This window comes from Jutongia sp. (assembly GCF_057878315.1).
Map to the genome: position 1 here is coordinate 1 of NZ_DBLXSO010000026.1, position 41,313 is coordinate 41,313.

Below are 41,313 nucleotides of genomic sequence, written 5' to 3' on the forward strand. Positions count from 1 at the left end.
ATTAGCACAGTATTCCTGTGTGAATGTATGGAATGTGCCGGTCCATACCTATCTTGTGCTGGTCCTGGCCTGTGTGTTGCTTATTATTTCGTCAGGCGTGTCCGGGTTCCTTTTATATCCGGTCTTTGCCGGAGAAAATGGAAGGACACTGGAGATTGCCGGAAAGACAAGTTTTTGCTGGAACCTGCCATCGAAAATGGAACTTTTATTCTATGAGATAAAAAAATACTGGGTTTGTGAAAAGGGATGGATGCTGCTTCTTGCGGTATTGTGTGCGGGTTATTTTATTTCCGGGATACAGGTACAAAATGCAGGAGATGTTGACAAACTTTACTATGAAAAATATATGATGGAAATTCAGGGGAAAACGGTGCCGGAAGCAAAAAAGTATATGCAGGACATATTAAAAGAAATTCAAGAATGGAAAACGGATTTGGAGAGTGACAAGACGTTTTCCCAGGAATATATCTCCATCCTTGAAATCGGTGTGAAAAGAGAAAAAGGAGCCCAAAAAGCATATAAAAAGGTACTTTTGCAGGAGAAAAAGAAGGCAGATCATATTTTATATGAGAAGGGATACAGGCTGGCACTTGGCATGGGGAAGGAAGCATTTGCCTTTCATTTTATCGAAATTTTTTCAGCCATAGCGATAGCCATTTTTGCCTTCTGCGTTTATGGAGTAGACAACAAAATGGAGAGAAGACTTTTGCTGTATTCTACCTATTCTGGGAAAAATGCACTGATTCGATCCAAATGCAGGATGATCATTTTCTGGAGCATCTTTTTGATGGGAAGCCTGTATGGCAGTTGGATCTACAGTGTCTCTCGTAATTATTCGATCCATCATTTAAACTTTCATTGGAACTGCGTTGCGGGAAATGCTCTGTTTGGAATCATTCAGACAAAGATCGGCGTTATTTTGTTTGGATTTTATGGATTACACTTACTAGCGTTAATTTTTCTTGGTATGGTGGTTGGAAATCTGACGATGAGAGAGGACAGCATATGAAAAAAATAGTTGCAAAAGATCTGGTTAAGGAGTACAACAAAAAAACAGTATTATCCCATGTGAATATCGAAATGCAGGGTGGCGTTTATGGGCTGCTGGGGCCGAACGGAGCCGGAAAAAGCACCTTGATCGGTATCATGGTGGATGGCATTCAGAATTATAGCGGCGAGATTTTGTACGGAAATGAGAACATAAAAAAGCTTGGAAAAGATTATAGAAAAAGAGTGGGGTATGTGCCGCAAAAGCAGGGATTGTATGAAGAGTTTTCTGTTTTAGAATGTATGAATTATATTGCAGTATTAAAGGGACTGAAAAAACGGGAGGTCCGGGAAGAAATCACTTATTTGCTGGAAAGACTGCACATTCTGGATGTCGCCAGTCGAAAGATATCAACCCTGTCCGGTGGAATGAAACAGAGGGTGCTTATGGCACAGGCATTGCTCGGAGATCCGGATTTTATCATATTAGATGAGCCGACGGTAGGCCTTGATCCGGTAGAAAGATATGATTTTCGAAATTTTGTCAGGGAGCTTTCCAAAACGTGTACCATTTTATATGCAACACATGTGGTAAGTGATATTGAAGACATTGCAAAAGAGGTTATCCTGATCAAATCGGGAGAGATCCTTGTGCAGGATACGGTTGAAAATCTTATTTCGGATCTGGAAAAGAAAAAGAAAAATATTCGTAATCTGGAGGATGTCTTTGTGTATTATACGAAGGGGGAAAGGGAGATCGCTTTCGATAGATAATTTTCCACCAACTGATGCTATGGATTGTTATTGTTTCAAACAGGCAAAACATGTATAATGGTCTTGGCAAAGAAATTTAGAAAGTCAGAATTGATAGAGAAAGCGGGGAAATAGATGTGACGCGGGGACAGGAGCAAAGTATTGAGCAGCGGCTGGAGGAGAGAGTATACCTTTCCATGCTCTATGATTTTTATGGTGCATTATTAAAAGAAAATAACAGGCGTATTTTTGAGGCATATATTCAGGAGGACTATTCTATCTCAGAGATTGCAGGGGAGATGGAGATTTCCAGACAAGCAGTACATGATGCGGTGAAGCGGATCACGAAGCAGTTAAAGGGCTACGAGGAAAAGCTTGGACTTCTGGAGCGTTTTGAACAGCAGAGAAGTGAGATGAGACGACTGCATGAATGTCTGCAGGAGATGAATATTTCCGAGACGGATCCAAGGGGGCAGGAAATATTTCAGATCCTTTCCAAGATCATTGAAGAATAGAAGGATGGCAGAATAAAAATTACAGAATAACCGTCATGCTGTGTTATCTGTGACAGATAGTTACAAAAGGAGCTTCGTATGTATTTTGAATATGGAGAGAAAGAAATTTCTTATCTGAAGGGAAAGGATCAGAAATTAAAGGAAGTGATCGAGCAGATCGGTCCCATAAAACGGACAGTGGATACGGATCTGTTTTCGTCGATCGTGTATCATATTATCGGGCAGCAGATCTCGACAAAGGCACAGGAGACGATCTGGAGAAGGACGCTTGAACGGGTTGGAGAGGTGAACGCAGAGAACATCTGCAGGATGGATATTGAACAGCTTCAGTCGCTAGGAATTTCTTTTCGAAAAGCAGAATATATTGAAGATTTTGCAAAGAATGTATCGGATGGCAGCTTTGATCTGGAGAATATACGGAATCTTTCGGATGAGGATGCGATCCGTTCACTCAGCAGTTTAAAGGGGATCGGCGTCTGGACAGCGGAAATGCTTCTTTTGTTCTGTCTGCAGAGACCGAATGTATTCAGTTATGATGATCTGGCGATCCGGCGTGGGCTTCGGATGGTATATCACCACCGTAAGATTGACCGGGAATTATTTGAAAAATACCGCCGCAGATTTACACCGTATTGCAGCGTGGCAAGTCTGTATTTTTGGGCGGTATCGGGAGGCGCGATCCCGGGGATGCGGGATTATGCACCGACCCAAGGCAAAAGAAAATACTAGGGGGCGATACAATGTTAATCATATACAGAACAAATAATTCGATAGAGGCGGATGCGATTTGCAGCAATCTGTCAGAACATGGAATTGCGTGCGATTGCAGCCGGAATGATTCCTTTCATGCCGTATCCGGTGTGAATCATGTTATGTTTGAAATCAGTGTGTCGGAGGACATGGAGCAGCAGGCACGGGATGTGATCCGCGAGCAGTCCGGTGAATATAAAAGCACGAAAGCGGGAAGCAGAAGGCACAGCATGGCAAGGATCGTGGCGATCATTTCGCTGGTTGTCATTGTGCTTGGACTTGCAGCCAGCATTATCAGTGCCGTGATGTAGAAGCCAGGGAAACGGTCGAGATGAAGCCGGTCACAGACGATGTCTACAATAAATTAAAATAATTTACCAGACGTTTAATGTTTAAAAATAAAAAACGTCAAGAAAAATACTTGACAACATCGAAACGATTGTGTATACTAGCCATTGTGTTGTGAAAGCAGACTTTGAAATGGAGGTATTATATGGCATTTGATAGTTTATCCGAAAAGCTGCAGAATGTTTTTAAGAACCTCCGTAGCAAGGGACGTTTGACGGAGGAGGATGTTAAGGCAGCTTTAAAGGAAGTTAAGATGGCTCTTCTGGAGGCAGATGTTAACTTTAAAGTAGTCAAGAACTTCGTCAAGACAGTGCAGGAGCGGGCAGTCGGACAGGATGTGATGAACAGCCTGACGCCGGGGCAGATGGTGATCAAGCTTGTGAATGAAGAGCTTGTCAGTCTCATGGGAAGCGAAACCACTGAGATTGCATTGAAGCCATCCAATGAGATAACCATCATTATGATGTGTGGTCTTCAGGGTGCCGGTAAGACAACGACGACCGCCAAGATTGCCGGAAAGCTGAAGCAGAAGGGACGTTGTCCGTTGCTGGCAGCCTGTGATATTTATCGTCCGGCAGCGATCGAGCAGTTGAAGGTCAATGGTGAGAAGCAGGGCGTTGAGGTATTCGCGATGGGTACCAGCCACAAGCCGGTTGACATTGCGAAGGCAGCGATCGAGCATGCAGCAGCACATAATGAGAACGTAGTCATTCTGGATACGGCAGGACGTCTTCATGTGGATGAGGATATGATGGGCGAGCTGCAGGAGATCAAGGAGAACATTGATATCGATCAGACAATCCTCGTTGTGGATTCCATGACAGGACAGGATGCAGTTAATGTTGCCAAGACCTTCGATGAGAAGATTCAGATTGACGGTGTTATCCTGACAAAGTTAGATGGTGATACCCGAGGTGGTGCGGCACTCTCCATTCGTGCAGTGACAGGACGTCCGATCCTGTATGTCGGCATGGGAGAGAAGCTGTCAGATCTGGAGCAGTTTTATCCGGATCGTATGGCATCCCGTATTCTTGGTATGGGCGATGTGCTTACATTGATCGAGAAAGCTGAGGCTGAGATCGATCAGGACAAGGCAAGGGAGATGGAGAAGAAGTTCCGTAAGGCGGAGTTTGACTTCAATGATTTTCTGGAGCAGATCGGTCAGATGAAGAAGATGGGCGGTATCAAAAGCATTCTTGGTATGATGCCGGGAATGGGACTTCCGACCGACTTAAACATTGATGATGATGTGTTTAAGGGCACAGAGGCGATCATTTATTCCATGACACCGGAGGAACGGGGCAATCCGGCCCTGATCAATCCATCCCGTAAGAAGCGTATCGCAAAAGGTGCAGGTGTAGATATCTCAGAGGTCAACAAGCTGATCAAACAGTTTGAACAGTCCCGTAAGATGATGAAACAGATGTCGGGAATGATGTCCGGCAAGGGCAAGAAAAAGGGGCGTTTTGGCGGCGGAATGCCAAAGCTTCCGTTTGGATTTTAAGATGCATTCAGATTCCGGTCACACCGGGGTTTGTATATAAATAGTACATGTAAGATTAGGAGGTGAAAAACATGGCAGTAAAGATCAGATTAAGAAGAATGGGTAAGAAGAAAGCACCTTTCTATAGAGTAGTAGTTGCTGATTCCAGATCTCCAAGAGATGGTAAGTTTATCGATGAGATCGGTACCTATGATCCAAATCAGGACCCAAGCGTTTTCAAGTTTGATGAGGAAAAGGCTAAGCAGTGGTTGGCAAATGGTGCTAAGCCGACGGAGACAGTTGGAAAGCTGTTAAAGCAGGCTGGAATCGAGTAATTTTTTTGACCAGTGAGGATGTGTAGAATATGAAAGAATTAGTGGAAGTTCTCGCACAGGCACTTGTGGATCACCCGGAAGAGGTTGAGGTCGCAGAGACTGAGACAGAGAATGAAATCCTATTGGAACTTAAAGTTGCTTCTGATGACATGGGTAAGGTTATCGGAAAGCAGGGACGTATTGCAAAGGCAATTCGCACAGTAGTGAAGGCTGCCGCTTACAATACGGACAAAAAGATTACTGTAGAAATCGGACAGTAGGTTCGTGGAAGACGCCTGTACATGGTTATGTACAGGTGTATTTTTCTTTATAGCTGAAATATATAGAATCAATGACGGAAAGGTATTGTTTGTATGGAAGATTATTTTAGAGTAGGTGTCATTGCCAATACCCACGGGATCCGAGGAGAGGTCAAGGTATTTCCGACCACAGAGGATCCGAAGCGTTTTAAGGGAATGAAGGAGATCATTCTGGATACCGGAAATGAGAAAAAGGTGTTGGAGGTTGCTTCCGCACGTTTTTTTAAGAACATGGTCATTTTGAAATTTAAGGGAATTGATTCGATCAATGACATTGAAAAATATAAAGGCAGAGATCTTCTGGTCACCAGAGAAAATGCGATTCCGCTGGAAGAGGGCGAGTATTATATTGCCGATATTCTCGGTGCAACCGTGGTGACAGAGGATGGGGAGAAATTCGGTGTATTAAAGGATGTACTGACAACAGGAGCCAACGATGTTTATGTGGTAGAGCATGAAGGGAAGGAAGTGCTGCTTCCGGTGATTCCGGATTGTGTACTGTCCCGAAATATGGACACTAAAGTTGTGACGGTTCATATTATGGAAGGACTGTTGTAAATTGTCAGATCAAGCAGACATGAGAAATGAGGATAGGTAAATGAACTTTCATGTAATGACTTTGTTTCCGGAAATGATCGAACGTGCAATGAATGAGAGCATTACCGGCAGGGCGATCAAGGCAGGATATATATCGGTAGATGCCGTGAATATCCGTGATTTTGCGAATAACAAGCATAACCGCGTGGATGATTATCCCTATGGCGGCGGAGCCGGAATGGTGATGCAGGCAGAGCCTGTGTATCGCTGTTATGAGAGTATCTGTCATTCGATCGGAAATGAACGCCCGAGGGTGGTCTTTATGACACCACAGGGAAGAACCTTCAATCAGAAGATTGCAGAGGAGTTATCGCAGGAGGAGGATCTGGTTCTGCTCTGTGGTCATTATGAAGGAATTGACGAGCGTGTTCTGGAAAAGATCGTGACCGATAATGTGTCGATCGGCGATTATGTCCTGACCGGCGGAGAGCTTCCGGCGCTTGTCGTGATGGACACGATCTCGAGACTGGTGCCCGGGGTACTTAACAACGGAATGTCTGCGGTCAAGGAATCATTCTCGGATAATCTGTTAGAATATCCGCAGTATACAAGACCGGAGGAATGGATGGGGGAGAAGGTGCCACCTGTCCTGCTTTCGGGACACCACAAGAATATCGCTGCCTGGTACCGGGAGCAGTCAATTCTTCGGACAGCGAAGAACAGACCGGATCTTCTGGAGAAAGCAGAGCTGACGGAGAAGGAAAGAGACTGGCTGTATAAGCAGCAGGAAAGGAAATGATGACAGCATGAGCAGCAAGATAGCGAAAGTAACCGTATTGATCATAGCAGTGGCACTGATTCTGGTGGAGGTGGCGCCAAGATGGCAGCTGAGGGCAGCCAATGATGAGGATCTGACGACGACAGAGATCTCTGTGGATAATGGAACAGGCGATGATCCGGACAATGCACCGGAGCAGGAAAAGCCGGCAGTAACACCAAAGCCTGCCCAAACAGCAGCTCCGGCAAAGAAAGAACCTGCAAAGCCGAAGGCAGACGATTCCGGAAAGGGAAAAGCAGCAGATGCCGGAAAGAGTCAGGTGGCAAAGAACCGGAAACATGCCGCAAAGCATAAAAATAAAAAGCACCATCCGGCAGCTCCGACACCGGTACCGACTTACCGCCCGATCGAGGGAAATGTACAGATGTACAATATACAGTATCTGTCGCAGATCCAGAAGCTGAAAGATGCCAACAAACGGATCACAGACAAGCGTCAGGAACTGATCACAAAGACGCAGTCACTGACCGTCAGACAGGCATATCTCGAGAAAATGCGCCGTACTATTGGAAGCAATACCATGGCAGTCAAGGTGGCGGCAACCGGATCTGCAGTATCGAAGGTGGTATCTGCTGCCGCAGTACAGGGGCTTGATTCTACGGTCGATCAGGTGGTCTATCAGGGATATATTTTGTGTAACCCAGATTATTTTGATGTGCTGACAGTTTCCGGCATGGACACGTTTTTTGAGGAGAATGAGACTTTTGACCTGGGACTTTATCTGGATAAGGAGATCAATCAGTGCGGGCGCAAGCTCAGGAATCTGAAGAAGCCGGTACATCATATCCGTTCAAAATACGAAAAGATTCATACCCGGTATGTCAAAGGAATCAGGAAGCATAATCCGGTAATCTTTAATCCGTATGACTTAACGGTCAGAAGTGGTGTGACAAAATCGCAGATGCGCAAAATGTTAGAGGGAAGTGAGTTAGTTACGCTTGCTCCGGTGTTTGTGAAGGCAGAACATAAATACGGGGTCAATGCGGTTGGCCTGGCATCCATTGCCGCACTCGAAAGTGCGTGGGGAACATCAAGAAGAGCCAGACAGGATCATAATTTTACCGGTTTTGGTGTGGACTCGGATGATGCACAGGGCATCAATGCAGCCAGTGATCAGGCGAATATTATGAGAACCGCAAAATGGCTTGCCAAAAGCTATCTTACACAGGATGGCATTTATTATGATGGAACCGGACTGATGGAGATCAATCACCACTATTCCGCATCTTTTACCTGGGCATGGAAGGTAGAGCATTGTGTAAAGCAGATGTTTGAAAATCTGCAGTAACAGGAGGTACCATGTCATGAAGCTTTGGAGAGGAAAAGCCGTTTTCGCGGCAGAACTTGTATTTATTATGGTGGTATGCAGCATTACAGGCTGTGTATCACCCTTTTCAGATAAAGAGAAGGGTGCAGAGCCGCTCTCAATATCCGGCTTTGCGTTTGATACCACTTACACGGTCACGCTTTATCAGGGTGGAAGCCGGAAGCTGTTAGATCATTGTGTTTCACTCTGTACAGATTATGAAAAGCTGCTCAGCACTACGAGGAAAGACAGTGAATTATATCAGATCAATAAGGTCAGCAGGGAAGCAGCTGAGAGCGGAGAGGTTGATGGAAGCGTTTCCATAAAGATTTCAGATCAGATGCATGATATTCTTCAAAAAGGACTTTACTACTGCAAGCTGTCGGACGGCAATTTTGATATCTCGATCGATCCGGTCAGTAGTTTGTGGGATTTTTCCTCCGGGAAAGGTACAGTGCCGGATGCACAGAAGATCAAAGAGGCATTGAAGTATGTGGATTACCACAACATTCGTTTAAAAAAGCATATGCTGATCTTTCAGAAATCCGGTATGGAACTGGATCTTGGCGGAATTGCGAAAGGATATATCGCCGATCAGATCAGGGAGTATCTGACAGAGAATGGCGTTACAGGTGCGGTCATTGATCTGGGAGGAAACATTCTGTGCATCGGTGGAAAGAATAAGGGGGACGATTTCCGGATTGGGATAAGACAGCCGTTTGCTGACCGGGAAGAGACGGTCGCCGTGGTCGATATCAATGGGAAGTCCGTTGTTTCCTCCGGTATTTATGAGCGGTATATTAAGACAGACGAGGGGACGATGTACCATCATATTTTGAATCCGAAGACGGGTTATTCCTATGATAATAATCTCCTCGGTGTGTCCATAATATCGGACAGATCTGTTGATGGAGACGGACTTTCGACAACGGCATTTACACTGGGGCTTTCCGAGGGGATGGATTTGATCGATTCGCTCGATGATGTGGAAGCAGTATTTATTACTAAAGACGAAAAGCTCCATTATTCGAAGAATTTTAAGAAGTATCTTGAGGAAGAGTGACACATAACGTGCTGCAGGTTTCAGTTAAGTGGAAGCCCGCAGCACTTTTTTGGAGGAGACAGAGGGATTTTGGAAAGTGGCAGAGGAATATTGGAATCCCGGGATGCATATAGATAGACAAACAGCAAACCATGCAATGCCCGGTCGGCATGTACCAGTGCATTGCCAATGTATTCCGGGAGGTAGCCATGGAGGAATTTCAGGTATATACAGACATCGCCAGCCGAACCAATGGCGAGATTTATTTGGGAGTGTGCGGTCCGGTCCGCACCGGCAAATCGACATTTATCAAGCGTTTTATGGAGCTTTTGGTGCTTCCGTCGATCACGGATGAGCATGACCGGCAAAGAGCGGTGGATGAACTGCCACAGTCGGCAGACGGCAAAACCATTATGACAACAGAGCCGAAGTTTATTCCGAAGGAAGCGGTCGGTGTGCGGCTGATGGGAGATAATGAGGTGAAGATGCGTCTTATTGACTGCGTCGGCTATATTGTGGATGGGGTCAATGGTCTGACGGAGGATGGCGAGGAGCGGATGGTCATGACGCCATGGTCGAAGGAGCCGATGCCATTTACACGGGCGGCAGAATTTGGAACGCAGAAGGTGATCCACGATCATTCCACGGTGGGCGTTGTCGTTACGACCGACGGCAGTATTACGGAGTTAGACAGGGATGCTTATCTGGAGGCGGAGGGGAGAACGATCCGCGAACTCAAGAACATTGGAAAAGCTTTTGTGGTACTGGTTAATTCAATGCATCCCTACAGTGAAGAAACGGTAAATATCGTAAATGAGATCAAAGACAGCTATGATGTGGAGGCAATGGCGATCAACGCCAGCCAGCTTCGCAAGGAGGACATTCTGGCGATCATGGAGCGGATCCTTCAGTCTTTCCCGGTGACGCAGATCGCATTTCATTTGCCGAAATGGGTGGAAATGCTGCCAAATGACCATTGGCTCAAAACAGAGCTTTTTGAGAAGGTGCGGGAGATTTTAGGGAAGATTGCAAGGATCAGCGATGTTACCAGAGAACATTTTCAGGTGGACAGCGACATGATCAAAGAGTTTCATATCCGCAAGATTGGTATGGAAAACGGAAAGGTTTTTATTGATACACTGTTTGACGATTCCAGATATTATCAGATCTTAAGTGAGCTCGTTGGCACAGAGATTCCGGGAGAATACCAGCTGATCCGGCTGTTAAAGGAATATGCTGCACAGAAGGAAGAGATCGGGAAGATCGGTCAGGCATGGCAGGAGGTTCATCAGAAGGGTTACGGAGTGATCACACCGACTACAGATGAGATTACGATCGAGGAGCCGGAGCTGATCCACCATGGTAATAAATATGGTGTAAAGCTTAAGGCGGTCAGCCCGTCTATACATATGATCCGTGCCAATATTGAGACAGAGATCGCTCCGATCGTTGGAACTCAGGAACAGGCAAAGGATCTTCTTGAGTATATTGCCGGTCAGGCGGGACCGGATAAGGACGGAATCTGGGATACCAATATTTTCGGAAAGACCGTGCGCCAGCTTGTCGATGAGGGGATGAGCGGAAAGGTCAATAAGCTTACGCAGGAAAGCCAGCTCAAGCTGCAGGAGACGATCCAGAAGGTGATCAACGATAGCAACGGTGGTCTTGTCTGCATCATCATTTAGTGATGACGGAGCGAAGTATATTATTTTCAAAGGATGCCACAGATCATATCCGTTCACAGGGTATTATATAGTTTCTCAAAATTTAATGTTTGCAGCATATGCGTTCATTGATTTTTCATACAAATACGGTACAATATTGCCATGAAAAAAGAATTTGGCGGGTTGTGCCGTATTTGTAATGTATAGGAAATGCTTGTAACGTAGTGTGAACCAAGGGCAAAACGCCGGTTTTGCCCTTTTTACCAGACAGAAAGCCTGTCGTTTAATATTTGGAAATAATGAGGTGATATTGTGGAAGATACACAGCTTACATATTATGGTGGATATTATGAACCCTTGAAACAGTTGGAGCAGGAGGTACTTGGCTGGTTGAATGAGAGGGTGGACGAGCTTGACGGAAAGCATCAGGAAAGATCGGTGGAGCATATCCGCAGCCGTATCAAGACGGCAGAGGGGGTGCAGGAAAAGCTGGAACGAAAGGGCTATGATAATGATGTGGAAACAGCGTTTACACATCTTTCCGATCTGATCGGTTTCAGACTGGTAACACATTTCGTGGGGGATGTGTACGAACTGGTAAAGTCCATGAAATCGGACACGCGTTACCGTGTCGTTAAGGAAAAGGATTATATCGCATTGCCAAAGCCGAACGGATACCGCAGCTATCATGTGATCCTGGAGTGTCCGTTTCCGGAGGCACCGGATGGTGTGCTTCGTGTAGAGATACAGCTTCGGACGATCGCAATGGACTGCTGGGCGAGTCTGGAGCATGAGATGCGTTACAAGAAAGGAATTACCAATACCGCACTGATCGAAAAGGAGTTGAAGCGCTGTGCCGGGGAGATGGCATCGACGGATCTGTCGATGCAGACACTTCGGGATATGATACGTCAGTAGCAGACCGGGTATGCGTGGGCGTGATAAAACAAAGATGATAGGCTGAAATGCGCAAAGGGGAACAGCATTTTTAATTTTGTGCCGGACAGAATTATGGAGGATGACAATGAAGATATTATATGCAGAGGACGAATTGGGACTGTCGATGGCAGTGGCGGAGGTTTTGAAGATGGAGGGCTTTGAGGTGACGTCGGTCATGGACGGACTGTCGGCGGATGAAATCCTTCAGAAGGAACATTTTGATATGGTGGTGCTTGACATCATGATGCCGGGCATGGAGGGAACACAGGTGGCAGAGAATATGCGCAAAAGATCCGATTATACGCCGGTGCTTCTGCTGACAGCCAAGGCAGAAACGGAGGATCGGATCGATGGACTCAACAAGGGCGCGGATGATTATCTGGCAAAGCCGTTTGCCATGGGAGAGCTGGTGGCGCGCGTCAAGGCGATGATCCGGAGAAACCGTGATTATCAGCAGACAGTATTAAATCTTGCCAATGTCACACTGGATCTGGAGAGCAACGAGCTTTCTGCACGATCAGGCAGCCTGATATTAAGTGTAAAGGAGGCGAAGCTTCTGGCGCTGTTTCTGGAAAAGGAGTCGGTCAGCTATTCTGTAGAGGATATTGCCGGTCAGGTGTTTCAAGGGGAAGTAAGTCCCGAGGAGATCACCCTTTACATGGCATATCTGAACAATAAACTGATTCAGATCCACGGCAATCTGCAGCTTGTCATGAAGGATGACCGGATCTGCATGGAACAAAAGGAGGGATCTGATTGAAGAAATTAAGATGGCGTCTTGTAAAAATTGTATTTTTTTCCGTAGTTGTTGTTTTTGCAATTATGAATCTGATCCTGACGGTGAGTCTCAGAACATATAATAACAGTCAGGCAGATCAGATGACGAGGATCATCAGTGAAAATAACGGAACTGTTCCAAAAATGAAGGATTACGACGAAAACAGCAGCAATAAGCAGTTCTTCCGGAACAGCTTTTATGAATTTAATGAGGAATCGGCATACCGGACAAGATATTTCAGTGTGTCCATAAATGCGGACAGACAGATTAAGTCTGTGGATATGGATCACGTTGCCGCTATTGATGAGAAAAAAGCAGTGCGGATGACAAAGCTTGTGTTGTTTTCACCGAAGGAAGTAGGGAATATTGGAAATTACCGGTTCCGCAAGGAATATACTAATGGCGTTGTCAGTGATATTATTTTTCTGGACTGCAAGGAGAGTCAGGAATTTTACCGGCTGGTTGTAACACTTACCATTAGTGTTTCTGCTCTTTTGACATTGCTGATCACGATTATTTTTATTATCGCATCCAAGCGTGTGGTGCGCCCGTTTGAGGTAAACTCCCAAAGGCAGAAGCAGTTTATCACAGATGCCAGCCATGAGCTTAAGACGCCTCTTGCGATCATATCCGCCAATGCGGAGGTGCTGCAGTATAAGGGTGAGCAGAATGAATGGCTTCAGAATATTGTTGAGCAGGCAAAGCGAATGGGAAAACTGATCAACCAGCTTCTTGTTCTGGCGAAGTTAGATGAGGTGCAGGAGAATAATGAGCGGCAGGAAATTGATATGAAGGAGCTGGTCGAGAAGGCAGTAGAACCGTTTCATGAGGTGCTTGAGCAGAAGGATGTGATGCTTTCGGTGGAAGCAGAGGACGGTCTTATCGTGCGGGCAAACCGCGAACAGATCGAACAGCTTGTTACGATACTGATGGACAATGCCTCGAAATACGTCAATGAACATGGAAGAATTGTCTGGAAGCTTGGAAAGAATCACAAGGGGGTTGCGTTCTCCGTTGCTAATACCACAGAGGAGGATAAGATTGATACAGCACGGTTATTTGACCGGTTCTATCGCAATGACAGCTCCCGCTCCTCTAAGACAGGTGGTCACGGGATCGGACTTTCTATAGCCAAAAAGATCGTGGATGCACATAAGGGAAGTATTGCGGCGGAATCAGAGGGAAACACGGTTATTTTCTCGGGGATGATTCCATAAATGCATTTATGGTTTGACAAGAAATCGGCATACTGCTATAATTCTTTTGTAATATATGTGTAACATTTAGAATGAATATTTAACATTCTTTGATAGAAATGAGGAATAACATGTACCGAAAGAATATAAAATGGATCGCAGCAGTACTGGCCGCGGTGCTTGTCACTGGTGGCGCAGCGACGATCCATGCAGGCACGGTGGCAACCGAGAAGCCGATGGCGGGCATCAATCTCAGCCTGGACAAGTACAGCGATGCTGTTCTTGCAGAGCAGGAGAAGGAGGAGACCGCAGAGAAGAATATGGAGGTTACGGCAGAGCAGGTATCTGTTAAGAACACATCCACAACGGTTTCTAAGGAGACAACAGACAGCTCTGACAAGAAAACGACCAAGAAGAAGGACAGTCATCTCAAGCTGAATCTCAAGTATGACAGACTTGGTGTTGCAGATGTGGATTCTTACCTGAATGTCAGAAATAAGCCGGGCGAGAGTGCAAAGGTGATCGGCAAGATGACGAAGCATTCCGGCTGTAATATTTATACGATCAATAAGGGCTGGGCGAAGATCGTGTCCGGCAAGGTGAAGGGCTATGTAAAGGCGAGCTATCTGGCAAAGGATCATGAGGCAGAGGAACTTGCCAAAAAGATCGCCAATCTTCGAATCTCTGTGAATACGGAGACGTTAAATGTACGTTATCTTCCTTCAACGGATGCAGGGATCTATGATCAGATTTCCGAGGAGGATGAGTATGATATTTATAAAAAGAACCTGACAAAGAGCTGGCTGAAGAATTATATTGCCAAGAACTGCAAGAAGTCCGATCTTAAGAATATTAATACCGGGAAGATGTACAACAATCTGAAGAACTGGATGTGCATCAGCATTGATAATGAGAAGGCATTTGTCAGCAAGGATTTCGTTAAGGTGACGTTTAATCTTGACCGAGCCGTATCAATCAAGTCATCCGGGATCGCTTCTAAGACATCCTCTGACAATAGTTCCTCAAGCAGCCTGTCATCCATGGTAAATTATGCGATGCAGTTCCTTGGAAACCCATATGTCTGGGGAGGGACAAGCCTGACAAACGGAACGGATTGTTCCGGATTTGTGATGAGAATTTATGAGCATTTTGGATATTCTCTTCCGAGAACTTCTGCCGCACAGGCAGGAGCAACCAGGACAGTAAGCTCCGGTGATGTTCGTCCGGGAGATCTGTTCTTCTACGGAAGTGGCGGGGTAAGCCATGTTGCAATGTATATTGGCAATGGTCAGATCATCCATGCAAGTAACCCGCGTACCGGTATTAAGATCTCATCGGCTTATTACCGTACACCGATCAAGATCGGACGCGTGATCAGTTAAGGGGCAGAAAGCTGCCGGTGTGGCAGTGATTTTGAGTGGCAAAGGATAAATACAGAGACTGTTCTGCAAAAGAAAATTGGCAGAACAGTTTTTTTGTGGTATGATTACTCCAAAATCCAGAATGGAGGCTTGGAATGGAGATAGCGATTATTGTACTTGTGGTACTGATACTGATCGGCGTTAAGGCGTATGTTGATCAGCGCAATTATAAGAAGCGGCTGCGGACAAGGCTGCTGCGGGAATGGGGCAGACCTTCCGAGGACGAGTACGGCATTGAGAAGCTTCAGACAGTGGCAGAATATTTCCGGGCACATGAAAACGATCAGTCGATTGATGATATCACCTGGAATGATCTTGATATGGATACGGTGTATCAACAGATGAATCATACGAAGTCCGCGATGGGACAGGAATATCTGTATGCATTGCTGCACAATCCGCAGGTTGATGCAGAGAGCTTAAAGGAAAGAGAACGGCTGATCTCTTTTTTTATGGAGAATGAGAAAGCGCGTTTTGATCTGCAGCAGGAATTTGCGGCGATCGGTAAGGGCGGTAACTTTTCAGTGTACGGTTATCTGGACAGAGTGGGAATGCTGCAGAAGGAGAATGGGATTAGTTCAGTGATCCAGATGTTTGCGTTTGTGGGGGGTGTGATTTCCTGCTTTTTTGTGCCGGATATTATGATTATGCCAACCGCATTGGTCGCAGCGATCAATATGGTGACCTATTATAAGAGGAAGGCGCAGATGGAGACATTTTACCGTCTGTTTGCCTTTATCGTAAAGATGGTTCGTTTTTCTGAAGCGGTGGCTTCCTTAAATATCCCTGAGACAGAGGTTTATTTTCAGAGACTGAAGGAGGAAGCTGGTAGATTTCGCCATTTCTGCAGAGGAAGCTGGCTGGTAGTGGGTGGCGGTAATATGGAAGGTAATATCACAGATATCCTGATGGATTATGTCCGTCTGCTGACACATGTTGATATTATCAAGTTCCAGTCAATGGCAAGAGAGGTGCTTCGCCTTCGGGATGACTTAAATGTGATGTATGAGACGGTCGGTTATCTGGACAGTATGCTTGCGGCTGCCTCTTACCGCGAGATGATGGGAGAATGGTGTGAGCCACAGCTTACACGGGCGAAGGACCGTCAGTTTTATCTGGAGGCGGACGAGCTGTATCATCCGCTTCTGACCGATCCGGTCAAGAATACGATCCATACGCACCGCAATGTACTTCTGACCGGCTCCAACGCATCCGGAAAGTCAACCTTTATCAAGACGGTGGCGATTAATGCGATCCTGGCACAGACGATCCATACAGTGCTTGCGGACAGCTACCGGGCGAATTTCTTCCGGATTTATTCCTCCATGGCACTGCGTGATGATATTATGAGCAGCGAGAGCTATTATATGGTGGAGATCCGTTCGTTAAAGCGGATCGTGGATCAGTCAAAGTGTCAGGGCGAACCGGTGCTTTGCTTTATTGACGAGGTTCTTCGCGGAACGAATACGGTGGAGCGTATTGCGGCATCCACTGAGATCCTTGAGCTTCTCGCCGCACAGAACGCTTTCTGTTTTGCGGCGACACATGATATTGAATTGACAGAGCTTTTGAAGAAGCAGTATGATAATTATCATTTCGAGGAACAGGTGGAAGAGGATGACGTAATCTTTGATTACCGTCTCCGTGAAGGTAAAGCGATGACGCGCAATGCGATCAAGCTTCTGCATATGATCGGCTATGATCCAAAAATCGTTGAGCGGGCGCAGGAACGCGTGGAGCATTTTGTGGAACACGGAAGCTGGCAGATGCAATAGATACGATGATTTCGGGAGGATGACAATGACAAGGATAACAATGTATACAGATGGTGCGGCGAGAGGCAATCCGGACGGACCGGGCGGCTACGGCACAATACTGTCCTTTGTGGATTCCAAGGGGCAGGAGCATATCAGAGAGCTGTCAGCGGGCTATCAGAAGACAACAAACAACCGCATGGAAATGATGGCGGTGATTGCCGGGCTTGAGGCACTCAACAGACCGTGCGAGATTACGGTGTACTCCGACAGCCAGTATGTGGTAAAGGCATTTAACGAGCACTGGCTGGATGGCTGGATCAAAAAGGGCTGGAAACGCGGCAAGAACGAGCCGGTCAAAAATGTTGATTTGTGGAAGAGAATGCTTGCGGCGAAGGAACCGCATCAGGTTTCCTTTCAGTGGGTCAAGGGACATAACGGACATCCGCAGAATGAGCGCTGCGATGAGCTGGCAACAACGGCAGCCGACGGAACCGGTCTTTTGGTTGATGAGGGACTGGAGCAATAGGATCGCTTATAGTCAGAAGAAGCCGGCAGAAAGGCAGAGGAAACGGCGGAAAAGCGAAACGAGCTGACTGGAAGGCGGAATGAACCGGCGATATTTCCGAAAAAATACCGGGATAGAATATTCATGGTAAAATACGGCAAGAATACATAACAAATTCAGAAAGGAATGGTTATGTATGAAAGGAAAAGTATTTCGTTATATTACCGTATGCAGTCTGTTTCTGGCACTGTTTGCGCTTGCCAATTTCTACTGTTATCAGTCTGCAATGAATCAGTTTGAGAAGATGCAGGAGGATTATGAGACGCGGGTTGGCGAGCAGGTGCAGGTGTATGTGGACAATGAGATGGCAGACCGTATGGCACAGATGGAAAAGTCTGTCCGGGAAACGGTACAGACGCAAAATGTCCAGAATACACTGACGGAAAATACCGTGTATCAGGTGCAGAGTCACAATGCGTTGACCGACGAGACAGTGACCGAATACCGGAAGCTGCCGGACGAACTGGTGGGCTGTGACCGGAAAATGGTACAGCAGTTTTGCAGTAAATATAAGGACAGTCATATGTCCGCAAAGGAATTTCTCGACGGGCTGCAGAGTGTCAGTCTGATCTCCTTTTCGCCGGAACGGCTGACAATCTGTAAGAATTTCGATGTCTCCAAGGTAAAGTTTCGTTATTACCTGATCTCCGATGGGACAGAGGTGATCGCCTATTACGGTGATATGAAGACGGTCTATGAACACACAGGAATCAAGATTTCTTCGCTCTCCGCAAAGGAGCGAAAACAGCTTAAGAAGGGGATTGAAGTTAAGGATGAGGAAGAGTTATATGGAATATTAGAAAATTATTCCAGTTAACAGACAATACAACAAGAGAAACGGAGAGAAAGATGCAGGAGGATATCATTGTGATCGGAGCCGGGGCATCCGGCATGATGGCAGCAATCACGGCTGCGGTAAACGGGGGACAGGTTCTGATCTTAGAACAGCTTTCCCAGCCGGGGAAGAAGCTGTATGCTACGGGAAATGGCAAATGCAATTATACAAACCGGTATCAGGAGATGGAATGCTATCGGGGAGAGGATCGCTCATTTATTGAAAGAGCACTGGGGCATTTCTCCTGTGACGATACACTGCGCGAATTTCGCAGAATGGGTATTTTGCCACAGGAGCGGGATGGCTATTATTATCCGGTATCCGGACAGGCTTCCTCGGTGGTGGATGCTCTGGTTCGTCAGATTAAGCTTCTCGGGGTAAAGCTTCACACTGAAGAACATGTGCATCGGATCATACCGCCGGAAAACGGACAGAAAGGCTATCAGGTCAGGACAGACAAGAGAACTTATCAGGCGCGTTGTGTGATACTTGCCGTGGGAGGAAAGGCAGCTCCGGTTCATGGAACAAGGGGCGATGGCTATGCGATGGCAAAGCAGCTTGGACTTAACGTCTTAACACCGCTTCCGGCACTGACCTCATGTGTGTTAAAAGGAAATTTTGCGAAGGAATGGGCAAAAATCCGTGTGAAAGGCAGAGTTTCTTTATACAATAAGGCAGGAGAGCTTCTGGCGCAGGATCAGGGTGAGCTTCAGCTTGTGTCCTACGGACTTTCGGGGATTCCGTTCTTTCAGGTGAGCCGTTATGCGGCAAGAGCGTTGGAGACAGGCGATAAGCCATATCTGTTGCTGGATATTCTGCCGGATTATTCGATGGAAGAGGTAGGGCAGGAACTCACACGCAGACGGGAAGCCTTTGCGGACTATCCGGCGGAGCAGGTGCTGGAGGGGATGGTTCATAAGGTGCTTGGGCGTGTCCTTTTAAAAAGCCTTGGCATGAATCCGAAGACACGGGTCGTCGAATGGAGCGAGCGGGATATTCAACGGATCGCGGACCGATTTAAGAACTGGAAGACAGGCATTGCGGAGGTAAGCGGCTTTGATTTTGCGCAGGTAACGACCGGCGGCGTGCTGACCGGACAGCTTGATCCCGACACGATGGAGGTAAAGGATCATCCGGGCTTATATATGACGGGCGAACTGCTGGACGTTGATGGAATCTGTGGAGGATATAATCTGCAGTGGGCATGGACAAGTGGTTATCTGGCAGGCAGGGCGGCAGCAGGATGTGTCCGATAAAACGGACAGTTCCAAAACACGGACACTGATCGGTGGATGAGTGGATCAATACGAAGAGAACAGATAGAAATGAGGATGAAATGATAAAGTTATCACAGATAAAACTCCCTCTGGAAACAATCTGCCGGGAGGTGCCGGCAGAATATGTAAAGCAGGGAGTGATCCGGGAGAAAGAATTATCCCTGGTAAGGAGCGCGGCAGCCGGAAGGCTTCGTGTCCGTGAGGACAATATGAAGGATTTTCGGATCCTGCGGCGCTCAATGGATGCGAGAAAGAAGCATCAGATGCAGTATATTTATCAGGTGACATTTAAGCTCCCTCATGAGGATAAGGTACTCAAACAATACGGCAAAAACGATGCCGTGCGTGTGAAGGAGACGGCAGAGACAACCGGAGAGAACGTGCAGAAAAACGGGACAGGACGCATCGGGAACGGGATGGGTTTACGCCCGGTGATCGTCGGCATGGGACCTGCAGGTATTTTTGCGGCACTGGAGCTTGCCAGACAGGGATTGGAACCGATCGTTCTGGAGCGTGGCTGTGAGGTGGCAAAGCGTCAGCAAAAGGTGTCCGAATTTTGGGACACCGGGAAGCTGGACGATAACTGCAATGTTCAGTTTGGCGAGGGCGGAGCAGGAACCTTTTCGGATGGAAAGCTGAATACACTCGTCAAGGATCCGACAGGACGAGGACGCCGGGTGATGCAGATATTTGTTGATCATGGAGCACCGTCGGAGATTTTGTATCTGCAAAAGCCTCATATCGGAACGGATCTTCTCGGGGAGGTTGTACAGAATATCCGTCGTCATATTATTGAACTGGGTGGTGAGGTACGGTTTGAGACAAAGCTTGTGCGTGCTGTCTGGGAGAATGAGACCTTAAAGGAGATTGTCTGTGAGCACAGCGGCAGACAGGAGACGATCCCCTGTGATACACTGATCCTGGCAACGGGACACAGTGCGAGGGATACTGTAACAGAGCTGTATCAGTCGGGTCTTTTTATGGAGGCAAAGCCGTTTGCGGTCGGCGTGCGTGTGGAGCATCCACAGGAAATGATCGGACAGAATCAGTACGGAGATTTTTATACGAAGCTGCCGGCAGCCGATTACAAGCTTACTTATAATACGAAGGACAAGCGGGGCGTATATTCCTTCTGTATGTGTCCGGGCGGGTATATCGTCAATGCGTCCTCGGAACCGGGGCGGCTTGCCGTGAACGGAATGAGTAACCATGCCAGAGACGGACGAAACGCCAACAGTGCGATCGTCGTGACGGTAGATCCGTCTGATTTTGGAGGAACGGATCCGCTTTCGGGCATTGCGTTCCAGCGCAAATGGGAAGAGGCAGCGTATAACACCGGACAGGGAAAGGTTCCGGTGCAGCTTTTCGCAGACTTTTGTGTAAACCGTAAAAGCACCGGGATCGGAGCAGTGATCCCGTCAATCCGGGGGCAATATGCGCTGGCAAACGTCAGAGAGACATTACCGAAATTTATCGGTGATTCCATTGAGGAGAGCTTTGGTTATTTCGACCGGCGCATTCATGGATTTGCCAGGGAGGACGCCATTCTGGCGGGAATTGAGAGCCGGACCTCATCGCCGGTGCGGATACGACGTGACGAGTCACTGCAGTCGAACATCCGTGGAATATATCCGTGCGGAGAGGGCGCAGGGTACGCCGGAGGGATCACATCGGCGGCAATGGACGGACTCCGGGTTGCACAGGAGATCATCCGGTGTCTGGAATCATAAATAAACAGGAGGAAATAGAGATACTATGGACGAAAAGGGAATTCAGAGAATCAATGAACTGGCACACAAGGCAAAGGCAGAGGGGCTGACTGCGGCAGAGAAGGCAGAACAGAAGAAGCTTCGTATGAAGTTTCTTGCAGATATCCGTGCCAATGTCAGATCACAGCTGAATAATATTTCCGTGATCGAAAAGGACGGAAGCATTACAGATCTGGGTGAAACGATCGGAAAGAAGAAGCCGATCCGCATGGAGGATGCGGAATGACAAAGGAGGAAGCCAGAAAGCAGATGAGCAGAATGCGCCGGGATATGACGCCTCAGGAAAGAAGCCGGCAGAATGAAAGCATTCGAAGACAGATCCTTGCAGATCCGGTCTGGAAGGAGGTTTCGTGGTTTTATCCGTTTGTATCCTATGGAACAGAGGTGGATACGACCGGGCTCATCCGGGAGGTGCTTGCGCATCCGGTGCAGGGAAGACGCATCAATGTGGCAGTACCGCGGGTCAACGGGAAGGATATGGAGTTTTATCAGATCCGTTCCATGGAGGAGCTGTGTCCCGGTTATCAGGGCATTTTGGAACCGGCACTGCATTGTCCGCCGGTAGAAGCGAAAGAAGGTCTGATGCTTCTGCCGGGGCTTGCTTTTGACCGGAAAGGACACCGTGTCGGCTATGGCGGCGGATATTATGATCGATATCTGGCAAAATACCGGACGGAAAAGCTTCATCGGTATGCTGTGGCATACGACTTCCAGATCGTTGACAACATCGAGAGTGAGGCTCACGATATCGCACCTGACAGGATCATCACTTCACAGAACAAACACAATTAAAACATCTTTTCTTCATAATCACATCACAAATGAAACATAAATCGCTGTTAGAATAAAGCCATAAGATGATGCAAGGGGTAAATGCAGACAGCAATCCGTGGCATCAGCAAGGGAACATTACACATAAGATAGTTTGAGAGAAGAGGAATGAAGGGAGCGATTGTGATGAGAAAACAGGATTTAGGAAAGGTAGCAACATATGCTGTTGTATTTGGACTGGTAGGCGGCATTACATTTGAGGGCGTTAATTATACGGCAGGTCGTCTGACCGGCAATGCAGCGGTAGAGAGCACAGCATCTCCGGCAAGCAAGCTAAAGACGACATCGACCTCTGCATCGGGCAGTGACGAGACATCAGGAACCGTTTCGGGTGTGGCTGCTAACGTACTTCCGTCGATCGTAGCGATCGATGTAACCGTACAGGAGCAGACACAGGATGTTTTCGGCAGAACCTATTCACAGGAGGGTTCCGGAAGCGGTTCCGGTATCATTGTGGCGCAGGATGATAACAATCTTTACATCGCAACGAACAACCATGTTGTGAAGGATGCAACAAGCGTATCGGTTAAGTTTAACGACGACAGTGTTTACACCGCAAGTGTAAAGGGAACCGATACGGATTCGGATCTGGCAGTTGTTGAGATCCCGATGAAGGATCTGTCTTCCGATACAAAGAATAATATCAAGGTTGCAACGCTTGGTGATTCCACAAAGGTAAAGATCGGTGAGCAGTCTATCGCGATCGGTAATGCACTCGGCTATGGTACTTCTGTAACGGTTGGCTACATCAGTGCCGTAGACAGAGAGGTTGCTTCTGAGGATGTGAACATGAAGCTTCTGCAGACAGATGCAGCGATCAATCCCGGTAACAGCGGTGGTGCTCTTGTTGATGATGAGGGCAAGGTGATCGGTATCAACTCTTCAAAATATTCAGACACCTCCGTAGAGGGTATGGGCTTTGCCATTCCAATCTCAACAGCAATTCCGATCATCAATGATATTATTGATGCACAGCAGGTATCTGAGGATGAACAGGCATATCTTGGCATTAAAGGAACCGATGTGTCCAGCGAGCTTTCCCAGTATTATAATATGCCGGAGGGTATCTATGTAGGCAAGGTCACACAGGATTCTCCTGCCGGAAAAGCAGGGATCAAGACCGGTGATGTGATCGTGAAATTTAACGGTACAGAGACAACAACGATGGATGGACTGAAGGATCGTCTGGGGCGCTGTAAAGCAGGTGACACGGTCGAGGTAGTCGTAAAGAGAGCCGACAACGGTGATTACAAAGAGGTTACCGTGAAGGTGAAGCTTGGCAAGAAGTCTGATTCGACGGATGAAGACAGCAGTGACAGCAGCCAGAGCAATGATCAGAGTGGTTCCCAGAGCAGTGGCGGCAATAATTCCCAGAATGGAAATAACAGCCGGAACGGATCTCAGGACAATGACAACAGCCAGAGTGGAAATGGATATAGTAACTGGTGGGGGTCGTTCTTTAACTAGAACGGACCGGTTGATTCACGGCAGACTGCTGCACCCACAGTATTGGTAAGCTGCCAAATCACAACATTAAGTTTCCTGCATACCATATTTATAAATTGTTTGTGCAAAAGAGGACATCGAAGGAGGTGTCCTCTTTTTCGTACAGAAAGGGCAGGTATTTATGAAACGTATCTGGAAAAAGGCACTCTGTGTCGGTATGACAGCAGTTATGACTGCGGGGACATTGTCGGGCTGTGGCAAGCAGGAAAAAGAGCTGACAACAATACGGCTCAATGAAGTGGCACACTCTATCTTTTATGCGCCACAGTATGTGGCAATTGAGAAGGGATACTTTGAGGATGAGGGGATTGCACTTGAGCTTACAAACGGCATGGGAGCGGATAATGTAATGACAGCGGTTGTGTCGGGAGAGGCGGACATAGGCTTTATGGGATCAGAGTCCTCCATCTATGTTTATCAGGAGGGGGCAAAGGATTATATTGTGAATTTTGCACAGCTTACCAACCGTGCCGGTAATTTTCTGGTTGCAAAATCAGCAGATGACTCGTTTGAATGGGAAAAGCTGAAAGGAAAAACGGTGCTTGGCGGCAGGGACGGAGGTATGCCGGAAATGATCTTTGAGTATGTTCTGAAGAAAAACGGCATTGATCCAAAGAAGGATTTAACCATTGTCAAAAACATTGACTTTGGTCTGACTGCGCAGGCATATGCATCCGGACAGGGAGATTATACGGTTGAGTTTGAGCCGTTTGCGGCATCTCTGGAGGCAGACAAAAAGGGCGTTGTCGTTGCATCATTAGGTGAAGCGAGCGGCGATGTGCCATACACGGCATATTCCGCCAAGAAAAGCTATATGAAGGAGCACAAAAAAGAGCTTCTCGCCTTCACAAGAGCAGTGCAGAAGGGGATGGACTTTGTGCAGAGCCACACTCCGGAGGAGATTGCAAAGGTGATCGCACCACAGTTTCCGGAAACGGATGAAAAGGCGCTTGTCACTGTCGTAAAACGTTATTATGATCAGGGAACCTGGAAGGAAAATCTGGTCTTTGAGAAAGCAAGTTTTGAGCTTCTGCAGGATATCTTACAGGATGCCGGTGTGTTGAAGAACCGTCTTTCCTACGATGACCTTGTAGATACGGCGCTGGCAAAGGAAGCTGCCGGAAAATAAGAAACATGCACAAACATGCACAAAAACAGGTCAGTCTTGCCAGAAAGCCGCAAATGCGTTATAATAACAGGTACGAAAAAAATGTGTAAAAGAACAGGAATGAGAGTATTATGCAGAAAAAATACACAAACGAGATTCTGAATCTTCTCCGGAGCATGCAGAATATCGACTATATTACCCCGGATGAGATACCTCAGATCGATCTGTATATGGATCAGGTAACAACGTTTATGGATGAACATCTGCGTTCCTCCAAGCGTTTTGAGGAGGATAAGATACTCACGAAGACGATGATCAATAATTATACCAAGAATAATCTGCTGCCGCCGCCGGTCAAGAAGAAATACTCCAGTGAGCATATGCTGATGTTGATCTATATTTATTATCTTAAGAACTTTTTGTCGATCAACGATATTCAGAGTATATTAAATCCGCTGTCTGACCGCTTTTTCGGGAGCACGGACGGACTTTCATTGAGTGACATCTACAAAGAGATCGTTGATCTGGAGCAGGAGAATATCAATTCCCAGGTCAGAGACATCATACGCAAGCTGAAGAAGTCCGGTGAGGCTTTTGAGGATGTGGAGGATCCGGAGGACAAAAAGCTTCTGACTACATTTGCATTTATCTGCATGCTAAGCTTTGATGTATGGGTGAAGAAATCGGTCATTGAGAATATCATCGACGATACGCTCGGCAGTAAGAAAGAGAAATAGGTATGAAAGCCATGTGGCGGGTTTGAAGGCGCTGCATCGGTTTTATAATGTGTTGTTTTATATGGATCTATCAAAACATCGGAAGGTGCCAGTCACTTTCCGGTGTTTTTTTGCATATAGTAGTAAGAAGGAATCTGGTACAGCGAAGTGTCATAAACGGACATAAAACGCTACGCTTCGCGATACCGGAGAATGGAGCAGACACATGGAACGAAAATACCGTGTCAGACCGGTGAAGCATAAGCATGAAAAAAGAATGAAAGCAACTCCTTCCGGGCAGGATCCGGTGATATCCCGTAAGCTGTCAGGAGTGATGCGGCTGCCGGAGGACATTCTGGTGAAGGCTCCGGTCGTAACGAGCTATGGCAGATACCGGGTATGTATTGAAAATTACCGCAGTATATTAGAATATCAGGAAGAACAGATCCGGATCCAGACAAAGACCGGAAAGATACGCATCGCCGGAAAGTGTCTGGGAATTGCGTATTACCGGGAGGAATGCATGTGTGTTGTGGGTGAGATCCATTCCATAGAATATCAGTCGTGACAGGGAACATGCCGCAGACGATTCATAAATGGAGGAACAGAGATGATACATAGAATAATGACATGGTGTGCCGGGTATGTCTTAGTACGTCTGCCGGGAGCACAGGCAGAGCGTTTCGTCAATATCTGCCGGGCAAAGGGGATTGTCTGGTGGGGACTTCGGTGGCAGCAGGATCAGCGGATGGTGTATGGATATCTTCGCAGAAGCGATTACTATAAGCTTCGTCCGATCGCTGCCAAGACGGGGGTATTTCCGCTGGTGCGGGAAAGGATCGGCGGCTATTTCTGGCTGCGAAGAGGAATGGCGCGGGCAAGCTTCTGGTGCGGTATTTTGTGCTTTCTGGGAATCCTGTTTTTCATGTCCGGACGGATCTGGGGGATCGAGGTGTCCGGTCAGTCCTACCACACGAGGGAGAGTATCCTTAAATATCTGGAGTCGGAGAATGTCTACGGAGGAATGTCCGGCAGCGGGATTTCCTGCGGGGAGCTTGAGACAAAGCTTCGAAAGAAATATCCGGATGTTGGCTGGGTATCGGTAGAAAAATCAGGGAGCAAACTTTATGTGCGGCTCGATGAGGTGCTTCTGCAGAAAAAGAAAACGAACAAAACACCGAAAAGTCTTGTGGCACAGGAGGATGGAACCGTGCTCAGTATTGTGACAAGAACAGGTACGGCAAAGGTCAGGGCGGGAGATACGGTCAGGAAGGGACAGAAGCTGATCTCCGAGAAGGTAAAGATCATCGGTGACAACGAGGAGGTTGTGCAGAATCGTCACGTCAGGGCTGCGGGCACAGTCGTAGTGCAGTCGGTGCAGCATTATGAGGATGAGCTGCCGGTTCCGTATCGGAAACAGAAGCTGACCGGAAAACAGCGGGCTTTATATCAGATTTGCGTCGGAAATCATAATCTTTTTGTATATAACCCGTTAAAAAGTTTGGAAAGTTACGAAAAGTATGATATAATCCGAGAAGGTGGGCGACTATGCCCTTTTCTGTCATGCCGTTTTCCGGTATTTGTCTGGAAAAAGACATTCCGTGAGGTATGTGCAGAGAACGGACGTTATTCGCCGGAGGAGGCAGCCGGGATACTGCAGGATCGGTTTGATTATTATCGGTTACAGATGAGAGACAATGGCTGCTATGATCTGGAAGGAGAGCTTTCGGTGAAGGAGCGTAATGGGAGCTTCTACGGAACAGCTACGATCATTTATTCCAGAAAGCAGACGCAGTATCGATAGAGAGGCGACCCCATGGATTATCAGTATTTGGAGGAATTATAGTACATGTCGATTATGGAGACAGTTATAGAGATACCTGCCGAACATGAGAAAAACATATTTGGCAGCTTTGACGCTTACATCAAAAAGATCGAGAGAAACTTAAATGTAACGATGGTTGCCAGAGACGGCAGCTTAAAGCTGGTGGGAGAGGCAGCAAGCGTAAAGACGGCAGAGAGCATTCTGATGCAGCTTCTGGAGCTTTCCCGCAGGGGCAATACGATCACGGAGCAGAATGTGGATTATGCTCTGGCACTTTCCATGGAGCATCGTGAATCAGAGCTGGTGGAGATCGATTCGGACATTGTCTGCCGGACGATCCAGGGAAAGCCGATCAAGCCAAAGACGACCGGACAGAAGAAATACGTGGACCAGATCCGCAAGAAAATGATCGTGTTTGGCGTGGGACCGGCGGGAACCGGAAAGACATATCTTGCGATGGCAATGGCGATCGAGGCATTTAAACGTGATGAGGTCAGCCGCATTATTCTGACAAGACCGGCGATCGAGGCGGGAGAAAAACTCGGATTTCTGCCGGGTGATCTGCAGAGCAAGGTGGATCCTTATCTGCGTCCGCTCTATGATGCACTGCATCAGATCATGGGAGTGGACAGCTATCTGCGCAATGTGGAAAAGGGGCTTATTGAGGTAGCTCCGTTAGCATATATGAGAGGACGTACGCTGGATAACTCATTTATCATTCTGGATGAGGCACAGAATACGACACCGGCACAGATGAAGATGTTTCTGACACGAATCGGATTTGGCTCCAAGGTAGTTGTGACCGGAGACCAGACGCAGAAGGATCTTCCGTCCGGAACGGCTTCCGGACTGGATCAGGCGATCAATGTCCTGAAGAACGTGGAGGATATCGGATTTTCTTTCCTGGATAATAAGGATGTTGTCCGTCATCCGCTGGTACAGCAGATCGTCAGTGCGTATGACGATTATGAGAAGAAGCAGGCACGCAGAGAAGCAAGAAAGAAGGAGCAGGGGGCACGGCATGGAAAGGAAAAATGAATCGAAAATGTTTTCCGCAGTGATGTATCTGTCACTGGTACTTGGAGCGTTGATATGCGCCGGGATTAATCGAATGAGCATTCCGGGGATGATGGTTCAGGTGTGCTACAGCCTGATCCTCGGTGTTGTATTTATGACACTTCTGCATGCCGGACAGGACATGCTTTGGCAGCAGATTCCGGAGAAGTTGATCTATCTTTTTTCCTTTTCGGTGGCACTGTGTCTGATCGGTGTCGCCTCCCGTTATCATGTGGGAATGTTTATACTTCTGCCACTTGCAGTTGTGAGTCGGCTCGACAAGCTTGAGATCAAGGTGGTGACGTTTGGGACACTTATGATGACTTATTTGTGCAACGCGGCGTTTGTCAATAATGATCTTGGACAGATGGTATATTATCTGATCATGGCGGTTGCATTTCTGATGATCGTGTCTATGCTGCAGAGCAGGGAGGAACTGCCATATGCTGCAGTAATCCTGACAGCACTCTGCCTTGCGCTGTTTGTGATCCGCTGTCGTTTTCAGGGCAGTGAGATGTTCATGCAGAGATATTATCTGATCCTGGAGCTTGGAAGTCTGGTATTTCTGGCACTGTTTTGTGCGATCTTACAGCTTTTTACCGTACATGAGCCGGAGGAGGAAGTGCAGGAGGCACCGGCACAGGAGCTCGATATGATGGCATATCTGCAGGATGATTTTCCGCTGATCCGTAAGCTGAAGGAGAACGATGCACTGTACCGTCATTCCTGTGAGATCAGCAGGCTTTCCGAGATGGCAGCGAAGGAGATGGGATTTAAAGATGGTCTTGCGGCAGCTGGAGGAATGTTTCATGAGGCGGGACGCCTTTTAGTGCCGGATAACTATATGGAGGGCAATGATGCGCTGGCGCAGACCTATGGATTCTCGGAGGAGTTAGTGGCAGTGATCCGTCAGCATAATACAGGAAGTGAGATCCCGAAGAGTCCGGAAGCAGCCATTGTAATGCTCAGTGATTGTATTTTATCAACGGGTGAGTATCTTCAGGAAAACGGCAAACGCAGTGCGATTACAGATGAAAAGCTTGTTATGAGTATTTTTGCCAATCGGATGGAAAAGGGAAGTCTGGCGCAGGCAGGACTGACACAGGAGCAGATAGAACGGCTGAGAACATTTTATGTTGCGCATGCGTTTGAATAGAGAGACAGATTTAGGGAGGAATTTGATCAATTATGACAATTTGTTTTGAGAATGAAACAGATCAGGAACTGGATTTTGATTATGAGAATATTTTGGAAAAGGTGATCCGGCAGGCGGCAGACCAGGAGAAATGCCCCTATGAGTTTGAGGTCAATGTAACATTTACCGACAACGATTCGATCCGTGAGATCAACCGGGAGTTTCGGGAGCTTGACGTTCCGACGGATGTTCTTTCTTTTCCGATGGTGGATTATCCGGCACCGGCAGACTTTTCGGAACTGGAGGAGGAAAATGCTTCGGCAGAGTATTTCCACCCGGAAACGGGAGAACTGATCCTCGGAGATATTGTGATCTCTGTGGAACGCGCCAGAATGCAGGCTGAGGAGTATGGACATTCTCTGAAGAGAGAGATCTGTTTTCTGACGGCGCACAGCATGCTTCATCTGTTCGGCTATGACCATATCGAGGATGAGGAGCGGGTGGAGATGGAACAGCGTCAGGAGCAGATCCTTCAGGCACTCGGTATCATACGCGAGTAGACAAAGATTTAATATACAGGAAAATACCTGCGGTTCCGGTGCCACAGGAGTTGGAAAGGCTTGGTTATCACAATGGAAACAACAAATAAAAAACTGACCGCTGCCGGCGGTTTCTTAAAACAGGGAAGTATTTTGGCTGTGGCATCGATCCTGGTGCGAATGATTGGTCTGTTGTATCGTATTCCCATGGCGAATATTATCGGTCCGGAGGGAAACGGTATTTATTCGTCTGCATACGAGATCTACAATATTCTGCTGATCATATCCTCTTACGGTATGCCGATGGCAGTCTCCAAGATGGTATCTGCCAAGTGTGTCGAGAAGAGGTATAAGGAAGCATATCATATTTTTCGTTGTTCCATGATATTTTCGCTCTGTACCGGTGGTGCGGCAGCACTGTTTGTATTCTTCGGTGCAGACTGGCTCGAGAAGAATTTCTTTAAGAGCTTTTACGGAATTGCGATCCCGCTTCGGATTCTGGCACCGACTATATTTGTAGTGGCTATTATGGGTACACTCCGTGGTTTGTTCCAGGGAAGAAAGACGATGATGCCGACAGCGATCTCCCAGATCTTTGAGCAGATCGTAAATGCGATCGTCAGTGTGTCTGCGGCATTCTTTATGATGCGTGCGCACAGCGCTTCCGCAAAATTCTCCGCATGGGGAGCAGCCGGCGGTACACTCGGTACCAGCATGGGCGCGTTGATGGCACTGATCTTTCTGGTATTTGTATATCTGATCTACCGTCCGGTCATGAAGAAGCAGCAGAGAAGAGATCATGTTTCCGAAGCAATGTCTGTGGGAGAGACCTACAAGCTGATCCTTTGGACTGCCATCCCGATCATTCTGAGCCAGACGGTATATCAGCTCAGCGGTATCATTGATGTATCCCTGATCAACTGGGTATTGCCAACGAGAGGTATTACCGGTACACAGATCAGTACATGGCAGGGAATCTACAGCACACAGTACAGAACGCTTGTGAGTGTGCCGATCGCCGTATCGACCGCCATTGCATCTTCGATGGTGCCAAGCCTTGTAGCGTCTTATATTGGCAAGGATAAGTATGCGGTACACCGCAAGGTCAATCTTGCTGTGAAGTTTAATATGATCATTGCATTTCCATCGGCTGTCGGTATGGCAGTGCTTGCCGTGCCGATCATTCATTCCATTTATCCGTCCATGGATTATAAGATGGGTTCCATGATGATGATCATCGGTTCCAGCTGTATTATTTTCTATGCACTGTCAACCGTGACAAGCGGTGTGTTACAGAGTATCGACCAGATGCGCCTGCCGGTATGGCATTCCCTGATTTCTCTGATCGTGCATGTGATCCTGGTATGGTTTCTGATGCGCTTTACCGGACTTGGTGTATATGCCCTTGTCATCGGTAACGTCACATATCCATTGTTAGTATGTGTGTTAAACGGCTATTCCGTCAGCGTACATCTCGGCTTCAAGCAGGAGGTTACGAAATGCTTTTGCGTACCGTTTCTGGCATCGGCTGCTATGGGGGTTATCACCTTCCTGGTATTTAAGCTGTTCCATCTGCTGACACGAAGCAATATCATTTCCCTGCTGCCGGCACTGATCGCAGCGGTATGTGTTTATTTTGTACTGATCCTGAAAATGAAGGGACTTACCAGAGATGAATTATATGAATTTCCGTTTGGAAGGAAGATGTCTGTTGTTGCAGATAAACTGCATCTGCTGGCAGACGAAGAAGCGTAACCGTTGATCAAAGACAGTTTGATTGAAAGAAAAGAGGTTTCGTAAAATGCAGAGAATCACACGAGAGGCAATTCGCCGCATGGCATCCTCAGAAACGGTATATTACCGCGGAATGCGTTATTATGTAGCGCATGCGGTAAGTGATGTGACCTGGAATGAGAACAATGGTCAGTATCGAAGTGTGGTACATGGAGGAAACCAGTATGTCGTGACGATACAGGTGTCTGAAGATGGAGAGTGGCTTTATACCTGCAACTGTCCGTCGCATGTTAAGCAAAAGGGAGCCTGTAAGCATGTTGTGGCAACACTTTTATTTATTGCGGATTACCAGCAGCGGGAGAACGTAAAGGAGCATCTGGATACCAGGGATAAAACTGCTTATCAGATTATTGAATATTTCCAGAAAAGAGAATTTCGCAGACTCAGTCCGACCTATTATCATCTGGGACTCCGTATTACGATCCCGTCGCTTTTAAGGAAGCAGAATGCCAAGGCATATTTAAGCCTGTACGCCGGCTCCGAGAAAATGTATAAGGTGACAAACACCAAGAAGTTTATCGCGGATTATTACGAGGAGAAGGACATTCGTCTTGGAAAGCAGTTTTACTTTATTCCGGGAGAATGTGCCTTTGATGAGGCGTCCGCTAATGTGATGTCCTATCTGACCGAGATTTACGAGATTCAGGAGACGCTCGGTAAGACTTATTATTCCAATCTGTTCAGCAGACAGGAGATGGTCTTATCACAGAATATGCTGGTGAAGCTTCTGCATCTGGCAAAGGGACTGGAATGCCAGCTGAGTTTGTTTGGCAAAGACGCAGGGACTGCGCAGATCGTGGAAGGACGCCCGGAGATTTCTCTCGACATGAAGATGGATGAGGAAGGATTGACGCTTGCCCAGGAGGGTGAGGATAAGCTGTATGCGCTGTCAGAGGACGGTTCGATCCTTTATTACCGGAAAGACATTTATCTGCCGGAGCGGGATTATATCTGCAATCTTCTGCCGTTTTATTCCAGTCTGTTCCGGTCGCAGGAGGGACAGATCGATTTCCGCGGCGAAAACAAAAAGCGTTTTATCGAGAAGGTTTTGCCGGTCATTAAAAAGTCCATGCAGGTACAGGTGCCGGAACAGCTTCGGGAAAGCTATATTGTAGAGGCACTGCAGCCGGAGCTCTATCTTGATATCAGCCAGATGCGCAAGAAGTATTACGTTTCTGCAAGGCTGGAGTTTTGCTACGGGAAGTATCATGTGAATCCGTTGCAGGAGGAGTTTACGTCAGACGATATCATTCTTGTCCGTGACAAGGAGGAAGAGGAGCGGCTGATCAGCATTCTTTACGGACTGAATTTTCAGGTGCAGGGAGACTGCTTTTTACTGAAAAATGAAAACGATATTTTTGAACTGATGACAGAACGGATCAGCGAGCTGACCGATCATTTTAAGGTATTTTATTCCAAAGAATATAAAAGCCACGGCATTCGCAAAATGGGAACGATGTCCGCCAATATCCGGCTGGATACGGATATTAATCTGTTAGAGATCGATCTTGGCTATGCGCAGATCCCGCAGGAGGAGCTGGAGGCATTCTTCCGCTCGGTTCAGTTGAAACGGAAGTATTTCAGGTTAAAGGACGGCTCCTTTATTGATCTGACAAGAGAGGATCCGCAGCTTCATTCGTTGCGCTGGATGTTGGATAACGATCAGGAATACTCCGGCAGCAAGTTGAAGTTTCATAAGAGTACGGCAATGTTTTTAGAGAAGATGCTGCCGCGGGGAAGCCGTCTGCAGAGACAGGAGGCTTATGAAAGACTTTTGCAGGATCTGAAGCATCCGGAGCAGGCAAGCTGGGAGATACCGGAGACCGTGACGGCTTCTCTGCGGCCGTATCAGGTGGTGGGATATCAGTGGCTTAAGACGCTGGCGCACTATGGCATGGGAGGAATCCTTGCAGACGATATGGGTCTTGGTAAGACACTGCAGGCAATCGTCTATATCTGCTCCTTCCCGGGACAAAAGACGCTGATCGTCTGTCCGACATCGTTAGCCTATAACTGGCAGGATGAGTTTCAGAAGTTTGCACCGTCGATCCGTACCTGCATTGTGCAGGGAACGCCGGAGGAGAGAGAGGAACTCATTGCCGGACGGCAGGGCGATTACGATGTGTGGATCACAACATATCCGCTGATACGGAAGGACACCAAAAGCTACCAGCAGCAAAAGTATGATCACATTTTTCTGGATGAGGCGCAATTTATCAAGAATCCGTCCTCTCTGGGCGCAAAGGCAGTCAAGAGCATTCCGGCAGACAACCGGTTTGCACTGACCGGTACGCCGATCGAGAATGCACTTTCCGAACTGTGGTCGATCTTTGATTTTATTATGCCGGGCTTTTTTATGAAGTATTCAAGGTTTGCCGATGCCTATGAAAAACCGATTTTAAAGGAGCACGACCAGAATAAGATGAAGGAGCTTCGGACCAGGATACAGCCGTTTGTCCTGCGTCGTATGAAGAAGGAAGTCTTAAAGGAGCTGCCGGATAAGATTGAGACAAAGCGTATGGCAGAGATGACAGCAAAACAGAAAAAGATATATCTGTCGTATCTGTCAAGGATTCAGGAGGAGATGAAGGGCGTCGGCACCTTTGAGGCTGCAGGTGGCAGAATGCAGGTTCTTGCGGCGTTGACGAGACTGCGTCAGATCTGCTGTCATCCGGGTACCTTCATTGAAAACTATCATGGTGGCAGCGGCAAGCTGGATCTTCTGCTGGAGCAGCTTCCAGACATCCTCAACGGCGGTCACAGCGTGATCATCTTTTCGCAGTTCACCTCGATGCTCAATATCATTGCGCAGGAGCTTACCAAGCAGGGAATCGCGTATCATTATCTGGCAGGTGCCACGAAGCCGGAGCAGCGCAAGGAATACGTCAAAAGCTTTAACCAGGGAAGGGTCAAGGTATTTTTGATCTCTCTCAAGGCGGGAGGAACCGGACTGAACTTAACCGGTGCAGACACCGTGATCCACTTTGATCCATGGTGGAATCCGGCGGTGGAAGAGCAGGCGACAGACCGTGCATACCGGATTGGTCAGAAGAAGAAGGTACAGGTGATCAAACTGATTATGAAGGATTCGATCGAAGAAAAGATCGATGCCCTGCAGACCCGCAAGAAGCTTTTATCCGAAAATGTAATCGAGGCGGGTGAGGTATTTGTAAACCAGCTTACGATGGAAGAGCTGATGGAGCTGTTTCAGATAGAATAACAGTAATCGGTGTCATGGCTGCTGCAAAGAGGACGGATTCCCTAAGTGGCGATTCATTTTTCTATTTATTTTTAAAATTAGGGGTTGTCTTGGCGGAAATGTTATGATATGATAGTGTGGTTGTGAGTAGAGATATTCCTCTGTTACGGTTGCGGACAGCACATAAGTATTAAGAATGTCGAAAATAAAAGGAGGTCACATCATGAACGATATTATTAAGGCAATTGAAGACGAGCAGTTGAAGGAAGTTGCAGATTTCCGTGTCGGAGATACTGTAAAGGTTTATGCAAAGGTTATCGAGGGTAGCCGTGAGCGTATTCAGGTTTACGAGGGAACAGTTCTGAAGAGACAGAACGGTGGTGCCAGAGAGACATTCACAGTTAGAAAGTTCTCTAACGGTGTAGGTGTTGAGAAGACTTGGCCGCTTCATTCCCCAATTATCGACAAGATCGAGGTTGTACGAAAAGGTAAGGCAAGACGTGCTAAACTGTTTTATCTTCGTGACAGAGTAGGTAAGGCTGCAAAGGTAAAAGAGCTTGTAAAATAATTATTATGATGCAAGGGTCAAATGACCTTTTGTACCTAATATCATTATTATTCTTGCAGCAGAAAGGAGTTTCCGTTTTCAATGGAAGCTCCTTTTTTCGTGATATAGGAAAATGTTCGTAATGTAGTGTGACGCAAGGAAATGCTTGTTTTGTCATTTTTGGGCGTTATGATCCTTGTTATGGGAAAGGAGAAAAGAATGTATTCATTTGATAGCAGAGTAAGATACAGTGAGCTGGCGGAGAACGGTAAATTAAGCCCGGACGGGATTGTCAATTATCTGCAGGACTGCACCTGTTTCGAGTCAGAGGAATTAGGTGTCGGAATGGATACCGTTTACGGCAGACAGAAAATGTGGGTGTTGAATTTCTGGCAGATCGTGATCGACCGTTATCCGGATATGGGCGAGCATATTAAGATCGCGACACAGGCATGCGGCAGCGAGAAGATGTTTGGCTATCGTAACTTTCTGATCTATGGCGAGGACGGCAAGGCTGCGGTTCAGGCATATTCTATCTGGACGCTGTTAGACCGGGTAAAGATGCGTCCCTGCATGGTAAGTCCGGAAGATATTGATCTGTATGGCATCGCAGATCCGCTTCCGTTGGAAAAGGTCTCTCGGAAGATTCCGGTTCCAAAGGAGGGCGGGCAGGAACAGAAGGCATTTGTGGTACAGGAGTATCATCTGGATACGAATCACCACGTCAATAACGGGCAATATGTCCGTATGGCGACCGCATATCTGCCGGAAACGTTTGTGATCCGTGAGCTGCGTGTGGAGTATCGTAGTCAGGCGATGCTTGGAGATACGATCCGGCCAGTGCGTTATGAGATGCCGGACGGCTATCTGGTTGCACTGCAGGATTCTGCGGGGAAAGCATATTGTGTTGTCCGATTTATGGGATAGAACTGCGGTTGTGAAGAGTTTGTGAAAAACGCCGGAAACCTTGAGTTTTGGCGGGTGGTATGCTAGTATTAGTTAGAGAACGATTAAGAGGAGGACGAAATTATGTGGTGTCCAAAGTGTAAGACAGAGTACAGAGACGGGATCACCGTCTGTGCAGATTGCGGAACCGAGCTTGTAGAAGGAACGGCAGCCGATTTTGAAACGGTTGATATCTGCAATCTCAAGGACGAGCAGATGGCAGACCGTTTTGTGGAGTATCTGGAATATTCCAAGGTAAAGGGTGCTCTGAAAAAGTACGATGAGGAGACAGACAGCTATAAAGTGACTGTCCCGGAGAAGATGGCGAAAAAGGCGGAGCGTCTTTTTGAGGGTTTTCTGACCGCTGTGGAGGAGGATATCGAGCAGCAGAAGGAAGAAGCACGCAGACAGGAGCTTGAGAAGAAAACTGCTGATGAGGACGCAGATGCAGATGCTTCCGATGAGACAGAGGATGACAGTGAAGAGGAAAAAGTTCTTGCAGGGAGTGATTCAGAGGATGAGGAAGAGACTTCAGAGCCGGAAGAGTATGACTGGGATGCAGAGGATGAAGCATCTGATCCGAATTACAATCCGTTTGCAGAGGACAATGAGGAGCTGAAGCTGGGAGAAGATGATGACGAGGAGGATACAGCCAGAGATCTTTTATACGAGTCCACTAAAGAGTATGTGACCAAAGAGGATGCGTACAAAGATATGTTATTCTCCGGTCTGACATTTATTATCTTCGGTATTATCGGAGAAGCATACCTGCTGTTATGTAAGCTGGATATCATTCCAATCAAGTATAATGTTGTAGTCCTTTGGGGACTTGCACTGATGTTTTTACTGTTTTTGATCGGCGGTATTGTTTCTGTTGTAAAGTCTGCAAGAATTAAGACAGAGATTCCGATCGAAAAGGAAAAGACAGAAAAGATCCTTGCATGGATGAGCGAGAACCTGACAAAGGAGATCGCTGAGAAGTGGACCAATCCGGAGGTATCTCAGGCAGAGAATGATCTGGTGGTTATGGCACATATCCGCAGCAATCTGGTGAAGCAGTATCCGGAGGAGGATCCGGCATACCTGGATATGATCAGTGAGCAGTATTTCACCGATCATATCCAGCCTGACGAGGAAGAGACAGAGGAAGAGGTCTAAGATCCGGATATAGAAAGAAGAACGAAGAGAGTGTTCGAAAGGACGCTCTCTTTTTTGTGGTATAGGAAAATTCTCGTTGGCATAACACTACGTTACAAGCATTTTCTAAGATATTAAAAGTGCCGAACCATAGGTTAAAACCTGTGACTCAGCACTTTTTGTTATCGGTATTTACGGACAGGTGAACCGGATCAGTTCTTTTTAAATTCCAGAAGCTCCAGTCCTTCGTTATCTTCGAGAACCATGCGGATCATCCAGTCATTGACAAAGAGGAGCAGTGGGTTGCCCTTCATATCCTTGACTGCCTTGACATTGTTCATACGTTTCAGCTTCGTGACATCCGTGGTCGGATCGCCCACCCAGCGGATATATTCATACGGCAGGGACTCCAGACGGATCTCACAGCCGTATTCGTTTTCCAGACGGTACTTCAATACATCGAACTGAAGTACACCGACAACGCCTACGATAATCTCGGACATTCCGGCTGTAAATTCCTGAAAGATCTGAATAGCACCCTCCTGTGCAATCTGGGTGATTCCCTTGACGAACTGCTTTCGTTTCATGGAATTAAGCTGAACTACACGACAGAAATGCTCCGGAGCGAAGGTTGGGATTCCTTCATACTCAAACTTGCTGCCCGGCATTGTGATCGTGTCGCCGATGGAGAAAATGCCCGGGTCAAAGACTCCGATCACATCTCCGGCATATGCCTCTGAAATTACCTGACGATCCTGTGCCATGATCTGCTGTGGCTGGGAGAGCTTCAGCTTACGTTTGCTCTGTACATGATACACATCCTTATCGGCCTCAAATTTACCGGAACAGATTCGCATAAATGCAATTCGGTCGCGGTGAGCCTTATTCATGTTTGCCTGAATCTTAAAGACAAACGCAGAAAACGGAGAGGTAACCGGATCGATGTCGCCCTCGTTGGAGTGGCGTGGCAGAGGTGGTGTTGTCATCTGCAAAAAGTAATTCAGAAAGGTTTCTACACCGAAGGTGGTCAGTGCGGAACCGAAAAATACAGGAGAAAGTTCGCCGTTCTGAACCTGCTTAAGATCCAGCGGATCGCTGGCACCGTCTAACAGTTCGATCTCTTCCAGAAGCTGATCGTACAGATCATCCCCGGCAAGCTCCCTGAGTGCCGGATCGTCAATGGAGTAATCGGTCTCAGCGGCTGCCTTGGCACCACCGGTTGCTACAGACTGGAAGGAGCGGACGGTTTTGGCATCGCGGTCGTAAATTCCCTTAAAACGTTTACCGGAACCGATCGGCCAGTTGACCGGACAGGTGCGGATACCGAGTACGGTTTCAATATCATCCAGAAGCTCAAACGAATCCTTGGCGTCGCGGTCCATTTTGTTGATAAAGGTAAAGATTGGAATGTGACGCATTACACAAACCTTAAACAGCTTGATCGTTTGTGCCTCCACACCCTTGGAAGCATCGATCACCATTACGGCGGAATCCGCAGCCATCAGTGTACGGTAGGTATCCTCGGAAAAGTCCTGATGTCCCGGTGTATCCAGAATATTGATGCAATAATCGTTATAATTAAACTGCAGAACGGAAGAAGTAACGGAGATACCACGTTCCTTCTCAATCTCCATCCAGTCAGATACGGCATATTTGGAATTTGCCTTTCCCTTTACAGAACCGGCGGTATTGATCGCCCCTCCGTATAACAGAAACTTCTCCGTCAATGTCGTTTTACCGGCATCCGGGTGGGAGATGATCGCAAAGGTTCTTCGTTTCTCAATCTGTTTTCTTAAATCATTTTCTGACATGTTGATCCTCCGATATATTCTAATAATATGATGCAAGGGTTAAAGGCAGATAGCAATGTACGTTTACATATAAATTGCTATCCGGTGGCCAGACATCATGTACTGCAATTAAAAGTGTCCAAACAGTACGATTATACGATATATTGATGGCTGTTTCAAGGGGGAAAGTAGGCATGGAGGCATCTTTCCGGAAAAGCAAGGTGTGAAAAATTAAATTTCCATAGAAAATGCGATTGACACCTGCGAGGCGTGCATTATATAATTCAGGTCACATAAAAGAGATGCAGGTAAATATAAACGGAATCTCCATGGAAATGATGAAAAATCTTGACCTTCTCAAAAATGAGAATATAATTAAAACAGAGAATGGCAAAGGAGAAGCAGCAAAATGAAGTCAGAAATTGCAGAAGTTTTTATGAATCCCGTTCGCCAGAGAATTATTCAATATTTACTGGTGCATGAGAAGGGGGCGGTAATCTATGAAACATAACAACATTATAATCATGTCTGCATTAGCACTTGTGATTAGTTTAACCGGGTGCGGAAATACAAATAAGCTTTCCGAATATGACATGACCGGAATTAGCTTTATAGAATATACTGACATAGATACAGTATGCGAAGATAAAGAACTGATAACTGCTGGAAGCAATTTGCTATCTGACCAAGAGGACAATTTGCTCCTCTCCTATGTAGTAGATAGCGCTATTGAACTTTCTGCCGAGCTGGGAGATTATGACCATTTGGTGTTTACAAATCCCAAATGGATTGAAAACTTTGGCGATTCTGGCAAATTAAAACCCATAGAATATAGCAGCTTATCAAAAAGTATGCAAGAGTTTTTAGACAGTCAAATGCCGATATTGACAAACGACGGAAGTGTATTGCCAGAAGGAACAGGGTTATACGAATACGAAGGTGGCGGTCTGCTTGCATTTCCTGTAAATGTAACTCTTGGATCAGCGAAGCCAATAGAAGCAAAAAATCCTCTGGTTATACTAATAGACAATCCGGCAGAAATACTGAAAGCTGATTCTTGTTTGTTGCCCTTGACCTCAAGTGGAAACGTGTTGTTTTTGGATAGCGATAATTTACAACAAGCTTTTGAAAATAGTGAGCTTAAAGATTACGGAGATATTCAAAAGTTTAATGAAAAATAACATTTTACAATTACATAACCAATCCGAGAGGACAGTCGAGAAAATCGATTGTCCTTTTTCTATGCCTATGAGCAGAAAGGAGCGACCACCCATGACAAAGCCAAGAGAGAAAACCCGCGAGGAGATGCAAGCCGAGATTGAGGGGGGAAAGAAGAAAATCCGGCAGTTTGAAAATCGGGAAAAGATGTTGCGTCAGAAGCTATTCAAAGAGGAACGCAGAACGCGCAGCCACCGCTTTATCGTCCGGGGCGCAGTCTTTGAAAGTATTGTGCCAGAAGCAAAGGGCATGACTAACGAGGAATCTGCCACCTTTCTCCGGCTTGCATTAACGAGGGCAATCTGCTTTTTTCTACTTCTCCACCAGCTCCAGGCGGTCTCCATAGTGCCTCTGCAGTGACTTTAAGTCCATAATCATCACATAAAATACTCTGCCATTGTGCACTGAATCCACTATCCTGCCATGGTCGAGCACTGAAATATATTTACCGTCTGCTTTTTGCATATGAAAGAAAATATAATCATTTGAGTGTCCTCCGTTAATCTGCGACCATATGCTTTTTTGACAGCTTTCCTGTTCATCCGGGCGTATCAGATTGCAGAAGCTCTTACC

General features: G+C 46.9%; 41 protein-coding genes. 39 read left to right on the forward strand and 2 right to left on the reverse strand.

The window, feature by feature from the left end; all coding sequences use genetic code 11:
* The 37 genes from ACZLMD_RS07675 to ACZLMD_RS07855 all read left to right on the forward strand — a co-directional run.
* Positions 1 to 1,009: hypothetical protein (locus tag ACZLMD_RS07675; RefSeq protein ID WP_489495492.1), on the forward strand; the 1,009-nt coding region annotated here is incomplete at its 5' end.
* Positions 1,006 to 1,761 carry an ABC transporter ATP-binding protein gene (locus ACZLMD_RS07680; RefSeq protein ID WP_022306237.1) on the forward strand — a complete coding sequence of 252 codons (756 nt, stop codon included), beginning with the start codon at positions 1,006 to 1,008 and terminating at the stop codon, positions 1,759 to 1,761. The genes ACZLMD_RS07675 and ACZLMD_RS07680, both read left to right, overlap by 4 nt.
* 116 nt (positions 1,762 to 1,877) lie before the next feature.
* Positions 1,878 to 2,255, forward strand: a complete 378-nt coding sequence (gene ylxM / locus ACZLMD_RS07685; RefSeq protein ID WP_022306236.1) for a YlxM family DNA-binding protein — start codon at positions 1,878 to 1,880, stop codon at positions 2,253 to 2,255.
* A gap of 78 nt (positions 2,256 to 2,333) precedes the next feature.
* Entirely contained in the window at positions 2,334 to 2,984 is a 651-nt protein-coding gene (locus ACZLMD_RS07690) for a DNA-3-methyladenine glycosylase family protein (RefSeq protein WP_022306235.1), read from the forward strand.
* Positions 2,985 to 2,995: 11 nt separating this feature from the next.
* Positions 2,996 to 3,316, forward strand: coding sequence for a putative signal transducing protein (locus tag ACZLMD_RS07695; protein ID WP_022306234.1), 321 nt, complete (start codon positions 2,996 to 2,998; stop codon positions 3,314 to 3,316).
* A 182-nt stretch (positions 3,317 to 3,498) separates the two neighbouring features.
* On the forward strand, positions 3,499 to 4,857 hold the full coding sequence (gene ffh, locus ACZLMD_RS07700; protein ID WP_489495496.1) for a signal recognition particle protein: 1,359 nt from the start codon (positions 3,499 to 3,501) through the stop codon (positions 4,855 to 4,857).
* Between the two features lie 71 nt (positions 4,858 to 4,928).
* Complete coding sequence (rpsP, locus tag ACZLMD_RS07705) at positions 4,929 to 5,171, forward strand: 30S ribosomal protein S16 (protein WP_022306232.1); 243 nt, start codon at positions 4,929 to 4,931, stop codon at positions 5,169 to 5,171.
* Positions 5,172 to 5,200: 29 nt separating this feature from the next.
* Positions 5,201 to 5,431 (forward strand): KH domain-containing protein, encoded by a 231-nt coding sequence (locus ACZLMD_RS07710; protein WP_118560580.1) that lies wholly within the window; start codon positions 5,201 to 5,203, stop codon positions 5,429 to 5,431.
* Positions 5,432 to 5,524: 93 nt separating this feature from the next.
* Positions 5,525 to 6,028, forward strand: a complete 504-nt coding sequence (rimM, locus tag ACZLMD_RS07715) for a ribosome maturation factor RimM (protein WP_022306230.1) — start codon at positions 5,525 to 5,527, stop codon at positions 6,026 to 6,028.
* Between the two features lie 40 nt (positions 6,029 to 6,068).
* Positions 6,069 to 6,806 (forward strand): tRNA (guanosine(37)-N1)-methyltransferase TrmD, encoded by a 738-nt coding sequence (trmD, locus tag ACZLMD_RS07720; RefSeq protein ID WP_022306229.1) that lies wholly within the window; start codon positions 6,069 to 6,071, stop codon positions 6,804 to 6,806.
* A gap of 7 nt (positions 6,807 to 6,813) precedes the next feature.
* The gene (locus ACZLMD_RS07725; RefSeq protein ID WP_482523403.1) at positions 6,814 to 8,133 is read left to right on the forward strand and encodes a glucosaminidase domain-containing protein; all 1,320 of its coding nucleotides are present in this window, start codon (positions 6,814 to 6,816) and stop codon (positions 8,131 to 8,133) included.
* A 16-nt stretch (positions 8,134 to 8,149) separates the two neighbouring features.
* Entirely contained in the window at positions 8,150 to 9,214 is a 1,065-nt protein-coding gene (locus ACZLMD_RS07730; RefSeq protein ID WP_489495500.1) for an FAD:protein FMN transferase, read from the forward strand.
* 188 nt (positions 9,215 to 9,402) lie between these two features.
* Entirely contained in the window at positions 9,403 to 10,878 is a 1,476-nt protein-coding gene (spoIVA, locus tag ACZLMD_RS07735) for a stage IV sporulation protein A (RefSeq protein ID WP_482522278.1), read from the forward strand.
* A 291-nt stretch (positions 10,879 to 11,169) separates the two neighbouring features.
* Positions 11,170 to 11,775, forward strand: coding sequence for a GTP pyrophosphokinase (locus tag ACZLMD_RS07740; RefSeq protein WP_489495502.1), 606 nt, complete (start codon positions 11,170 to 11,172; stop codon positions 11,773 to 11,775).
* 106 nt (positions 11,776 to 11,881) lie between these two features.
* Positions 11,882 to 12,556, forward strand: coding sequence for a response regulator transcription factor (locus tag ACZLMD_RS07745; RefSeq protein ID WP_489495504.1), 675 nt, complete (start codon positions 11,882 to 11,884; stop codon positions 12,554 to 12,556).
* Positions 12,553 to 13,791, forward strand: coding sequence for a sensor histidine kinase (locus ACZLMD_RS07750; protein WP_489495505.1), 1,239 nt, complete (start codon positions 12,553 to 12,555; stop codon positions 13,789 to 13,791). Before ACZLMD_RS07745 ends, ACZLMD_RS07750 begins: the two co-directional genes overlap by 4 nt.
* A gap of 110 nt (positions 13,792 to 13,901) precedes the next feature.
* Positions 13,902 to 15,152 (forward strand): C40 family peptidase, encoded by a 1,251-nt coding sequence (locus ACZLMD_RS07755; RefSeq protein WP_022306222.1) that lies wholly within the window; start codon positions 13,902 to 13,904, stop codon positions 15,150 to 15,152.
* 134 nt (positions 15,153 to 15,286) lie between these two features.
* On the forward strand, positions 15,287 to 16,966 hold the full coding sequence (locus tag ACZLMD_RS07760) for a MutS-related protein (protein ID WP_482523195.1): 1,680 nt from the start codon (positions 15,287 to 15,289) through the stop codon (positions 16,964 to 16,966).
* 25 nt (positions 16,967 to 16,991) lie between these two features.
* A complete protein-coding gene (rnhA, locus tag ACZLMD_RS07765; RefSeq protein ID WP_022306220.1) occupies positions 16,992 to 17,474 on the forward strand; it encodes a ribonuclease HI in 483 nt (160 codons plus the stop codon).
* Positions 17,475 to 17,649: 175 nt separating this feature from the next.
* Positions 17,650 to 18,330 carry a BofC C-terminal domain-containing protein gene (locus ACZLMD_RS07770; RefSeq protein WP_118560564.1) on the forward strand — a complete coding sequence of 227 codons (681 nt, stop codon included), beginning with the start codon at positions 17,650 to 17,652 and terminating at the stop codon, positions 18,328 to 18,330.
* A 32-nt stretch (positions 18,331 to 18,362) separates the two neighbouring features.
* A complete protein-coding gene (locus ACZLMD_RS07775) occupies positions 18,363 to 19,604 on the forward strand; it encodes an aminoacetone oxidase family FAD-binding enzyme (protein ID WP_482522144.1) in 1,242 nt (413 codons plus the stop codon).
* Between the two features lie 80 nt (positions 19,605 to 19,684).
* Positions 19,685 to 21,355, forward strand: a complete 1,671-nt coding sequence (locus ACZLMD_RS07780; RefSeq protein WP_489495507.1) for an NAD(P)/FAD-dependent oxidoreductase — start codon at positions 19,685 to 19,687, stop codon at positions 21,353 to 21,355.
* A gap of 25 nt (positions 21,356 to 21,380) precedes the next feature.
* A complete protein-coding gene (locus tag ACZLMD_RS07785; RefSeq protein WP_022306216.1) occupies positions 21,381 to 21,620 on the forward strand; it encodes a DUF896 domain-containing protein in 240 nt (79 codons plus the stop codon).
* Positions 21,617 to 22,186, forward strand: a complete 570-nt coding sequence (locus ACZLMD_RS07790) for a 5-formyltetrahydrofolate cyclo-ligase (RefSeq protein ID WP_484104762.1) — start codon at positions 21,617 to 21,619, stop codon at positions 22,184 to 22,186. The genes ACZLMD_RS07785 and ACZLMD_RS07790 overlap by 4 nt, the downstream gene beginning before the upstream one ends.
* Before the next feature lie 165 nt (positions 22,187 to 22,351).
* Positions 22,352 to 23,692, forward strand: a complete 1,341-nt coding sequence (locus tag ACZLMD_RS07795) for a S1C family serine protease (RefSeq protein ID WP_489495508.1) — start codon at positions 22,352 to 22,354, stop codon at positions 23,690 to 23,692.
* 160 nt (positions 23,693 to 23,852) lie between these two features.
* The gene (locus ACZLMD_RS07800; protein WP_118560554.1) at positions 23,853 to 24,860 is read left to right on the forward strand and encodes an ABC transporter substrate-binding protein; all 1,008 of its coding nucleotides are present in this window, start codon (positions 23,853 to 23,855) and stop codon (positions 24,858 to 24,860) included.
* A 110-nt stretch (positions 24,861 to 24,970) separates the two neighbouring features.
* A complete protein-coding gene (locus ACZLMD_RS07805; RefSeq protein ID WP_118560552.1) occupies positions 24,971 to 25,576 on the forward strand; it encodes a DUF1836 domain-containing protein in 606 nt (201 codons plus the stop codon).
* A 205-nt stretch (positions 25,577 to 25,781) separates the two neighbouring features.
* The gene (locus ACZLMD_RS07810) at positions 25,782 to 26,123 is read left to right on the forward strand and encodes a YabP/YqfC family sporulation protein (RefSeq protein WP_482523200.1); all 342 of its coding nucleotides are present in this window, start codon (positions 25,782 to 25,784) and stop codon (positions 26,121 to 26,123) included.
* Positions 26,124 to 26,165: 42 nt separating this feature from the next.
* Positions 26,166 to 27,359: a sporulation protein YqfD gene (locus ACZLMD_RS07815; protein ID WP_482523201.1), complete on the forward strand. Its 1,194-nt coding sequence runs from the start codon at positions 26,166 to 26,168 to the stop codon at positions 27,357 to 27,359.
* Positions 27,360 to 27,404: 45 nt separating this feature from the next.
* Entirely contained in the window at positions 27,405 to 28,418 is a 1,014-nt protein-coding gene (locus ACZLMD_RS07820; RefSeq protein WP_022306209.1) for a PhoH family protein, read from the forward strand.
* Positions 28,402 to 29,592, forward strand: a complete 1,191-nt coding sequence (locus ACZLMD_RS07825) for an HD domain-containing protein (protein ID WP_118560546.1) — start codon at positions 28,402 to 28,404, stop codon at positions 29,590 to 29,592. Before ACZLMD_RS07820 ends, ACZLMD_RS07825 begins: the two co-directional genes overlap by 17 nt.
* 32 nt (positions 29,593 to 29,624) lie before the next feature.
* Positions 29,625 to 30,131 carry an rRNA maturation RNase YbeY gene (gene ybeY / locus ACZLMD_RS07830; RefSeq protein WP_482522682.1) on the forward strand — a complete coding sequence of 169 codons (507 nt, stop codon included), beginning with the start codon at positions 29,625 to 29,627 and terminating at the stop codon, positions 30,129 to 30,131.
* 72 nt (positions 30,132 to 30,203) lie between these two features.
* A complete protein-coding gene (locus tag ACZLMD_RS07835; RefSeq protein WP_455057490.1) occupies positions 30,204 to 31,865 on the forward strand; it encodes a putative polysaccharide biosynthesis protein in 1,662 nt (553 codons plus the stop codon).
* Positions 31,866 to 31,911: 46 nt separating this feature from the next.
* Positions 31,912 to 35,124, forward strand: a complete 3,213-nt coding sequence (locus ACZLMD_RS07840) for an SNF2 helicase associated domain-containing protein (protein WP_489495509.1) — start codon at positions 31,912 to 31,914, stop codon at positions 35,122 to 35,124.
* Between the two features lie 202 nt (positions 35,125 to 35,326).
* Positions 35,327 to 35,671: a 50S ribosomal protein L19 gene (gene rplS / locus ACZLMD_RS07845; RefSeq protein WP_118560538.1), complete on the forward strand. Its 345-nt coding sequence runs from the start codon at positions 35,327 to 35,329 to the stop codon at positions 35,669 to 35,671.
* A 198-nt stretch (positions 35,672 to 35,869) separates the two neighbouring features.
* A complete protein-coding gene (locus ACZLMD_RS07850) occupies positions 35,870 to 36,577 on the forward strand; it encodes an acyl-[acyl-carrier-protein] thioesterase (protein ID WP_482523204.1) in 708 nt (235 codons plus the stop codon).
* A 102-nt stretch (positions 36,578 to 36,679) separates the two neighbouring features.
* Positions 36,680 to 37,753, forward strand: coding sequence for a hypothetical protein (locus ACZLMD_RS07855; RefSeq protein WP_455057494.1), 1,074 nt, complete (start codon positions 36,680 to 36,682; stop codon positions 37,751 to 37,753).
* A 191-nt stretch (positions 37,754 to 37,944) separates the two neighbouring features.
* Here the strand turns inward: ACZLMD_RS07855 and ACZLMD_RS07860 are convergent, their stop codons facing one another.
* Positions 37,945 to 39,543 (reverse strand): peptide chain release factor 3, encoded by a 1,599-nt coding sequence (locus ACZLMD_RS07860; protein WP_022305025.1) that lies wholly within the window; start codon positions 39,541 to 39,543, stop codon positions 37,945 to 37,947.
* Between the two features lie 479 nt (positions 39,544 to 40,022).
* Between ACZLMD_RS07860 and ACZLMD_RS07865 the strand changes: the two genes are divergently transcribed.
* A complete protein-coding gene (locus ACZLMD_RS07865) occupies positions 40,023 to 40,703 on the forward strand; it encodes a DUF6619 domain-containing protein (protein WP_489495510.1) in 681 nt (226 codons plus the stop codon).
* A 91-nt stretch (positions 40,704 to 40,794) separates the two neighbouring features.
* Positions 40,795 to 41,100 carry a DUF3847 domain-containing protein gene (locus tag ACZLMD_RS07870; RefSeq protein ID WP_489495511.1) on the forward strand — a complete coding sequence of 102 codons (306 nt, stop codon included), beginning with the start codon at positions 40,795 to 40,797 and terminating at the stop codon, positions 41,098 to 41,100.
* Here ACZLMD_RS07870 and ACZLMD_RS07875 read toward each other — a convergent pair.
* On the reverse strand, positions 41,053 to 41,313 hold a 261-nt coding region (locus tag ACZLMD_RS07875; RefSeq protein WP_489495512.1), incomplete at its 5' end, for a PAS domain-containing protein. The genes ACZLMD_RS07870 and ACZLMD_RS07875 overlap by 48 nt on opposite strands.

Bases quoted from the DNA above. Each gene is read 5' to 3' on its own strand.
- ACZLMD_RS07785 (WP_022306216.1), top strand. From the start codon at position 21,381: ATGGACGAAAAGGGAATTCAGAGAATCAATGAACTGGCACACAAGGCA.
- ffh (WP_489495496.1), top strand. From the start codon at position 3,499: ATGGCATTTGATAGTTTATCCGAAAAGCTGCAGAATGTTTTTAAGAAC.
- ACZLMD_RS07825 (WP_118560546.1), top strand. From the start codon at position 28,402: ATGGAAAGGAAAAATGAATCGAAAATGTTTTCCGCAGTGATGTATCTG.
- ACZLMD_RS07840 (WP_489495509.1), top strand. From the start codon at position 31,912: ATGCAGAGAATCACACGAGAGGCAATTCGCCGCATGGCATCCTCAGAA.
- ACZLMD_RS07860 (WP_022305025.1), bottom strand. From the start codon at position 39,543: ATGTCAGAAAATGATTTAAGAAAACAGATTGAGAAACGAAGAACCTTT.
- ACZLMD_RS07795 (WP_489495508.1), top strand. From the start codon at position 22,352: ATGAGAAAACAGGATTTAGGAAAGGTAGCAACATATGCTGTTGTATTT.
- ACZLMD_RS07870 (WP_489495511.1), top strand. From the start codon at position 40,795: ATGACAAAGCCAAGAGAGAAAACCCGCGAGGAGATGCAAGCCGAGATT.
- ACZLMD_RS07745 (WP_489495504.1), top strand. From the start codon at position 11,882: ATGAAGATATTATATGCAGAGGACGAATTGGGACTGTCGATGGCAGTG.
- ACZLMD_RS07805 (WP_118560552.1), top strand. From the start codon at position 24,971: ATGCAGAAAAAATACACAAACGAGATTCTGAATCTTCTCCGGAGCATG.
- ACZLMD_RS07865 (WP_489495510.1), top strand. From the start codon at position 40,023: ATGAAACATAACAACATTATAATCATGTCTGCATTAGCACTTGTGATT.
- ACZLMD_RS07695 (WP_022306234.1), top strand. From the start codon at position 2,996: ATGTTAATCATATACAGAACAAATAATTCGATAGAGGCGGATGCGATT.
- ACZLMD_RS07855 (WP_455057494.1), top strand. From the start codon at position 36,680: ATGTGGTGTCCAAAGTGTAAGACAGAGTACAGAGACGGGATCACCGTC.
- ACZLMD_RS07780 (WP_489495507.1), top strand. From the start codon at position 19,685: ATGATAAAGTTATCACAGATAAAACTCCCTCTGGAAACAATCTGCCGG.
- ACZLMD_RS07815 (WP_482523201.1), top strand. From the start codon at position 26,166: ATGATACATAGAATAATGACATGGTGTGCCGGGTATGTCTTAGTACGT.
- rplS (WP_118560538.1), top strand. From the start codon at position 35,327: ATGAACGATATTATTAAGGCAATTGAAGACGAGCAGTTGAAGGAAGTT.
- ACZLMD_RS07800 (WP_118560554.1), top strand. From the start codon at position 23,853: ATGAAACGTATCTGGAAAAAGGCACTCTGTGTCGGTATGACAGCAGTT.
- ybeY (WP_482522682.1), top strand. From the start codon at position 29,625: ATGACAATTTGTTTTGAGAATGAAACAGATCAGGAACTGGATTTTGAT.
- rimM (WP_022306230.1), top strand. From the start codon at position 5,525: ATGGAAGATTATTTTAGAGTAGGTGTCATTGCCAATACCCACGGGATC.
- rpsP (WP_022306232.1), top strand. From the start codon at position 4,929: ATGGCAGTAAAGATCAGATTAAGAAGAATGGGTAAGAAGAAAGCACCT.
- rnhA (WP_022306220.1), top strand. From the start codon at position 16,992: ATGACAAGGATAACAATGTATACAGATGGTGCGGCGAGAGGCAATCCG.
- trmD (WP_022306229.1), top strand. From the start codon at position 6,069: ATGAACTTTCATGTAATGACTTTGTTTCCGGAAATGATCGAACGTGCA.
- ACZLMD_RS07725 (WP_482523403.1), top strand. From the start codon at position 6,814: ATGAGCAGCAAGATAGCGAAAGTAACCGTATTGATCATAGCAGTGGCA.
- ACZLMD_RS07770 (WP_118560564.1), top strand. From the start codon at position 17,650: ATGAAAGGAAAAGTATTTCGTTATATTACCGTATGCAGTCTGTTTCTG.
- spoIVA (WP_482522278.1), top strand. From the start codon at position 9,403: ATGGAGGAATTTCAGGTATATACAGACATCGCCAGCCGAACCAATGGC.
- ACZLMD_RS07755 (WP_022306222.1), top strand. From the start codon at position 13,902: ATGTACCGAAAGAATATAAAATGGATCGCAGCAGTACTGGCCGCGGTG.
- ACZLMD_RS07690 (WP_022306235.1), top strand. From the start codon at position 2,334: ATGTATTTTGAATATGGAGAGAAAGAAATTTCTTATCTGAAGGGAAAG.
- ACZLMD_RS07850 (WP_482523204.1), top strand. From the start codon at position 35,870: ATGTATTCATTTGATAGCAGAGTAAGATACAGTGAGCTGGCGGAGAAC.
- ACZLMD_RS07710 (WP_118560580.1), top strand. From the start codon at position 5,201: ATGAAAGAATTAGTGGAAGTTCTCGCACAGGCACTTGTGGATCACCCG.
- ACZLMD_RS07775 (WP_482522144.1), top strand. From the start codon at position 18,363: ATGCAGGAGGATATCATTGTGATCGGAGCCGGGGCATCCGGCATGATG.
- ACZLMD_RS07790 (WP_484104762.1), top strand. From the start codon at position 21,617: ATGACAAAGGAGGAAGCCAGAAAGCAGATGAGCAGAATGCGCCGGGAT.
- ACZLMD_RS07730 (WP_489495500.1), top strand. From the start codon at position 8,150: ATGAAGCTTTGGAGAGGAAAAGCCGTTTTCGCGGCAGAACTTGTATTT.
- ACZLMD_RS07760 (WP_482523195.1), top strand. From the start codon at position 15,287: ATGGAGATAGCGATTATTGTACTTGTGGTACTGATACTGATCGGCGTT.
- ACZLMD_RS07810 (WP_482523200.1), top strand. From the start codon at position 25,782: ATGGAACGAAAATACCGTGTCAGACCGGTGAAGCATAAGCATGAAAAA.
- ACZLMD_RS07680 (WP_022306237.1), top strand. From the start codon at position 1,006: ATGAAAAAAATAGTTGCAAAAGATCTGGTTAAGGAGTACAACAAAAAA.
- ACZLMD_RS07835 (WP_455057490.1), top strand. From the start codon at position 30,204: ATGGAAACAACAAATAAAAAACTGACCGCTGCCGGCGGTTTCTTAAAA.
- ACZLMD_RS07820 (WP_022306209.1), top strand. From the start codon at position 27,405: ATGTCGATTATGGAGACAGTTATAGAGATACCTGCCGAACATGAGAAA.